The 57,671-nt window shown below is 39.8% G+C and carries 51 protein-coding genes and 2 pseudogenes (1 of these 53 running past the window's edge); 15 read left to right on the plus strand and 38 right to left on the minus strand.

Features of this window, described 5'->3' with window-relative positions; genetic code table 11:
* Nucleotides 1–520 precede the first annotated feature (520 nt).
* Nucleotides 521–880, plus strand: coding sequence for a YgzB family protein (locus tag ACFQRG_RS19710; RefSeq protein WP_380969361.1), 360 nt, complete (start codon nucleotides 521–523; stop codon nucleotides 878–880).
* A 108-nt stretch (nucleotides 881–988) separates the two neighbouring features.
* On the opposite strand, the gene perR is transcribed toward ACFQRG_RS19710, so the two are convergent.
* The 4 genes and pseudogenes from perR to ACFQRG_RS19730 form a co-directional block, all read right to left on the minus strand.
* The gene (gene perR / locus ACFQRG_RS19715; RefSeq protein WP_380969363.1) at nucleotides 989–1,432 is read right to left on the minus strand and encodes a peroxide-responsive transcriptional repressor PerR; all 444 of its coding nucleotides are present in this window, start codon (nucleotides 1,430–1,432) and stop codon (nucleotides 989–991) included.
* A gap of 139 nt (nucleotides 1,433–1,571) precedes the next feature.
* Entirely contained in the window at nucleotides 1,572–2,528 is a 957-nt protein-coding gene (locus tag ACFQRG_RS19720) for a D-2-hydroxyacid dehydrogenase (protein ID WP_380969607.1), read from the minus strand.
* A gap of 80 nt (nucleotides 2,529–2,608) precedes the next feature.
* Nucleotides 2,609–3,082 carry a thioredoxin-dependent thiol peroxidase gene (gene bcp, locus ACFQRG_RS19725; protein ID WP_380969365.1) on the minus strand — a complete coding sequence of 158 codons (474 nt, stop codon included), beginning with the start codon at nucleotides 3,080–3,082 and terminating at the stop codon, nucleotides 2,609–2,611.
* 155 nt (nucleotides 3,083–3,237) lie between these two features.
* Nucleotides 3,238–4,234, minus strand: a pseudogene (locus tag ACFQRG_RS19730) (zinc-binding dehydrogenase).
* A gap of 340 nt (nucleotides 4,235–4,574) precedes the next feature.
* Here ACFQRG_RS19730 and ACFQRG_RS19735 point away from each other — a divergent pair.
* The 5 genes from ACFQRG_RS19735 to ACFQRG_RS19755 all read left to right on the plus strand — a co-directional run bounded on the left by ACFQRG_RS19735 (nucleotide 4,575) and on the right by ACFQRG_RS19755 (nucleotide 10,265).
* Nucleotides 4,575–5,186 carry an NUDIX hydrolase gene (locus ACFQRG_RS19735; RefSeq protein ID WP_380969367.1) on the plus strand — a complete coding sequence of 204 codons (612 nt, stop codon included), beginning with the start codon at nucleotides 4,575–4,577 and terminating at the stop codon, nucleotides 5,184–5,186.
* Between the two features lie 138 nt (nucleotides 5,187–5,324).
* Nucleotides 5,325–7,220: an OPT family oligopeptide transporter gene (locus tag ACFQRG_RS19740; protein WP_380969369.1), complete on the plus strand. Its 1,896-nt coding sequence runs from the start codon at nucleotides 5,325–5,327 to the stop codon at nucleotides 7,218–7,220.
* Entirely contained in the window at nucleotides 7,220–7,570 is a 351-nt protein-coding gene (locus tag ACFQRG_RS19745; RefSeq protein ID WP_380969371.1) for a PqqD family protein, read from the plus strand. Before ACFQRG_RS19740 ends, ACFQRG_RS19745 begins: the two co-directional genes overlap by 1 nt.
* A gap of 68 nt (nucleotides 7,571–7,638) precedes the next feature.
* Entirely contained in the window at nucleotides 7,639–8,934 is a 1,296-nt protein-coding gene (locus ACFQRG_RS19750; protein ID WP_380969373.1) for a glutamate-1-semialdehyde 2,1-aminomutase, read from the plus strand.
* Nucleotides 8,935–9,146: 212 nt separating this feature from the next.
* Entirely contained in the window at nucleotides 9,147–10,265 is a 1,119-nt protein-coding gene (locus tag ACFQRG_RS19755; protein WP_380969374.1) for an FUSC family protein, read from the plus strand.
* Nucleotides 10,266–10,312: 47 nt separating this feature from the next.
* On the opposite strand, the gene ACFQRG_RS19760 is transcribed toward ACFQRG_RS19755, so the two are convergent.
* From ACFQRG_RS19760 to ACFQRG_RS19785, 6 genes are all read right to left on the minus strand, one after another.
* Complete coding sequence (locus ACFQRG_RS19760) at nucleotides 10,313–11,218, minus strand: ABC transporter permease (RefSeq protein ID WP_380969375.1); 906 nt, start codon at nucleotides 11,216–11,218, stop codon at nucleotides 10,313–10,315.
* A 74-nt stretch (nucleotides 11,219–11,292) separates the two neighbouring features.
* Nucleotides 11,293–12,297, minus strand: coding sequence for an ABC transporter permease (locus ACFQRG_RS19765; RefSeq protein ID WP_380969377.1), 1,005 nt, complete (start codon nucleotides 12,295–12,297; stop codon nucleotides 11,293–11,295).
* Between the two features lie 83 nt (nucleotides 12,298–12,380).
* Nucleotides 12,381–13,979, minus strand: a complete 1,599-nt coding sequence (locus tag ACFQRG_RS19770; protein ID WP_380969380.1) for an ABC transporter substrate-binding protein — start codon at nucleotides 13,977–13,979, stop codon at nucleotides 12,381–12,383.
* Nucleotides 13,980–13,996: 17 nt separating this feature from the next.
* Nucleotides 13,997–14,965, minus strand: coding sequence for an ABC transporter ATP-binding protein (locus tag ACFQRG_RS19775; RefSeq protein WP_380969383.1), 969 nt, complete (start codon nucleotides 14,963–14,965; stop codon nucleotides 13,997–13,999).
* 13 nt (nucleotides 14,966–14,978) lie between these two features.
* Complete coding sequence (locus ACFQRG_RS19780) at nucleotides 14,979–15,959, minus strand: ABC transporter ATP-binding protein (RefSeq protein WP_380969386.1); 981 nt, start codon at nucleotides 15,957–15,959, stop codon at nucleotides 14,979–14,981.
* Nucleotides 15,960–16,294: 335 nt separating this feature from the next.
* Nucleotides 16,295–17,551 (minus strand): DHH family phosphoesterase, encoded by a 1,257-nt coding sequence (locus tag ACFQRG_RS19785; protein ID WP_380969388.1) that lies wholly within the window; start codon nucleotides 17,549–17,551, stop codon nucleotides 16,295–16,297.
* 194 nt (nucleotides 17,552–17,745) lie between these two features.
* Between ACFQRG_RS19785 and ACFQRG_RS19790 the strand changes: the two genes are divergently transcribed.
* From ACFQRG_RS19790 to ACFQRG_RS19800, 3 genes and pseudogenes are all read left to right on the plus strand, one after another.
* Nucleotides 17,746–18,507 carry an SDR family oxidoreductase gene (locus ACFQRG_RS19790; RefSeq protein WP_380969390.1) on the plus strand — a complete coding sequence of 254 codons (762 nt, stop codon included), beginning with the start codon at nucleotides 17,746–17,748 and terminating at the stop codon, nucleotides 18,505–18,507.
* A 48-nt stretch (nucleotides 18,508–18,555) separates the two neighbouring features.
* Nucleotides 18,556–19,485, plus strand: a complete 930-nt coding sequence (locus ACFQRG_RS19795) for an extracellular catalytic domain type 1 short-chain-length polyhydroxyalkanoate depolymerase (protein WP_380969392.1) — start codon at nucleotides 18,556–18,558, stop codon at nucleotides 19,483–19,485.
* A gap of 193 nt (nucleotides 19,486–19,678) precedes the next feature.
* Nucleotides 19,679–20,265, plus strand: a pseudogene (locus tag ACFQRG_RS19800) (hypothetical protein).
* Nucleotides 20,266–20,413: 148 nt separating this feature from the next.
* Here the strand turns inward: ACFQRG_RS19800 and ACFQRG_RS19805 are convergent.
* From ACFQRG_RS19805 to ACFQRG_RS19890, 18 genes are all read right to left on the minus strand, one after another.
* Nucleotides 20,414–20,647: an indolepyruvate ferredoxin oxidoreductase subunit alpha gene (locus ACFQRG_RS19805; protein ID WP_380969394.1), complete on the minus strand. Its 234-nt coding sequence runs from the start codon at nucleotides 20,645–20,647 to the stop codon at nucleotides 20,414–20,416.
* Nucleotides 20,648–20,695: 48 nt separating this feature from the next.
* Nucleotides 20,696–21,565, minus strand: a complete 870-nt coding sequence (locus ACFQRG_RS19810) for a 2-oxoacid:ferredoxin oxidoreductase subunit beta (protein ID WP_380969396.1) — start codon at nucleotides 21,563–21,565, stop codon at nucleotides 20,696–20,698.
* Nucleotides 21,549–23,306, minus strand: coding sequence for a 2-oxoacid:acceptor oxidoreductase subunit alpha (locus ACFQRG_RS19815; RefSeq protein WP_380969398.1), 1,758 nt, complete (start codon nucleotides 23,304–23,306; stop codon nucleotides 21,549–21,551). Before ACFQRG_RS19815 ends, ACFQRG_RS19810 begins: the two co-directional genes overlap by 17 nt.
* Nucleotides 23,307–23,343: 37 nt before the next feature.
* A complete protein-coding gene (locus ACFQRG_RS19820; protein ID WP_380969400.1) occupies nucleotides 23,344–24,129 on the minus strand; it encodes an IclR family transcriptional regulator in 786 nt (261 codons plus the stop codon).
* 4 nt (nucleotides 24,130–24,133) lie between these two features.
* Nucleotides 24,134–24,955, minus strand: a complete 822-nt coding sequence (locus tag ACFQRG_RS19825; protein WP_380969403.1) for an alpha/beta fold hydrolase — start codon at nucleotides 24,953–24,955, stop codon at nucleotides 24,134–24,136.
* Between the two features lie 102 nt (nucleotides 24,956–25,057).
* Nucleotides 25,058–25,843: an SDR family NAD(P)-dependent oxidoreductase gene (locus tag ACFQRG_RS19830; RefSeq protein ID WP_380969405.1), complete on the minus strand. Its 786-nt coding sequence runs from the start codon at nucleotides 25,841–25,843 to the stop codon at nucleotides 25,058–25,060.
* Between the two features lie 127 nt (nucleotides 25,844–25,970).
* Nucleotides 25,971–27,239: an MFS transporter gene (locus ACFQRG_RS19835; protein WP_380969407.1), complete on the minus strand. Its 1,269-nt coding sequence runs from the start codon at nucleotides 27,237–27,239 to the stop codon at nucleotides 25,971–25,973.
* A 53-nt stretch (nucleotides 27,240–27,292) separates the two neighbouring features.
* The gene (locus ACFQRG_RS19840; protein WP_380969409.1) at nucleotides 27,293–28,291 is read right to left on the minus strand and encodes an MBL fold metallo-hydrolase; all 999 of its coding nucleotides are present in this window, start codon (nucleotides 28,289–28,291) and stop codon (nucleotides 27,293–27,295) included.
* Nucleotides 28,292–28,350: 59 nt separating this feature from the next.
* Nucleotides 28,351–28,860 (minus strand): aromatic-ring-hydroxylating dioxygenase subunit beta, encoded by a 510-nt coding sequence (locus ACFQRG_RS19845; protein WP_380969411.1) that lies wholly within the window; start codon nucleotides 28,858–28,860, stop codon nucleotides 28,351–28,353.
* Nucleotides 28,861–28,873: 13 nt separating this feature from the next.
* Nucleotides 28,874–30,178, minus strand: coding sequence for an aromatic ring-hydroxylating oxygenase subunit alpha (locus ACFQRG_RS19850; protein ID WP_380969413.1), 1,305 nt, complete (start codon nucleotides 30,176–30,178; stop codon nucleotides 28,874–28,876).
* 53 nt (nucleotides 30,179–30,231) lie between these two features.
* Nucleotides 30,232–31,515, minus strand: a complete 1,284-nt coding sequence (locus ACFQRG_RS19855; protein ID WP_380969415.1) for an MFS transporter — start codon at nucleotides 31,513–31,515, stop codon at nucleotides 30,232–30,234.
* Nucleotides 31,516–31,588: 73 nt separating this feature from the next.
* Nucleotides 31,589–32,371, minus strand: coding sequence for an aspartate dehydrogenase (locus ACFQRG_RS19860; RefSeq protein ID WP_380969418.1), 783 nt, complete (start codon nucleotides 32,369–32,371; stop codon nucleotides 31,589–31,591).
* A gap of 14 nt (nucleotides 32,372–32,385) precedes the next feature.
* The gene (locus ACFQRG_RS19865) at nucleotides 32,386–33,834 is read right to left on the minus strand and encodes an aldehyde dehydrogenase family protein (protein WP_380969420.1); all 1,449 of its coding nucleotides are present in this window, start codon (nucleotides 33,832–33,834) and stop codon (nucleotides 32,386–32,388) included.
* Nucleotides 33,835–33,849: 15 nt separating this feature from the next.
* Nucleotides 33,850–35,544: a thiamine pyrophosphate-binding protein gene (locus ACFQRG_RS19870; RefSeq protein ID WP_380969422.1), complete on the minus strand. Its 1,695-nt coding sequence runs from the start codon at nucleotides 35,542–35,544 to the stop codon at nucleotides 33,850–33,852.
* Nucleotides 35,545–35,722: 178 nt separating this feature from the next.
* Nucleotides 35,723–36,514 carry an SDR family oxidoreductase gene (locus ACFQRG_RS19875; RefSeq protein ID WP_380969424.1) on the minus strand — a complete coding sequence of 264 codons (792 nt, stop codon included), beginning with the start codon at nucleotides 36,512–36,514 and terminating at the stop codon, nucleotides 35,723–35,725.
* A gap of 48 nt (nucleotides 36,515–36,562) precedes the next feature.
* Nucleotides 36,563–37,486, minus strand: a complete 924-nt coding sequence (locus tag ACFQRG_RS19880; RefSeq protein ID WP_380969427.1) for a VOC family protein — start codon at nucleotides 37,484–37,486, stop codon at nucleotides 36,563–36,565.
* Nucleotides 37,487–37,580: 94 nt separating this feature from the next.
* Nucleotides 37,581–38,108, minus strand: coding sequence for a cupin domain-containing protein (locus ACFQRG_RS19885; RefSeq protein WP_380969429.1), 528 nt, complete (start codon nucleotides 38,106–38,108; stop codon nucleotides 37,581–37,583).
* Between the two features lie 249 nt (nucleotides 38,109–38,357).
* The gene (locus tag ACFQRG_RS19890) at nucleotides 38,358–38,690 is read right to left on the minus strand and encodes a YrdB family protein (RefSeq protein WP_380969431.1); all 333 of its coding nucleotides are present in this window, start codon (nucleotides 38,688–38,690) and stop codon (nucleotides 38,358–38,360) included.
* A gap of 396 nt (nucleotides 38,691–39,086) precedes the next feature.
* Here ACFQRG_RS19890 and ACFQRG_RS19895 point away from each other — a divergent pair, with 396 nt between their 5' ends.
* The 4 genes from ACFQRG_RS19895 (at nucleotide 39,087) to ACFQRG_RS19910 (ending at nucleotide 43,051) form a co-directional block, all read left to right on the plus strand.
* Complete coding sequence (locus ACFQRG_RS19895; protein ID WP_380969433.1) at nucleotides 39,087–39,710, plus strand: TetR/AcrR family transcriptional regulator; 624 nt, start codon at nucleotides 39,087–39,089, stop codon at nucleotides 39,708–39,710.
* Nucleotides 39,711–39,911: 201 nt separating this feature from the next.
* The gene (locus tag ACFQRG_RS19900; RefSeq protein ID WP_380969435.1) at nucleotides 39,912–40,568 is read left to right on the plus strand and encodes an HlyD family efflux transporter periplasmic adaptor subunit; all 657 of its coding nucleotides are present in this window, start codon (nucleotides 39,912–39,914) and stop codon (nucleotides 40,566–40,568) included.
* 30 nt (nucleotides 40,569–40,598) lie between these two features.
* Nucleotides 40,599–42,446, plus strand: a complete 1,848-nt coding sequence (locus tag ACFQRG_RS19905; protein WP_380969437.1) for a DHA2 family efflux MFS transporter permease subunit — start codon at nucleotides 40,599–40,601, stop codon at nucleotides 42,444–42,446.
* Nucleotides 42,447–42,631: 185 nt separating this feature from the next.
* Entirely contained in the window at nucleotides 42,632–43,051 is a 420-nt protein-coding gene (locus ACFQRG_RS19910; RefSeq protein WP_380969439.1) for a MarR family winged helix-turn-helix transcriptional regulator, read from the plus strand.
* A 623-nt stretch (nucleotides 43,052–43,674) separates the two neighbouring features.
* Here the strand turns inward: ACFQRG_RS19910 and ACFQRG_RS19915 are convergent.
* The 7 genes from ACFQRG_RS19915 to ACFQRG_RS19945 all read right to left on the minus strand — a co-directional run bounded on the left by ACFQRG_RS19915 (nucleotide 43,675) and on the right by ACFQRG_RS19945 (nucleotide 52,434).
* On the minus strand, nucleotides 43,675–43,848 hold the full coding sequence (locus ACFQRG_RS19915; protein ID WP_380969441.1) for a hypothetical protein: 174 nt from the start codon (nucleotides 43,846–43,848) through the stop codon (nucleotides 43,675–43,677).
* Entirely contained in the window at nucleotides 43,848–45,011 is a 1,164-nt protein-coding gene (locus ACFQRG_RS19920; protein WP_380969443.1) for a DUF4062 domain-containing protein, read from the minus strand. The genes ACFQRG_RS19915 and ACFQRG_RS19920 overlap by 1 nt, the downstream gene beginning before the upstream one ends.
* Nucleotides 45,012–45,166: 155 nt before the next feature.
* Nucleotides 45,167–45,958, minus strand: a complete 792-nt coding sequence (locus tag ACFQRG_RS19925) for a nucleotidyltransferase (protein ID WP_380969445.1) — start codon at nucleotides 45,956–45,958, stop codon at nucleotides 45,167–45,169.
* 75 nt (nucleotides 45,959–46,033) lie between these two features.
* Nucleotides 46,034–47,851 carry an ABC transporter ATP-binding protein gene (locus ACFQRG_RS19930; protein ID WP_380969447.1) on the minus strand — a complete coding sequence of 606 codons (1,818 nt, stop codon included), beginning with the start codon at nucleotides 47,849–47,851 and terminating at the stop codon, nucleotides 46,034–46,036.
* A complete protein-coding gene (locus ACFQRG_RS19935; protein WP_380969449.1) occupies nucleotides 47,844–49,604 on the minus strand; it encodes an ABC transporter transmembrane domain-containing protein in 1,761 nt (586 codons plus the stop codon). The genes ACFQRG_RS19930 and ACFQRG_RS19935 overlap by 8 nt, the downstream gene beginning before the upstream one ends.
* Nucleotides 49,605–50,008: 404 nt before the next feature.
* Entirely contained in the window at nucleotides 50,009–51,463 is a 1,455-nt protein-coding gene (locus ACFQRG_RS19940; RefSeq protein WP_380969452.1) for an NADP-dependent glyceraldehyde-3-phosphate dehydrogenase, read from the minus strand.
* Nucleotides 51,464–51,879: 416 nt separating this feature from the next.
* Entirely contained in the window at nucleotides 51,880–52,434 is a 555-nt protein-coding gene (locus ACFQRG_RS19945; RefSeq protein ID WP_380969454.1) for a DJ-1/PfpI family protein, read from the minus strand.
* 256 nt (nucleotides 52,435–52,690) lie between these two features.
* Here ACFQRG_RS19945 and ACFQRG_RS19950 point away from each other — a divergent pair, with 256 nt between their 5' ends.
* On the plus strand, nucleotides 52,691–54,787 hold the full coding sequence (locus ACFQRG_RS19950; protein WP_380969456.1) for a DNA topoisomerase III: 2,097 nt from the start codon (nucleotides 52,691–52,693) through the stop codon (nucleotides 54,785–54,787).
* A gap of 109 nt (nucleotides 54,788–54,896) precedes the next feature.
* Here ACFQRG_RS19950 and ACFQRG_RS19955 read toward each other — a convergent pair whose 3' ends face one another.
* Nucleotides 54,897–55,781, minus strand: coding sequence for an alpha/beta hydrolase fold domain-containing protein (locus tag ACFQRG_RS19955; protein WP_380969458.1), 885 nt, complete (start codon nucleotides 55,779–55,781; stop codon nucleotides 54,897–54,899).
* A gap of 205 nt (nucleotides 55,782–55,986) precedes the next feature.
* Between ACFQRG_RS19955 and ACFQRG_RS19960 the strand changes: the two genes are divergently transcribed.
* Nucleotides 55,987–56,535 (plus strand): TetR/AcrR family transcriptional regulator, encoded by a 549-nt coding sequence (locus ACFQRG_RS19960; protein WP_380969460.1) that lies wholly within the window; start codon nucleotides 55,987–55,989, stop codon nucleotides 56,533–56,535.
* A 264-nt stretch (nucleotides 56,536–56,799) separates the two neighbouring features.
* Here ACFQRG_RS19960 and ACFQRG_RS19965 read toward each other — a convergent pair whose 3' ends face one another.
* Both ACFQRG_RS19965 and pfkA read right to left on the minus strand, forming a co-directional pair.
* Nucleotides 56,800–57,060 carry a GapA-binding peptide SR1P gene (locus ACFQRG_RS19965; protein WP_380969462.1) on the minus strand — a complete coding sequence of 87 codons (261 nt, stop codon included), beginning with the start codon at nucleotides 57,058–57,060 and terminating at the stop codon, nucleotides 56,800–56,802.
* A gap of 155 nt (nucleotides 57,061–57,215) precedes the next feature.
* Nucleotides 57,216–57,671: the final stretch of a 6-phosphofructokinase gene (gene pfkA / locus ACFQRG_RS19970; RefSeq protein ID WP_380969464.1), read on the minus strand. It continues 501 nt past the right edge of the window; only the last 456 of its 957 coding nucleotides appear in the window; the start codon falls outside the window, past its right edge; its stop codon occupies nucleotides 57,216–57,218.

Raw genomic sequence — 57,671 nt, forward strand, 5'->3', positions numbered from 1 at the left:
ATAAAGTTTGGATGCGAACATCCTTATTAAAGCTGTTAAACAGCGATACTTTCAATCGTTATGATCCTTAGCTTTTACTGAAAAGTTGCCCTTTCAATCACGCTTGGCTTTTGTTTAGTTTTCAAGGTACAATAAGTATATCTATGTCCACTTCACATTGAACAACCGAAATATAATCGTTTCGATTTAGATCAATCTATCACTTTTGTTTATGATAGTTTTTTTCACAGCGGCTTATTCATTATATCACTTTAAGTTGTTTGTGTCAACAACTTTTTTTGATTTATTTTTTGTCGTTTGAAGCGACGCTATTAATATTAACATTGTCATTCATCAATGTCAATATGTTTTTTTAAATTTTGTTTGTCGCTTTTTATTGGCGACAACGTTTAATAATTTACCACGACTTCTTATGTAACGTCAATACTTTTTCAAAAGTTTTTTACCCCTGTATAAATTTCGGAAAATAATTATTATTCGGCCGTTTGTGTGCTATACTTCATTAAGGAGGTTGTTTCCTATGTTCTTCAAAAAATCAAGTAAGATTAATAAGTTTCGTTCATTTGCTCTTCTTCTTGTTTTCATAGGGATAGGCATTATGTATGCGGGTATTTTTTTAAAAAGCCATGTCATCATCATGACAATCTTCATGCTTTTAGGCTTTATATCGGTAATACTTAGTTCCGGGATATACCTTTGGGTAGGGATGTTATCAACTAAAACCATTAAGGTCATTTGTCCTAATTGCGGGAAGCCAACCAAAATTCTGGGGAGAGTCGATATGTGTATGAGCTGCAATGAACCGCTGACACTGGATCCAAATTTGGAAGGGAAACCATTTGACATAAAATACAATAGAAAAAGTTATAAAGAAAACTAATCGATCAATGAACCTAAAGGGAAGTCAGAGGTTTTAGTTGTAACTGTACTTTCATTCATTTATTTAAAAGCATACAAAAGCTGAGAACCTTCAGAAGGCCTCAGCTTTTTAGTGTTGTTCTTTTTTTTGGCACTCAGGGCATATGCCGTATACTTCCATCCGATGCTTTCCTACATGAAATCCGGTAACATGTTCAGCCAATGCCTCTACCTCATCCAATCCCGGATAATGAAAATCAACAATTTTGCCGCACGAACTGCATATGCAATGATAATGATCAGAAGTCCCAAAATCAAAGCGGCTGGATGAATCACCGTACGTTAATTCTTTAACTAACCCAGCTTTTTTAAAGACCCTTAAGTTGTTATATACAGTCGCGACACTCATATTTGGAAATTTACCTTCAAGTGCTTTATAAATTTCATCCGCAGTTGGATGCGACATTGATACAATTAAATATTCTAATATGGCATGACGTTGCGGTGTTATGCGTACGCCGGATTCCTTTAACGTATCAATGGCTTCTTTTATACGTTCTTCAGTCACCGTCATGCACCTCACTTTCAAAACATTAATTATTAAATTAAAATATTTATAATCTGTTAATTTTATTTTACATGGTAAAAAGGGACTGTGTCAATTATTGTTACCTTCAATATCACCGTAAAAATTAGACCAATAATATTCCTTTTTAATATCCCCTATCCAAATCAATTTGATTTATAAATTTATTTTCCTTATGAATGTATTTATAAAGATTCTTTTTGAAAATTTCGACAGCACGCGGCTGATATTGATCTGTGCGAGCCGATATATGCGGTGTTACCGTCACTTCTTCCATAGCCCAAAAAGGATGGTCCTCAGGTAATGGTTCCTCTTCAAAAACATCCAATATAGCATGTGATATTTCTTTTTTAACTAACGCTTGATATAAATCCTTCTGGTTAACGGTCGTACCTCGGCCAATATTAATAAATACAGCTTCTTGTTTCATGGCTTTAAAAAGATCTTTATTAATTAATTGATATGTCTCAGAAGTGGTTGGTAACACTGAAATAACGTAATCTGCAGATTTTAAAGCCTCATTGATTTGAGTCATGGAATAAATATTATCTATAAATTCAACCGGACGGCCGCTTCGATTAACCCCCGTTGTCTCCATATGAAATGCTTTTGCAAGTCTGGCAATTTCACTTCCGATTGCACCCGGACCTATAATCGTCATTTTTTTACCGGAGAGTTCCCCGAGCTTTAAGGTTTCCTCCCAATAATGCCTTTCTTGGTTATTGGACAATTGACGGAATTTCTTTACATAATTGAGCATAAGCCCAATTGTAAATTCAGCCATTGGTATTTTATGAATGCCTCTAGCATTTGTCACTAATATATTCTTTTCTTTAATAGCTTGAAACGGCAGCTGTTCAACACCGGCTGTCATGACCATAATCCACTTTAAATGTTCAGCCTGTTTAATCATTTTCTCATCTAAATCGTCTCCGTATGTAATAAGTATATCCGCATAACTCAGTTTACCCTTAGCTTCATACATACTTTTACAAAATAAAAAGTTAACGTCTTGAAAATCTTTTTTTAAATTTTCACGTAAATCACGGCGAACTTTTGCTGAAGTCAAAACATTTATCGTCATCACACTCACCCTCTTACTTTTAATATGACAAAAGCGCGGGAAATCATCCCGCACTTTACAAAACTATGTGATTGATTTGTTTAATTAGCTAAATTTTCTTTGATAAATTGCAATACCTCTTCAACGTGACCCTTAACCTTTACATTTGGCCAGACTTTTGCAATATTGCCTTCTTTATCAATAACAAATGTAGAACGTTGAATGCCCATATATTCTTTTCCGAAATTTTTCTTTAACTGCCAAGCACCGTATTTTTCTGCAACTTCATGGTCAACATCTGCTAAAAGCGTAAACGGCAGACTATGCTTTTCAGTAAATTTTTGGTGCTTTTCAACTGGATCGGGGCTGACGCCTAATACGACGGTATTAACATCGGCAAATAAAGCATGTTGGTCTCTAAAATCACAAGCCTCAGTTGTACAACCAGGTGTCATATCTTTTGGATAAAAATACAAAACAACATTCTTTCCTTTAAAATCAGATAAAGTGACTTCTTCACCATTCGTCGATTTCAATGTAAAATCCGGTGCTGTTTGTCCAGCTTCTAAAATCATTTAAAACGCTCCTTTTATTTGATTAGTATCATTACTTCTCTTCATAACTTGCAGCAATTCGAGATGTGTCCCTCGGTGCTCCTTCGCCGGTGATTATTCATTGAAGTATCGCTACTTCTCGTCGCTATTCGCAGCAGTTCGAGAAGTGCCGCTCGTTACTCCGCGATTTTAATCGCTATTTTTCCGAATTGCTTGCCTTCTTTAATTTTTTTCAAGGCCACAACTGTTTCTGAAAGCGGGTAGACGCTGTCAACAACCGGCCTAATTTGGTGTTTGTCAAAAAAGGCTATCATTTCATGAAACTCCTCAATGCTCCCAAGGGTCGAACCCAGCAAACTATATTGCCCGTAAAAGAAGTCGCGCAAATTAAGTTTAACTTCGTCCCCGGCTGAGGCCCCAAAGACAACCATTGTACCGCCTTTTTTAAGTTGATTGAGCGACTTTTGCCAAGTTGCAGCTCCAACACTTTCGATGACAAGATCAATCGTTTCATTTTCAAGAGCCTTATCCCAATCGCCATTTGAATCAATGGCCATATCAGCTCCTAATTGCAAGGCTTTTTCATTTTTTTCAGGACTTCGGGAACTGACAATAACCCCGGGCGCCCGCAGCCTTCGCCATTTGTACCAAATAAGTTACGACACCGCTGCCAACGCCTGGAATAAATACAGTTTGTCCAGCTTGAAGATTTCCGCGCGTAAACATGGCACGACAGGCGGTCAAAGCACCTAAAGGCAATACACCTGCTTCCTCCCAAGTCAAATATTTCGGTTTCGCTGTCACTTGCTCGGCAGCGATAACAATCGATTCTGCAAAAGTACCGTTATCAGGCAATCCTAAAATTTCATGGTCTTCAGGAGGGGCCGGACTTTTCTCTCTCCAACGAAGGCTCGGGATAATGACAACTTCTTGTCCGACGGCGAGCCCTTGGACACCTTCGCCAATTTCTTCAATAACACCCGCGCCGTCAGAACCGATAACTAACGGCGAACTGACCCCGGCATGTCGGGTTAAAACAAATAAATCGCGATGATTTAATCCAGCAGTTTTTAGCCTGACTTTCACTTCACCGCTTTTAACTTGCTGTTCTTCTATATCTGTATAAGAAACTCCTGAAAGTCCTTCTTCTCCCTTATGTATGATTGCTTTCACAGTTATCACCTCTTATATATTTTCTCAAAAGTTTGTCAATATCTCAAATATAACAAACTGAATCTTTGCTTTGCCCAATTAGTATTTACCCTTTTTATTAATATGTTAAGCTTAAAGATAATCGCTTCTTTATATTCGATAAAGAAAACTTGCCGAATGGCAAGCCTTAAAAGGCGAAGACAGAGGCCTAGTACTCCGGAGCACAAGTCTCGCTAACTCACTTTGTTCGCAGTCTCGCTTCGTTGCGCTTATACTTTTGCACCTAAAATTTGCCTCTGCGTCACATTCTCATCTTTGCTACAAATTTATACTTAAAAGTATAAAAAGAGGTGAAATAACTGTGGATATTAACGAAATAAAAGAAAAAATTGATAAAGACAAGGGTATTATCGGTGAAAACAAGGCTAAAAAGTCTGCTGTCCTCATTCCGCTTTTAGAAGTAAATGGTGAGTGGCACATTTTATTTGAAGTCAGATCAAAAACATTAAAATCACAACCAGGAGATATATGTTTTCCGGGTGGAAGATACGACAAAAAAGATGCTTCCCTAAAAGAAACGGCGATTAGAGAAACATCTGAAGAGCTCGGAATCAGCACGTCTGATATTACAATTTTGGGGGACCTTGCTTTATATGTCCCATCGCCTTATATGATTGTTTACCCTTTTGTTGGATATATTCATTCAGTAGAGGGAATAATGCCTAACGAGCAAGAAGTTGATTCTGTATTTACGGTACCTCTGAATTGGCTCTTGAAGCAAAAACCTGAACGCCATATTGTTGACTTAGCAGCAAAACCGAAAGCTGACTTCCCATTTGAAAAAATATACGGAGGGAAGAATTATACGTTTCGGCGACAGTTTATGGAAGAACTTTTTTATGATTACAACGAACGAAGTATTTGGGGGTTGACCGCAAAAATATTAAGCCACTTTTTAGATACTCTTGCGTGACCTTCTTTTGAAGGTTCGTTAGGGTTTGTGAATTTATTAAATCATTTTTATAATATTACAATTCTCAATATATGCCCAAGACGAAAATTGTATGATAGAATGAATTTTGCCGAAAAATATAGCAGGTGGTGAAATCGTTTGAGTAAGAGTTCAGAAAACTCAACCAAATTTGTCCCTTATATTCCTGCATCGAAATCACTTCCCGAATTAACAGTTACAGCTATCATACTTGGTATAATTCTTGCGGTGGTTTTTGGTGCGGCCAATGCCTATTTAGGATTGGTTATTGGTATGACCGTTTCAGCGTCAATTCCGGCCGCGGTTATTTCAATGGGTATTTTACGAGGGATATTTAAAAAAGAGTCGATTTTAGAGAATAACATTGTTCAGACAATTACAACAGCTGGTGAGGCGATCGGTTCGGGGGCCGTTTTTACTATCCCGGCTTTGTTCATGCTTCACATTCATGTTCATCAAATTATGATCATTTTTATCGTACTGGTCGGCGGTATTTTGGGCGTCTTTATGATGGTGCCGCTTAGAAGATTACTTATTGTCCAAGAACACGGTAATTTGCCATATCCGGAAGGAACAGCTTGTGCAGAGGTGTTAAAATCCGGCGAAAAAGGCGGCAGCGGAGCGCTTAATGTTCTGTACGGCGTTGTCATCGGCGGTATTTTCAAAGCGATCGGTGATGGCCTTAAACTTTTTAAAACTGAAGTAGAAACAGGTATTTACCATTTCAAAAACGCGATTGTAGGTTTAGACACAATGCCGTCGCTGCTTGGTGTCGGCTTTATTATCGGACCGCGAATTGCCGGGCAAATGCTTGCCGGCGGAATACTTGCATGGGTCGTTTTCATTCCGATTATCGGCTTCTTCGGTCACGGAAACCTTCATCATTTCTTCCCAACCACAACGCCTCTGACACATCTCGGAGCTTGGGATATTTATGATAACTATATTAGATATATTGGTGCCGGAGCTGTTGCAGCGGGAGGTATTATCACTTTACTTAAAACGCTTCCAACACTTTTTTCCAGCTTAAAAGACACCATTAGCAGCATGAGTCAAAATAAATTGGGTGCAGCAACACTTGAGCGTACAGACAGAGATATTTCTATGAAATGGGTTATCGGCGTCGTTATTTTATTCGTTATTATTATTGCTGTTGATCCGATTGTTCACGTTGGTATTATTGGTGCAATTGCTATTGCTATTTTAGGGTTTTTGTTTGTCACTGTCTCCTCCCGAATTGTTGGTATAGTCGGCAGTTCATCTTCTCCTGTTTCCGGAATGACAATTGCAACATTATTAATCGTCGCCCTTGCCTATAAACTTACCGGGGCAACTGGAAATACAGGTATCATTATGACTATTAGTGTTGCAGCAATCGTATGTACAGCTGTTGCCGTTGCAGGCGATATTTCACAAGACCTGAAAACAGGTTACCTTGTCGGCGCGACACCATGGAAGCAGCAAATCGCTATGCTAATCGGTGTTATTGCATCATCCCTTGTCATTGGATTTGTTTTATATATCATGAATGCCGCTTATGGTATGGGTTCAAAAGCACTGCCTGCGCCTAAGGGTGTTTTGATGAAAATTTTGTCTCAAGGTATTATGAACGGCCAGCTGCCATGGGATTTAATCTTCATTGGCGCTGCGACTGCCATTGTTATTGAATTCTTAGGCCTTAACTCATTAACGGTTGCCGTAGGTCTTTACTTACCTATTCATACAAGCATGCCGATTATGATTGGCGGTGCTGTTCGATGGTTAATTGATCGATTCAGTATGCGTAAAGAAGAAAGACAAGCCAGACAAGACAGCGGTACACTATTTGCCTCAGGCCTTATAGCCGGTGAATCGCTTGTCGGTGTGGTCGTCGCTTTCTTAATCTTTGCCAAAGTTCCGATGCCGGCAAATGTCATGTTCACAAACGGATTAGTTTCAGTTGTTCTATTTGCCATCGTTATCTTTTCACTTTGGTTCTTTGCTTTCAGAGGTTCAAAAAAAGGATCGGCTAAATAATGAAAAAGGCTTTTCGTAAAAAAGAACCCGAAAACCTTATCGAGATGGTTCCAGTTTTAAATGATAAGTTTCGTATTGATGAAATAAATGAAAAATATTATTTAATCATCCCCAGAACAACGATGGTTGAAAAGGCAGCTATTAAGTTTTTAAAACAGCCAAAAGAACATCGCTACAAACTTGATGATCTCGGTCTATTCGTATTAAACCATTGTAACGGCGATTATACAGTTGGGGACATCGAAAATTTATTACATGAGCATTTCGGGGACAAGGCTGAGCCTACATTGGCCCGCCTTGTCAAATTCCTTCAAATATTAGATACTAATCATATCGTTACGCTTAAGTAAAAGTGCCGGCATTAGCCGGCACTTTCATTATTTGAATAATCTCTTATGGGGAAAGGAAGTATATAGAGATGAGAAATTATGAAACCTCTGAAAAACTTTATGAAGAGGCCCAGGATCTTATCGTCGGCGGTGTTAACAGTCCGTCCCGCGCTTACAAAGCGGTTGGCGGCGGTGCACCTGTCTTTATGAAAAAGGGAAAAGGCGCTTATTTTTGGGATGAGGACGGCAACCGCTACATAGATTACTTAGCAGCGTACGGCCCTATTATTACCGGCCACGCCCACCCGCATATTACTGAATCTATTAAGAAAGCTGCTGATGAAGGTGTTCTTTATGGTACACCGACAGCTTATGAAAATCAGTTTGCAAAATTATTAAGAGAAGCTATCCCTTCATTAGAAAAAGTTCGTTTTAATAACTCCGGCACTGAAGCGGTTATGACAACAATCCGTGTTGCAAGAGCCTATACCGGGCGGAATAAAATTTTAAAATTCGCCGGCTGCTACCACGGTCATTCTGATCTTGTCTTAGTTGCCGCCGGAAGCGGTCCATCAACATTAGGTTCACCTGATTCCGCTGGTGTGACTGAAAATATTGCAAAAGAAGTCATCACCGTTCCTTTCAATGATATTGATGCTCTAAAGCATGCGATCGACCGTTGGGGCGATGACATTGCTGCCGTTCTTGTTGAACCGATTGTCGGAAACTTTGGTATTGTCATGCCTGAAAAAGGCTTTCTTGAAGCAGTTAATGACATCGTCCACGGTGCCGGCGGCCTGGTTATCTATGATGAAGTCATTACCGGTTTCCGTTTTACTTACGGCGGCGCGCAAAACTTGCTTGGCGTTGAACCTGACATGACAGCACTGGGCAAAATTATTGGCGGCGGCCTGCCGATCGGAGCATACGGCGGTAAAAAAGCGATTATGGAGCAAGTGGCACCGCTCGGCCCGGCTTATCAAGCCGGAACAATGTCCGGCAACCCGGCATCCATGCAAGCCGGTATTGCTTGTCTTGAAATCCTTAAACAGCCGCATGTCTATGAAAAACTTGACGCGCTTGGCGAACGTCTTGAGGACGGTATTTTAAAAATTAATGAAAAATATCAACTGCCAATAACGATTAACCGGCTTAAGGGCGCAATGACACTTTACTTCGGCAGCCGCCCTGTCAAAAACTACGATGATGCAAAAAATACAGATGGAGAAATGTTCGGTAAATTTTTCAAATTAATGCTGCACCAGGGAATCAACCTTGCGCCGTCTAAATATGAAGCCTGGTTCCTTACAACTGAGCATACAGAAGCTGATATTGATGAAACTTTAAAAGCAGTTGATCATGCTTTTTCACAACTAAAAAAATAGGGTTTTAGGGAATTGGTTTGTGCCAATTCCCCCCTTCTATTCATTTCACGAATAATTAAAAAATACTATATTGGTAGACTTTTATAAATGGAGTTTTAACTATTGAATTTCCCTAATAAACATTGTATAGTCAGTGGCATGTTAAGAAAAACGTTACTGTGTTTTTCTTAAACTTTCAATTTAACCTTCATATAATTTAAGGGTTAGAACGAGTGACAAAGGAGATAACTTTTAAAATGAGACTCGGTGCCCGAAGTTTAAAAACGGGGTTAGCAGTAGCTATTGCACTTATTATTTCTTCGTTACTTTCGACGATGCTGCATTTTTCAAATGTCACAATGAGCGGGATTGCCGCTGCAGTAGCAACACAACCATCTGTACGCCGTTCCCTTCGGACCATGGTTGATAATGTCCAGGGTAATATCATCGGCGCCATTATTGCGATTCTTTTTGTGAAATTTATTGGATCAAATCCAATTATCGTCGGTCTTGCGGTTATTATCGTTATCGTTATTATGTTGAAAATGCGTCTCCATTCAACGATCAATTTGACAATGGTTACGGTGATCGTTATTATGGCAGGTCTTCCGCCTAAAGGCAATTTTACTGATTATGCCTTAGACCGAATCATTCTCGTTCTTATTGGCGTTGTATGTGCAACTGTCGTAAATATCGTATTTTTACCGCCAAATTACGAAAATCGTTTGTATTATAAAATATTAAATCAAACAAACGAGCTTTTTAAATGGATTCGCTTAATCAGCCAGCATGCCTCTGAACATACGAAAATCAAACAGGAGCTTGCGGCTTTCGATGAGAACAAACTAAAAATTGATAATTACTATCATTGGTATAAGGAAGAACGCAATTATTTAAAAAAACACCGGTTTGCTAAGCATCGCCGGTCGGTTATCTTCCGGCAAATGATGGCAACAACCAATAAGCTTCATGATATTTTGAAAATACTTGAACGAAATGAACAAGATTTTCATCATCTTCCTGAATCATTTAAGGAAATCCTGCAAAAACGCTTGGAAGGCCTTATGAATTATCATGAGCGGATCCTGCTTAAATTTAATGGTAAAATCCGTGATGAGCATCATGAAGAGCATGCCAAAGACACTTGTAAGCATAAAATGAAAATTACCGAGTCTTTTATAGACTTTTATGACGAGACCGCACAACAACACTGGCTGAATCTCTTTCCTCTTATCGCAGCGATTGTTGCGTATAGTCAACTGCTTGAACACCTTGATATGCTTGTTGAAAGCTTCCAAACCTATCATAAAAAAGCCAACAGAATCAATCTTGTTGAAGAAAATGAAGAATGAGCAAGCTGCCTGATCCGGCAGTTTGCTCATTTTTCTTCTTCTAGTAGTCAGTTTTTCATTTTAGGATCCAACGCATCCCTTAATCCATCACCTAATAAATTAAATCCTAACACTGTCAGCATAATGGCAAGTCCCGGAAATATGACTGTCCAAGGGGCGTCTTGAATATATTCTCTTGAATCAGAAAGCATTCTTCCCCATTCCGGATGAGGCGCTTGAGCCCCCATCCCTAAAAAGCCTAAAGCGGCCGCATCTAAAATAGCAGTTGCAATGCTCAGCGTCCCTTGAACAATAATCGGCGCAAGGCTATTCGGTAATATATGATGAAAAAGGATCCGGGAATCTTTCATGCCAATTGATCTCGCAGCCATTATATATTCTTCCTGCTTAAGCGTCAGCACTTTAGAGCGGACAATCCTCCCGAAGTTAGGGACATTGACTGTTGCAATGGCAATAAGGGCATTGTTTAAAGACGGCCCAAGAATCACCACAATCGCAATCGCTAATAAAATGCTTGGAAAAGCTAAAAGTATATCGAAAATCCTTGAAATAACCGTGTCTAAAATTTTGCCATAAAAACCGGCAATAATACCTAAAAAAGTCCCAGCAATAATCGAACCCAGCACAGATAAAAAGCCGACACGCAAGGAAATCCTTGCGCCGTATAAAATTCTGCTGAATATGTCGCGCCCGAAATCATCTGTTCCAAACCAATATTTGCCGGATGGCGGCCTCAATCGTATACCCAAATTTTGATCATTAATCCCCTGCGGTGCCAGGACGCCTGCAAATATGGCAAGCAGAATAAAAAACAGAACAATAGCAGCACCGATTAAAGCGAGTTTATTTTTACGAAATACCTTCCATGTTTCCCTCCACATCGAGTCTGGTCTTTCTTCTTTAACATTTACATTTGGGTTAACAGGCGGCTGATTCGTTGCTCTTTCAAGCATAAAATCCCCCTCTCTTTAACAATTTTGTCATCCAAATCTGCTTCTATACCAGAAACACAGAACAGCGTATTTTATCACCTGTACTTAATACGCGGGTCAAAGACTGCATACAATATATCAACAAGCAAGTTAATGATGACAAAAAAGAAGGCAATAACGAGGATACCTGATTGAATAACCGGGTAATCCCTGTATTGAATCGCATCGTATATATAGCTGCCGATCCCCGGCCAGCCGAAAATCGTTTCCGTTAAAATGGCACCGCCCAGCAATAATCCGGTTTGCAAGCCAATAACAGTTAAAATAGGAATAAAGGCATTTTTCAAACCATGCTTATAAACAATCCAGAACATTTTCTGCCCTTTTGCTCTTGCTGTACGAATATAATCGGATTTCATGACTTCAAGCATGCTCGACCTGGTCATTCTGGCAATAATCGCAAGCGGAATTGTTGCCAGCGCAATGCTCGGCAGAATAAGATGCTGAACAACAACCCAAAACTGATCGAATCTGCCCTGAAGCAAGGTATCTATTAAATAAAAATGAGTGATAGGGGCAACAGAATTTCTGACATCATCACGCCCGATTGACGGCAGCCAATGCAGTTTTAAAGAAAAACCCCACTGTTCTAAAAGGCCAAGCCAGAAAACCGGCATTGAAACGCCAATAAGAGCAATTACCATTGCCGCAAAATCAAACACAGAATTTTGCTTCCAGGCGCTGATAATCCCGGCATTAACGCCAACGATAACAGCTATTATCATAGCAACAACCGACAGCTCGATCGTTGCAGCAAGATGCGGCCATATTTCTTGACTGATAGGTTCATTGGTTCTGATTGATGTCCCAAAATTCCCTGTTAATAACCCTTTGACATAATTGATATATTGTGTGAACCACGGCTTGTCCAAACCTAAGCTGTGATGAAGGCTGGCAATCGCTTGCGGTGTCGCCTTCGGTCCCAAGATCGTCTGTGCAGGGTCTCCCGGGATAGCCCGGATAATTGAAAAAACAATAATAGACATGCCAAATAGAACAGGGATTAACATTAAGATGCGACGGGTTAAGTAGGATAACATTGTCTCACCTCTTTTTGACTTAATTAATAGTTATCCACAGTTTGGGGTCAGACCCCCAAACTGTGGATATTTCTCAGTTATGCCTACTTAAAGTAGACGTCGTCGAATTTATCGGTGCCGGTTGGGTGAGGTTTGAAGTTTACAAGATTTGATTTGCCTAAAAGGACCGGCTCAGCGTATACAAGCGGTACCCACGGTGCATCATCGTGAACAATCTTTTGAACCTTTTTATAGAGTTCATCACGTTTGGCTTTATCTGTTTCCGATTGCGCTTCAATATTTAATTTATGGACTTCTTCATTCGCATAGCGTGAATAGTTGTTGCTGCCGATGGCATCCTTATCAAGGAGCGTATACAAGAAGTTATCCGGGTCCCCGTTATCTCCTGTCCATCCCAGGATATACATAGGCGCTTCACCTTTTTGTACTTTTTCCAAGTAAGTAGACCATTCCATATTAACGATTTTGGCATCTACACCGATTTTCTTAAAGTTGGCTTGGATTGCTTCGGCTGTTTTCTCCGGTGCCGGCATGTAATCTCTTGGATTCGACATTGTCCATAATTCAGTTTTAAATCCATGCGGATAGCCTGCCTCAGCTAATAGCTTCTTAGCCTTTTTCAAGTCGAAGTTATATGGCTTAATATCTTTGTTATATCCTTCAATACTTGGCGGCATTGGATTTGTAGCCGGTTTAGCATTTCCTGCAAAGAAACCTTCAATAATAGACTTTTTATCTACCGCATAATTTAACGCCTGACGAACCTTTTTATTATTAAACGGTTTCTTTTCTACATTAAATCCCAGATAAGCGACGTTCATCGGCGGGCGTACAAATTCTTTAATATTTTTATTATTTTTCAAGTCTGCTGCATCACTTGGGTTCACCCCGTCCATTAAATCGATTTCGCCATTCTTTAAAGCGTTTAGACGAGCTGAATTATCTGGAATAACTTTAAAAATAAGACGGTTAAGCTTTGGTTCACCTTTTTTCCAATAATTATTATTTTTTACTAATGTAATAGAATCTTTGGCTTGCCAGCTTTTAAATTTAAATGGGCCGGTACCGACAGCCGCTTTCTTACCATAGTCATCGCCGTATTTCTTAAGTGCGGCTGGACTTGCCATCGCAAATGGCGTCATCGCCAAGTTTTTCAAGAATGGTGCGGAAGGGTGATTTAATTTAAAGACAACAGTATTCTTATCCTTAGCTGTTACACTGTTAATAACATGGCCTTTATCCCCTTTAAAGCCGCCGAACATTGAAGCATAATAGGCGAACTTCCCGGCATCATGGCTATTCATCCAACGATTAAAGTTATAAACAACAGCATCGGCATTAAAATCAGTGCCGTCCTGGAATTTAACGCCTTTTCTTAAATGGAACGTATAAGTTAATCCATCAGGCGACACGTCCCAGCTTTCAGCGAGTCCCGGACCAACCTTTGTCGTTTGCCCTTTATAATTGACAAGGGTATCATAAATATTTTTCGTGACTTTAAAAGATTCACCATCTGTGACAACCGCCGGATCAAGCGATGTTGTATCAGCGCCGCGCCCGTAGACCAGTGTATCTTGCTTTTTACTGCTTGACGTTTTTTCGCTTGAGCCTGATGAACACCCCGATAAAGCTATTGATAAAATAAAAACAATTGCAACAGCCATTGCCAATAACTTCTTCATAAAAATCCCCCTTCGTTTTATACATATAAATGACAAGCTGCTAACCGCCCGTCACTAAGTGCTGATAACTCTGGTTTTTCAGTTTTGCATTTATCCATAACCATTGGACAGCGATTATGAAAGACACAGCCTTTAGGCGGATCGGCCGGGCTTGGTACATCCCCGGATAAAATGATTTTTTCTTTCTTGGCATCCGGGTCCGGGACAGGTACCGCCGATAACAAAGCTTGCGTATATGGATGCTTAGGGTCATCATAAAGTTGGTCACTCGTCCCCAATTCCACAATTTGCCCTAAGTACATCACACCCACACGGTCGCTGAAATGATGGACAACACTGAGATCATGTGCAATAAATAAAAAAGTTAATGAAAATTGCTCCTGTAAATCGGAAAGAAGGTTCAACACCTGTGATTGCACGGATACATCGAGCGCTGACACAGGTTCATCAGCAACGATCAGCTTCGGCTTAACCGCAAGCGCCCGGGCAATACCAATTCTTTGTCTTTGCCCGCCGCTGAATTGATGCGGATAGCGTTTGGCATGGTAACTGCTTAATCCGACAACTTCCAAGAGTTCTTTGACCCGCCGTTTTCTTTCTTTCTTATCACCAAGCTTATGAACAATCATTGGCTCTTCAATGATTCTTTCAACGGTATGGCGGGGATTTAATGATGCAAAGGGATCTTGAAAAATCATTTGAATGTCTTTTCTAATAGCCCTTAGCTCCCTTTTCGCAAGCTTTGTCACTTCTTTTCCAGTGAAAACAATGCGGCCGTCAGTCGGTTCTATTAATCTTAAAAGCATTCGGCCAGTCGTTGATTTCCCGCAACCGCTTTCGCCAACAAGTCCAAGCGTTTCCCCTTCGTAAATAGTAAAACTGACACCATCAACCGCCTTGACATGTCCCATCGCCCTTCTTAAAATGCCGCCTTCAATTGGAAAATGTTTTTTTAAATTTTCTACTGTTAACAGAGGCTCTCCCATATGCTCCTTCCTCCTACCCTTCTTGATACAACCAGCAACGCACGCCATGATTATTGTTATCTTGATCTTTGATCAAGTGAGGCTCTTCTTTAATGCATCTCTCTGTTACATATTCACAACGAGGGGCAAATAAGCATCCGGATTTTATTGTGCCTGGTTTGGGTACGCTGCCATTAATAGAATAAAGACGTTCTTTCCTATTTCCCATATCCGGGACTGAACGAAGGAGTCCTTGCGTATATGGATGTTTGGGATGGTTAAAAATGTCCCGAACCAATCCTTCTTCGACAATCTTTCCAGCATACATTACAACAATTCTATGGCACATTTGAGCGACAACCCCTAGATCGTGGGTGATCATAATAATGGCAGTCTCAGTTTCTCTATTAAGTTTTAACATCAATTCAAGAATCTGCGCTTGGATCGTTACATCGAGCGCTGTCGTCGGTTCATCCGCAATTAAAACTTTCGGATCACACGACATAGCCATCGCAATCATGACACGCTGCCGCATACCGCCGGATAATTGATGCGGATAATCCTCTAACAATTCCTTCGCCCGGGGAAGTCCGACAAGCTGGAGCAGTTCGACAGCCCTTTTCGATGCTGCTTTTTTCGAACATTTTTTGTGAATGCGAATCGCTTCGATTAATTGACTGCCTATAGTAAATACAGGATTTAAAGAAGTCATAGGTTCTTGGAATATCATTGCAATTTCGTTGCCGCGAATGCGTCTCATCTTTGCTTCGGATGCATATGTAATATCATCATCTTTATAGTAAATATGGCCGCCGATGATCTTCCCCGGCGGAGACGGCAACAGCCCCATGACCGAAAGCGAGGTGACGCTCTTACCGCATCCTGACTCCCCTACAATCCCTAATATTTCCCCTTCCTTGACGTAAAAATCGACACCATCTACTGCCGGAATCTTGCCTTCATCTGTAAAAAAGTAAGTTTTTAATCCTTGTACATCCAGTACAGGCTTTGTCACATTACCAACCCCCCTTTCTTTATTTAATAGAATTGATACATAGTCATAGATACGACCCATGTATCATCTATTAATTTTAACTAAAAGCCATTCGAATAGCTACTAAATTTTGGACAATTCAGATAGTTTGACAAAATTAGAAGTTCTTCTCCATTTTTCTTGGGGTCTGACCCTGTGAACTGTGGATAGTGTGGATATTGTGAATAACCTCGTCATTAAAATAATAAAGTTTAAGATACAGGCAGTCTCGCTCTCTGTCTTTAAAATTAAAACTGTCGCTAACACCGCTGCCTGTTAATTTATTCTTATCGTAAAACTGAAAAATCAGCTGTTGGTTAGTCACCCAACAGCTGATTTTTATCGGTCCAAATTCCTTGCATGATGCCGTCAAAACTTGTTCTGACCTCTTCCTCTGTATACGGCAAGGCTCTTGTTAATTGGTGAATGATATCATCATCATACCTTAACCATGAGGCATACTGCCGCTTAAGATAACGTTCCGCTTCATCAAATGATGGAAAGACCCGATCGATTCGCAAGCCTGCGTGAATAATTTCCCACTCATTTTCATAAAGGGGTCTTATGAAAGAAATATCCCCTTTACGATTAATAAAGCATGTACTATACGACGAACCCTTAACATTAAATTCATTCTGTTCCGGATCAGGCTTGATCGACGGCAGCGAATAAGCGTCAATAACGAATTTTTTGAACGCCTCTTCATTCAATTCGCATCCGGAGGCTTTCGGATGCCCGCCGCCGTTATAGTGCTTGGCGAATTCGGAAACATCAACATGATCATATATTGTTCGCAGACTCATTTTTTTCGTGCCAACGTTAACTATCGCAATCATATCCAGGTGCGGATATATTTTATTCAATGTATTGCCGAGCTCGGAATGATACTGCTCAGCATGAACAATTCCGACACAATAATCATCAATAAACGCTTGAATGATTTGCCAGCGTTTTGAATTAATATAGCGTTCAATTTTTTTCTCTTCTATATCCAACAGCGTTTGTTCAGTATCAGATAATGAAAAATGATCGGGATCTGACATCAACCGCTGCAACATCTCCGATTCAAATTGATCCCTGCCGATTATGCCAAACAAATCATTCAAACGCTTTGCTTCTGTATTATCATTCGCCTCCCAATCCCATGTATCATATTGCCTGACAAGCTCAATAAAAGTATCCAAAGCTTCTGTTGGATGAATAAGGTTCTTTTTTATTAAATAGTGATATAAAAGTGACGCCGCACAAGTCTTGGTTCCAGATGCGTCTTCAGGTTTTACCCATCCCCATTTATAATCGTTGAAATGCATGGCTGTGACATGATGATCAATCACTTGAACAAACTTGCCTTCATCGAACCGCTTAGCCAATTCTTTTTCAACTATTTCATTAACAGCAAGATCAGTAATATATATAGGCGTATCCTCATTCTTTGGATCATCTAAAAATCCCGCAACACGCTGATTGAGATTACGATACGTACAATAAAAGACATTTGCCTCATCACCAAAAGCAATTTTTGCTACAATTCCGCAGCTTATCCCATCAAGGTCGCTGTCTGTAAATAATTGCATAATATGTATTCCCGCCTTTCAATTTATGAACCCAGCTTTGGCTATAATTTCTTGCTCCACAAATATTATGTGAAAAAAAGAGCTGATTGATAAGTTTTTGCTAAAAATAATGCAATTTCTTCTGAAGGCAGGCTATCTCTAAATATTGAACAGACGAAATTAAAAGTATATATTGATAGGAGTAAAAAGTACATATGGTAAAGGACGTGACACAATTGACTAACATAAACGGAAAAGTAATCATCATTACAGGGGCAAGCAGCGGCATCGGGCAAGCTGCAGCAAAACTTTTAGCGGATAAAGGGGCTAAACTGGTCCTCGCCGCCCGCAGAGAAGATCGGTTAAAAGAATTACAGCTTGAAATCGAAAAGGCAGGCGGAACCGCTGTTTTCAAAGCAACTGATGTTACATCCCGTGAACAAATGAAAGCGCTCGCCGAAGAGGCTGTCTCACAATTTGGCCAAATTGACGGGCTTGTCAACAACGCTGGACTTATGCCGTTATCTTACATGAACAAGTTAAAAATTGATGAGTGGGACCAAATGATTGATGTCAATATTAAAGGCGTGCTTTACGGTATCGCGGCAGTGCTTCCCCATATGGAAGAGCGCAGGCAAGGACATATTATCAATATCTCATCATTAGCCGGGCATGAGGTTGGTATCGGCCATGCTGTCTACTCAGGAACTAAGTTTGCCGTTAGAGCGATCAGCGAAGGACTTCGTAAAGAAACTTATGATAAAAACATCCGGACGACAATTATTTCTCCGGGGGCCGTTTCTACAGAATTAAGCAACACAATCACTGATCCGGATATTATCGACATGTTCAATAGCGGCGAACCATTTACATTCCTGGAAGGTAAAGATATTGCCAATGCTATTTGTTACGCTCTTGAACAGCCGGAATATGTCGCTGTGGATGAAGTTATTGTCAGGCCTGCCGGTCAGCCTTAAGTTATTTTTTTCAAAAGTATATTTAAACGTTTTAAAGGGGGAATCAAGATGGGCAGCTTCACAGAGCACACTCTTGATGGATACAATTATAAGCTTTATGTACCGACCCATTATAAAAAAGGAAAACCTGTACCACTGATGGTCATGCTGCATGGCTGCAAACAAGATCCAGATGACTTTGCCAGGGGCACAAAAATGAATGATCTGGCTGAGCAAGAAAACTTTCTTGTCATTTACCCGGAAATGAATTCACTGTTTAACCCTTTTAATCCAACTGACTTTAATGTTGATAGATGTTGGAATTGGTTTTTAGATTTTAATCAGCATCGCCAAGAAGGAATGCCTGAGATTATCAAGGAAATGATCGATAATGTCATAGAAAATTACAGCATAAATTCAAATAAAGTGTACGCTGCAGGTTTATCTGCAGGCGCAGCCATGGCAACTATTTTAGGAGTGACCTACCCGGATGTATTCAGCGGTATTGGGGTTTGTTCCGGATTGCCTTACGATGCTGTTGATGTCTTTATACCGGTAGATCCGACAGCTCAGACCGCCTTAAATGTAATGATCCAAGGGACAGCAGATCCTTACAAATGCGGGAATGTCGCTTTTGATGAAATGGGCACTTACAAAAGAAAAATGCCTGTCATTGTTTTTCACGGTATTTGTGATACAACCGTTCATCCAATTAACGGTCAGCAAGTGATTATACAATGGGCACAAACTAATTTTCTTATTGAAGGCGGTCAAGGCAAAGCAGATGTCTTACCAGCATCACAAAAATCCGGTATTATAAACGAAAGAAGTTATACCCAACATGTCTACAATGACAAAGATGGAAAGCCGCTAATGGAGCTTTGGATGATTGATTTAATGGGACATAGTTGGTCTGGAGGGAGCCCTGATGGTTCCTACACAGATCCGCTCGGGCCTAATGCATCATCATTAATATGGAAATTCTTTTCGGGGGTCTGACCCTGTGAACTGTGGATAATGTGAATAGTGTGGATATTATTTTCAGAATTAATATAAGACACTTTTACGTAAATTAATATAAAACGTTGCCTTTAAGAAGGATTTTCACCCCCTTATCGTTAAGTATTATTTAATAAGCTTATAGGGGAATGTCATGCTGGTAGTGAAAACGACATAAAAAAAATCTGTAAAAATAAATGAGATTATCGACACGATGGCAACAGCTTTGAGTGAGTACTCCAATTCAAGAACTGTGACACCCGTACGAACAACACTGCCGATATCAGAAACTAACGGCAGTGTTTTGTTCATGCCCTCCTTGGCAGAATCTATTGGAGGCTTAGGTATAAAAGTCGTCACTGTCTTTCCGGAAAACAAAAAAGTCGGAAAAGATACGATACAAGGTGTCATATTTTTACTAGACGATAAAAGTTAAAACCTGGAATGCATATTAATGCAGTCGGTTCATTCCGTCCCGAAATTCAAGAGATTCCAAGTTTTATCTTGGAAATGGCTGAAAAAGTTGTTGTTGAATCCAGGGAAGCTGCTATAGAGGAATCAGGCGATTTATTAACCCCTATTAATGAAGGCATATTTAAAGAAGATGATATTTACGGGGAATTAGGTGAAATTGTTAATGGGATAAAATCAGAAAATAATCATGAGCTTACCTTTTTTAAATCCGTTGGTCTGGCAGTTGCCGATATTGCCGCAGCTAAGCTTGTATATGAAAGGGCTAAAGAAGCCGGATTAGGACAAAAAGTTTCATTGAAAAATTGATTTTTTGCATATCTTAAAACTCAAAACACATAATAAAAAAGACCATAGTAAGTGTGCCACAACTTATGGTTAAGATCACTTGCAAGGATAAAATTTAACGGCCAAAAATAGACCGCCTATAAACAGGCGGCCTATTTTTTAGATGCGTTTACTTAAAAAACACGGCATTTTTTTGAATAAATTCTTTTTCTTCTTCTGGCACATCTTCGTCTGAATAAATCGCCTCAACCGGGCAGACAGCTTCACATGCACCGCAATCTATACATGAATCAGGATCAATATAATACATATCATCGCCTTCCTGAATACAGTCTACAGGACAAGTTTCTACACATTCAGCGGCTTTTTCGCCAATACAAGGTGATGCAATGACAAATGGCATAGTTATCTCTCCCTTTTAAATATTTGCCTTTATTTAAAGTGATTCTTATTACATAAATTCTCCAACTAAATCTTTGAATTGATCTTCTTTTAACTGAATATCACTGCCAGCAAGTGATTCTTGACTGTAGCCTTTTGCAATGTCTTGATAAGATTTTTTCTCTTTGTTCTGATAGATAAGCCCTTTAACAAGACCGTTATGCGCCATCAACGTTTGCATGGCTGTTACTCTATCAGCAGGATCATAGTCTTCTATATCATTAAGATTGATTAAATTCTCTTTGAACCAGTCGTAAGTATTCACTTTGTTATAGGTAACACAAGGACTGAATACATTAATCAGTGAAAAGCCTTTATGCTGAATCCCTTGTTCAATAAGGGAAGTTAAGTCTTTTAAATCACTTGAGAAGCCTTGAGCGACGAAGGTTGCACCGGCTGTTAAAGCCATTTCCATAATCGAAAGCGCCGATTCAATGGATCCTGCCGGCGTACTCTTCGTCTTAAAGCCCACTTCACTCCTCGGTGAGGTTTGTCCTTTCGTTAACCCGTAAATTTGGTTATCCATGACAATATAAGTAATATCAATATTTCTGCGAATCGCGTGAATCGTATGGCCCATGCCAATCGCAAAACCATCGCCGTCACCGCCGGCGGCAATGACTGTTAAATCGCGGTTGCCCATTTTAACTCCTTGAGCAATCGGCAGCGCCCGGCCGTGAATGCCGTGAAAGCCATAGGAGTTGATATAACCGGATATTCTTCCGGAACAACCGATGCCGCTGATGACAGCGAGCGAATCAGGGGTTAATCCTAAGTTCGCTGCGGCCCGTTGGATGGACGCTTGGACAGAGAAGTCGCCGCATCCCGGACACCAGTTAGGACGAATATTGTTGCGAAACTCTTTAAACGTGACTGGCATGACTAACAACTCCTTTACATTCGTTATACACTTCCACTGGTTTAAATGGGTTGCCGTCGTATTTAAGAACGTTTGTTATTTTATCTCTGGCGCCAACGTTAAGTTTGACAAGACCAGCGAGTTGCCCTGTTGCGTTTTGTTCGACAACAACAACATGCCGGGCTTTTTCGATGAGCGGTTTTATCTCATCAACCGGGAATGGATGAATAAGACGGATATGCGCATGGTTGACACTGACACCCTCATTTTCAAGTCTTGCCTTTGTTTCTTCAATCGCCCCGCGCGTCGATCCCATGCCTATTAATAAAAGGTCAGGATTTTCATGTTTGGCATCGATATAAACCGGTGTTTTAAATTTAAGGCTGTTAAGCTTTCGAAGCCGTTTATCCATTTGGATTTTCCGGTTTTCTGCCGTCTCAGACGGTTTGCCTGTTTCGGCATGCTCGACGCCTGTCACATGGTGAAGACCGTTTTTCATACCTGGAATCGTCCGCGGCGATATGCCGTCAAGTGTATTTTCATAGCGCTTAAATCCTTCGTTTTTATCAATTTCAGGCAGCGGTTGACCGTTCATAAGTTTACCGCGGCGAATCTCAATTTTATCGTAATCAAATGGGTCAACACTCTGCTTGCCTAAAGAAAGCTGCAAGTCAGACAAGAAAATCACCGGACATTGGTACTCTTCAGCAATGTTAAACGCTTCAACCATATCGTAAAAAGCTTCCTCAACAGTGCTTGGCGCCATAACAACTTTCGGGATTTCCCCATGGGTCCCGTAGACCATCGCCATAATGTCAGATTGTTCCTGCTTAGTCGGAAGCCCTGTACTTGGGCCGCCGCGCTGCGTATCAACGACAACGAGCGGTGTTTCTGTCATACCAGATAACCCGATTGATTCAGTCATCAATGACAGACCGGGTCCCGCAGAAGCTGTAAACGCCCGGACACCGCTGTAATTGGCACCGATCGCCATTGTTGCAGCAGCTATCTCATCTTCCGTTTGAATGACCGTTCCGCCGAACTTCGGCAGTTTATCAATTAAATATTCCATAATTTCACTTGCCGGTGTAATCGGATAAGCACTCATTAAGCGGACACCGGCTGCAATGGCACCCATAGCTATCGCATCGTTGCCAATCATATACATTCTTTGTTTGCCGTCCCCAGGTGCCAGGGTCAGTTCATCAATAGGTCCGCCGGCTTCACGATTAAAGTACTCTGCACCCTTTTCAATCGCTTGAATATTACTTTCAACTATTTTGTCGCCTTTACGGCCGAAAATTTCCTTAACAATAGAATGATAGTTTTCAAGCGGAATGCCCAAAGCAGCACCGGAAGCCCCGACCGCTGCCATGTTCTTCATGAGCGATGTTCCAAGTTCTGTCGCAATCTTTGTAAACGGCACTGCAAATAATCTCGCTTTGCTTTCATCCGGATTAACCGGCTTGAATTTTTCATCAGCGATAATGATGCCTCCTTGACGCAATTCTGCAAAGTTAACATCGATGGTTTCTTGGTCAAACGCAACTAAAATATCCAAGTCATCTGATACAGAACGCACTTTTTCAGTGCTGACTCTTATTTTATTATTGGTATGCCCGCCTTTAATACGAGAAGAAAAGTGGCGGTACCCATACAGATGGTAACCTAAGCGGTATAAAGCTTTGGCGAAAATTTCACCGGTGCTTTCGATACCTTCCCCCTGTTGGCCGCCGACTTTCCATGAAAGCTGATTAATCATGATTCCCCACTCCTTAAAAGATTCCTAGAAGTTATTTTTAGACAGAAAGACGGTTATTGGCAATGGCCGAAATTTCATTTGCAATCTCGCGTACTTTTGGTATGCATACTTGATTTAAAAATTCATCTTTTAAAGCTGAATCCGGGGCTGCTATATTAACAGATGCAATAGGCGTTTCCTTACTGTTAAAAATTGGCGCAGCGACCGAGTTTATTCCAGCTTCGTAGCCTCCAGTACTTAATGAATAACCATTTTCCCGTATCGTTTTTAACTCTTCTTTTAGTTTAAAAATCGTCGCTGGGTCTTCATTCACTTTTTCCATATATTCCGGAGATAAGACTTTATTTTTTTCTTCTTCTGATTGATAGGCCAAAATAACTTTACCTAATGTCGTAGCAAACGCCGGCAGCCTGGTCCCTACCGAAATATTAACAGTTGTTGTCATTTTCCCTGGCAATCTTTCAATGTAAACAACTTCACAACCGTCCATCACGCCAAGGTGTACTGATGCACCCGTTTCATCCCGGAGTTTTTCCAAATAAGGTTGAGCAATTTCCGGAAGCTGTAATGAATTCAAATAGGCAAATCCTAATTCCATCACTTTTGGCGTCAATTCATACCTTTTTGTCTGTTCATTCTGGCGAAGGTACCCCATAGATTGTAATGTATATAAAATCCTGTACGGCGTTGTTCGGCCGACGCCTAAGTGATTTGAAATTTCCGCTAAAGACAGAGTTTGGCACCTGGTGTTAAATAATTTAAGAATTTCCAGTCCCCGTACTAATGAATTAGAAAGATACCGATCTTTTTGATCGTTTTCCATATCATCAATTCCTTTCTAGAATTCGCTTCGTTTGTTCAATTTTACACAAAAAATTGATAATATGGTAATTAAATTGGTCTGGATCTTCCAAGTAACAAAGATGTCCGGTATGAGGAATCGTCACAAATTCTGATTTAGGAATTAATGAATGAATCATTTCTGATTCACTGACAGGCGTTACTTCGTCCAACTCGCCGCACAAAATTAAAGTGGGAACATTGACTAATGGATATATTTTCATTTGATTCACATGATATAAAGAATAGGCTGCAGAACTATATCCTGCCGGCCGCGCTTCTGACATGATACTTTTTGCAAGCTCTCTCACTTCATCGCCGGCGTAAGAAGATAGTAACTTTTCAGTTCGTTCCTCCGCTAACTTGCGCGGATCCAGATGATTAATAGAATACAAGCGATTTTTCAGCTTCTGCTCATTTTCTTCAGGATCCAAAGCTGCTGAGCCCCTTGTCGCATCCGCAAGAATCATAGCTCTGATAAAGTTCGGATAAAGATTATATAATGATATTGCTGTTGCTGCTCCCATTGAATGCCCTAAAAGGTAAATTTCTTGCACATTTATTTTATCCAGGAATGTTTTAAGGACTTTAGCAAATTGTCTAAACTCGGTAATTGGTTCTTCAGGATCTGAGCTTTTGCCATAACCGGGGGCATCCCATGCGATAACTTTAAAGTAATTTTTTAATACATTTATTTGTTTCGCCCAAGAACGGGAATTATTCCCCATGCCATGGAGTAAAACAAGCGTCGGCCCATCCCCTTCTATTTCATAATGAATAACAAGATCATTTACATTTTGGTAAGGCATAATTCCCACTCCTCGTTTATAGTTTGTCCCGGTTCAACTAACCATCAGCAGGGGATGTATAAAACACCTCTGATGAAAGTTTCACTTAATTAGGCGGCATCATTATGATAAACCCCTTACACTTAGACCTCCATCGCTCGAAATGACCTCACCTGTCATCGCCAGAGATTGATCAGAAGCAAGCAATACATAAGATGCAACGTGATGTTCAGGTTCCATAAACATTTTCAGCGGGTTCCTATTTCTTATACTTTCTTTTTTATCATCAACTGATGGTGCAGAATAATAAGGCCTTAGACTTGGGGCAACGCTTAGTTCTGTAATCGTTCCGCCAAGCGCCACACCGTTAACTCTTATATCCGGCGCCAATTCAAAAGCCATTTGTCTCATAAGTCCGAGTTCGGCATGCTTACTGGCCGTATAAAGCACACCTCCTCCGTCAGGGTAAAAACTTGCGCCGGAAACTGAAAAAATAACCGTTCCTTTACTCTTCAAAAGCTCAGGTATTGCCGCTTTTACCCCAAGTAAATATCCCTTAACATTAATATCAAGGATTTCATCATAGGCTCCCTCTAAAACTTGAGGAGATATATCCGTAAATTTTTTAAAACCGTCAAAAATACCAGCATTCAGGACTAAGGTATCTAATTTTCCAAATGTTCGGGCAGCAAGGGAAACGGCTTTTTGATTATCTTCAAAATATCTGACGTCACCGCAAACGGAAATGACATCACTGCCGAATTCATCATTTAATGATTGGAGTTTTGACTCGGAAATATCGAGAACACAAACCTTTGCCCCTTCTTGGATAAACCGTTTAACGACAGCGCGCCCTATTCCGGAGGCCCCTCCGGTTATAAGAACTGCCTTATCTTGTAACCAACCCATAGGTATCACCATTTCTAAAATGTTTTCAATATAGTTATAGATAATGAAATTTTTGCATGTCCAGCTTATTGAGTAATCTTTGAATAAAGCGAAGTCACCTCCGCCCGACTAATTGATCCCGAGTTCATTAAAGTTGAACCGGCTTTGCATCACTTTCCTGAACTTTAACTCGATTTAACCTTTTAATAAGAAAAATCATCCGTATACCGCAAATAACAGCAATAAATTGCGCGCCAATCAGAAGAGCAAATCCCCAACTAAAACTAATCGAAATAAGCGCCCCCATGATAATAGGTACAAAAGCAGAAACTAGATTTCCAGTGCCGTTAATAATCCCGTAGGTGCTTCCGACGCTTTCTTTTCTTGATAATAATTGGACTGTTGTCGGGAGTACCGGCCCTTGGATGCCCCAGAAACCATTGGCAACAATAATTGATACAGCGGAGACGATTGGACTTTTTGTCGTAATAGCGATAAGAATTGAGATTAAGCAGCCTAAGCCGCCAATGATCCACATGACAGACTTTCTTTTTATATGGTCAATAAGATAACCGCTAAATAGTTTCGAGAACAGGCTGACGACAAATGGCAATGAAGCCAATATCCCCATTTTTTCGATTGAAAAGCCTCTGGCATCTAAGAGATAAGAAGGCAGCCAAGAACTTGTTCCCCATAAATAGCTTGTATTGACAATTTCCCATATAATAAGCCATAACAATCCAGGCGTTTTTAAAGCAAGCTTGACGATGTCGCCTAACTTTTTTTGAGTTTTAGGATCTGGATGATTTTCTTTAGTGAGACAATGTTTATTAGGGTTAATGAAAATTAAAATTAATGGCATGCCAATCAAAAGATTAAGAATGCCTAAAGCGACATATGATGACTGCCAGCTAAAATGGTAGACAAGGTAAGAAATAAATGGAAAGCCGACCGCTAAACCGACAGATACACCGAGCGCCCATACGGCATTGGCCTTTCCCCGATGACTGTCCGGAAACACTTGACTGACAAACATCGTATTCAAAGAAAACAACGGGCCTTCGCTTAATCCGAGTATGACGCGAATGATAAGCAATAAAAGGAAAACGCTGGTTATCGGCGCAATGATCGTCATGACACCCCAAATGACAACACTAATCAATAAACCGATTTTGACACCTAGAAACCTTTCATATAAAGGTGTTAATATAAACGCCGCAATCCCGTAAGCAACAAGAAAGGCAGTCATTAACCAACCTTGTGCCACGCGGTCGTGCGCGATGTTGAAAAAGTTCAGAAAGTCATGATTTGTAATAAGAACTGAAACATTGACTCTATCAATATAGGCGATCGTTAATATAATAAGAAGGGAAAATACAGCGATCCAATTGACGATCATAGATTTTGATCTAGTCATAAAAATTCCCCCATTTTTACCCGAAGCAAAATCATTACTTCCTAGAAGTTAACTTATTCGTGAACTTTTGGTTGAACGACGCTTACCTTATCCCCTATTTCAATTGTCATAAGGTCTTTGCCGACAACCACTTTTCCGTTATAATTTTTCTTTGTCCGACTAACTAAATGTGCATCTTTATCAGTCAGCCCGCCAAGTAAGACAATGTGTGTAAAGACCGCAAGCTTCGGTTTTATTTGGCTGAATTCTTTTCCAGCTTGTCCAGGTGTCGTATGAATTCTAAGAATGTTTTCAAGCGCCTTATTTTTCTTCAAGTCTTCCGGTCTTGCTGCGGCTACTTCGCTAATAACAACATCAGATCCTTTGGCATGTTTTATGAAGTTTTTATTGTAAGTGGTGTCACCTGAAATAGTCACCGAATGGCCTTTGTAATCAATCCGGTATCCATATGCCGGTTTGATAGACACATGGTCAACTAAAAATGCCGTAACCTTTATGCCGTTGTGATCATAAACAACCCCTGGCTTAATCTCATGAGCGTCAATTTCAACGCCTTTATTATTTCCGTTTCCTGAGTCGCCGCGCGATTTAATATCAGCCGAAAAAGCCTTCTCCAAGTAAGACGTCATTTGAGCTGTTCCTACGGGTCCCCATACTTGCATAGGGTCTTTTCTAAATCCGCCGGTTGGAAGCGAACCTGTCAGCCATAAATTCGGGAAACCGACAAGGTGGTCAGAATGCAGATGGGTTAAAAACACCTTATCTATTTCACCCGGCTGAATGCCCATTTTATGCAATTGGACTGAAACACCCCGTCCAGAATCAAAAAGTAATTTTTCACCGCCGGCCTGTACTAACGCAGCCGGTCCAGACCTCTTATTAATAATCGGCGAACCGGTGCCAAGAAGGGTAACCTTTATTACGGGCGGTTTTTTATCTTGTTTTTTTGTTTTAGCGCTTGTTTGCGCCGAGGCAGAACATGAAGCACAAATCATCAATACTAATAGGAGAAACAATACCAACACACTTAATTTCTTCTTTGCATACTTCATACTGACACCTCTTATTAAAATAGGAGAGAGGCAGAATCTCCCCTTTTAACTCTATAAAACTAAACAAAAATCGCTAAGTTTCTAGTATTTAAGGTTGTCTGATCAACTAGGAAAAAGCGCTTAGATAACTTCCATTCGCCATTAACATATTTAAACTCATCGCGGCGCTCTCCGGAAATCAAATCGTGATGAATATCTGTCGAGCGGCTGCGATAAATGAGCAAATAGCTGTCAACAACCGCCCTTTGATCTTCTTCAAATTCGGCAACACGTACATTACTGACAAACCGGCGAGTTCTTGACGGCGGCATTTCCGCCCATGCAAACTCAGTTTTCAAGCGGTCAACCCGCATTTTTAAAGTGTTAATGTCATCCTGAAAAGCAAACATATCAGTTGAATAATCAGGGCGTTCCATGCCTTCTTTATTCACGCGGACCGGCATCTCATATTGCAGATCTTGATGCATCAGATTAAACCAGTCATCGAATTCGATTTCATCAAGTAACTTTGCTTCATGATATAACCATTGTTCAAACGTATATTTTGCCAAGACTTTTTCCATATTCATATTCTTGCCTCCTCTATGCCTTCATTAAATCGAGCCAATAGCGATAGAAGTTTCTTGAATTAGCTTCCGAAAATTTATCATCATAAACTGTACCGGGACCCGCAAAGTCTTGAACAGGCACGCGGTGCTGACCCATCGTATAGTTGTAATTAAAGTTTTTAGATAATGGTACTTGACCAGTTGCTGCTGCGGTAATATCAGTGAATACCTCAGTGTCATCTTGTTCGAAAATACCCGAAGGACTGAATGTAAGGATAAAAGCTTCACGTGAGCGGCGTTTCCAATCTTCTGAAGCATTTTTCTCAACAAGGAACCATGTAATCACTTCCATCTTATCAACCGCAATCGGACGCCATAAACGGACAGTTGTATTAGAAACAGCTTGACCTTTTACTTCAGTATGGGAAACTAAAAACGATAAATTTGGAAAAATGGTTCCAATAAGGTTTTTCAAGTTTGACAATACTTCAAATTGATCCGCTGACAAGTTTGCTTTATATTCAGGAATTAATTCTTCCGGAAAAGCAAAAAGCGGATTAGGCATGCCGACATTGCAGCCATGTCCATTTTCTGTATTTACTTGATAGCCCTTTTTTGAATATTGCGCACTCGGTACCATACCCAACTTAGCAATCGAACCATGTGTAACCATCGTATGATAGGAATCACTGACGAAATTATCGGCGCCTATTTTCCATTGGGAATTGATCACAAATCTTTGCGGCGGCCCAATGACTTCCATTTCAGTTCTGCCGACAGCCAGATCGATATACCATTTAAAATCCCCCAAAAACTCCGATAATGGCTCTGGATTTTCATTCCATGTTCCGAAAATAAGACCTTTATAAATTTCGATTGTAACTTTATGAAGTCCCATCGATTTATAATCAAGATTTCCGCCGTAAATGTCTTTTTGCATTGGAACACCAATCAAATCGCCGTTGTTTTTAAAAGTAAAACCGTGGTATGGACAAGTAAAGCGGCCTTTATTGCCTTTATCGGCACGGCATAATTTCATGCCGCGGTGTGTACACATATTGTAAAATCCCCTGATAACGCCATCCTCACCGCGTGAAATAATCACTGAATATCCTGCCAAATCTCTTGTTATAAAATCGCCATTGTTTTGAATTTCTGATTCATGGCCCAGAAACAGCCATGTTTTTAAGAAAACTTTCTTGTGTTCTAAATCATAAATGGCAGGGTCACCCATAATATAGGCTGGGATAACTCCCTCTTCCGGTTTAACAGTTTCGTCCATATATTGAATGATTTCCCGCTGTGTCATTTCTTCGAAACAAACATCAGTTTTGATCATCATAATCCTCCTTGCTGCTAAAAAGTTTATAGTTTTATCAGGCTGAAACGACTTTAAGCTTCAGAATTAGCTTCGAAATTTTCCGACTGGTTTAACGCATCTTTTCTTTCTCCAGGGACCAAAGTGAATAAAGCAATGGCGCCAATAACCGCATTAAATACCAGGAAGATAATCGCAGTAGTAAAATTGCCTCCGGAAACTTCCACTAAATAGCCCATAAATGCTGTTGTAAATCCGCCGACAATATTGGTAAATCCCATCAAGCCTGCAGCTTTACCCGCGGTTTCTTTTGATGAATAATCAACAAGCAGCAATTGTGATATTTCCAGCACGCCGCCAACTGCTGCTAAACCTATATCCATCATGACTGCGGCAAGAGATGAATTACCCGTTGATGTGGCAATAATAAGGGCAATCGCACCTATGACAAAGATCACTGTCCCAATAAGAGATGGTTTTCTTGTTTTATCAGCAATATAACCGACTAATAAGACGGTAATTAAGGCCAAAAGCCACGCGCTCGACGTCCAAGAACTCATAAGAGCCGCAGAAAAATGCCGGGCTTTTTCTAAATAGGTCGGGAGCCAGAAACTGATGCCATAAAACAATACACTGTCAACAAGCATGACAAGCCAAATCATCCAGTACCTGTAGTTTCTTAGCAATTCCCCAAAAGTGATATTGCTAGATTGCTTTGTTTTTTGCCCCTCTTGAATATATTGAAGTTCAGCAGCATTGACTGCATAATGCTGTTTTGGATCATCCCGTGTTAAAAATAAAAACAGCGGTAAATTAATAATGAGTGAAAACGCTGCCAGCAAATAGAAAGATGCTTCCCAACCGCCCAAACTGATAGCAAATATAATAATCGGAATGCCAATAGCCGGCCCTAAATAGTCGCCAATAATCCAGGACGACTGCGCTCTTCCAAATTCTTTAGGCGGAAACCAATTAGATATCAATTTATTACAAACCGGAAACAGAACGGCTTCTCCGATGCCCAGAATCATACGTGATACCATAAATAGTCCGTAAGATGAACTTAAGCCTCCAAGTATCATCGTAAAACCCCAGATAATTGTCCCAATAATGGCTGTCTTCCTGGGACCAATCCGATCTACAATAAATCCCCATGCAATATTTGCAAATCCGTAAAAGACGAGAAACCCTGTCATTAGAAAGCCAATCTTTGCGGTTTCACCCAGAAGCCCTAAATCTTGCAAAAATTTATGGTTGGTGATAATCACTGATATCCCTAATTTATCCATCTGTCCAAAAACCCAAAAGAAGAAGATAGGCGGTGCAATATAAAGCCACCTGGCCCGTGAACGCTTCATAGTTATCCTCCTTTAAAAGAGATCCGAAAATGGCGTCCGCTCACTCTTTCACTTTTCAGCAGACAATTTCCCCTTATCCTATTTCTAACATTTCATGACTGTCCTTTAATGAAGATAGAACACTTAGCGCTGCCAAATAGCTGGTTTTTGGGTTATTTGGCATAGGATTGTTCTCAATATTCAATGTCAGTTTTCCAAAAGACCCTTTCGCTTCAATAAAATGAATGTTTTTATTAACATTAGCATCGGCTACTATTTTTACCCTTGTCCTTTCAACACCAATGCCTGCCAAAGATAGAATGATAGACACGTTAATATTTTTAGGGAATTTGCGAATCGCTTCAAAGGCGGAACCATCAAATAACACAAGTTCACTTTCTACAGGTTCATCAGTGAGCGAGGCTGCAGGTTTTCTGGTCGTTAACGTTACTGAATCTAATTGTCCGGTCAATTGCGTCGCCTTCAGTACATCTAATCCCCCGATAGCGCCTGATGGTAAATAGACCTTTTTTCCGTTAAGTTCAGAAAGCGCTTTTAATTCGTCAAAAAAGGAGCTATCAGCCAATGCACCTACGCTGATAATTAATAAATCTTTCCCGTGTTTAATGATTTCCCGCGCATACTGCTGAACGGATTGAACGGTTGCTGCTTCAATCACCAGATCAACATCCGATTGAAGAAACGTCTGAAAGTCATCGTAAAAACTGGTGCTGTAACGATGGGACAAATCCTCGTATCCTTCTTTATTCCGGACAAAAACAGCATCTATCTGTGATCCGTCAAGGAAGCCGTCAACATTTAGAGATTTCAATAGAAATTGTCCGATATTTCCGCATCCAATTAACCCTATTTTCATAAATGTTCCTCCATTTAATCAGCAAAACCATAAGAATCAGTGAATAATTCCAAGCTGCCCCATTGTGTCTCCCTGCTGAAGCCGCTTTCTTTAATACCCGGAAAATCTAATCTCAGGTCTTGGAAAATCGTATGGTTATTATGGAATACTGCTCCCGCTTCCAGGCGGTCAGCTATTTCAACAGCCTTCGCTTTATCCTGTGTCCATACGGAAGCTCTTAAGCCGTATTGCGTATCATTAGCCATTTCAATGGCTTCTTCTATATCGGAATATGCAACAACCGGAATAACAGGCCCAAATTGTTCAATGCTTACCAACTCATGGTCATGATCAATGTTCGAAGCAATAGAAGGAAGCATAAAATAGCCTTTATCCCAAGAATCCAGATCCATTTTTTGTCCAAGCTCAGCTACATTTGCGCCGGATTTTTTTGTTCGTTCAATGAGGTCTTTGACAAAATCAAACTGTGCCTTATTATTCATTGGCCCCATCGTTGCGTCCGGGTGAATGCCGTTACCAACGACAACGCGTCCAAATTCGCGAGTCAGCTTTTCGACAAACTCGTTATAACGTGTTTCGTGGACATAGATACGTTTAATAGCCGAACATACTTGTCCTGATGCCCTTAAGACGCCCGCTCGAATACGCTGAATATCTGTTTTCCCTAACTCAGCATCAGGCAAAATGAGCGCCGGATCGTTTCCGCCAAGTTCCATAAACAGCTTTTTCACAGTACCGGCAGATTGACTCATAATGGTTTTCCCGGTCTCCGTGCTTCCTGTAAAAGCAATCGCCCTGATGCGAGGATCAGTACACAACACTTCGCCAATCTTAGATCCCGATCCGGTGACGATATTAACGACGCCTTCAGGAAGTGAATCAGCGACGATTTTCAAACAAGTTAAAACGGTTAAAGGACAATTCGTCGCCGGCTTGATGACAACTGTATTTCCGGCTAAAATCGCTGGAATGGCTCTTTTAAAAGTTAAGATCATCGGCGAATTCCATGGTGAAATGACTGCAGTCACACCTCGCGGACGCCTTCTGACCTGAACTGTTTGCGATGCTTCTCCGACATTCACCGGTTTCCACCATTCAATTAAGGTATCCGCCATCTTGCTCATAACCTCTACACAGCGCAACAAGTCCTTTTTAGCTTCAACGAGTGTTTTGCCGTTTTCCCGAACAAATAGAGAGACATTTTCTTCAACGACCGGCTTTAATTTTTCTGAAGCTTTTTTCATTCGCTCTGCCCGCTCACTGACAGAGGTTCTTGACCATGTTTTAAAAGCGTTGGCAGCAGCATCGATCGCTTGTGTGACGTCTGTTTCTGAACATACAGCCACTTCACCGACAACTTCATCAAGTTTTGCCGGATTGATGACTTGTTTGACTTCTTTTGCCTTGTGCCATTCCCCATTTATTAAGAAACGGCCCGAAATTTCAGGGAATACTTCAATCATTTTCATCTCACTCCTTTATAATTTCTTTGGCCGAAAAGCTTCAGCTGCCCCTGGAGGTCCTCCAAACGGCTTTGCCATTGGCCCCACTTTCTCCATATCTACAACAATCATTGATGGTTTTCGTCTCGAAACGGCAGCTTTTAACTCTGAAACAAATTCTTCAGATGATCCTGCCTTTTCAGCGGTAAAGCCCATCGACTCGGCCAGCTTTACAAAGTCAGGACTTAATAAATCAACAGCGACTCGCCTGCCGTAAGCCGCATCCTGAATATTTCTAAGAACACCGTACCCGGCATCATCAAATAAAATAATGATGAGAGGCAGTTCTTCCTGCGATGCTGTCGCCATTTCTCCGACATTGACCATGAACCCGCCGTCACCGGCCATTAAGACAACGACTTTATCTTTTTGTCCGATCTGCGCGCCAATCGCTGTCGGCAGCCCTTGACCGATGCCCCCTCCAGATGCATGAATGGAGGTACGCGGTTCATAAATTTCAAAAAGGCGGCTTCCCCATACATTTGCCTGCACCGTCACATCGCGAACAAGAATCGCATCTTTAGGCAATAAACGGCGCATACCATCCAAGAATCCTTCATAAGGACCGAGTGTTTCCCGCAGGTGGGTGCGAATTTGATTTCTGACCGATTCTACCTCTTCCATATAATGAGGATCAGGTGACACATTTCCTTCTGAAAGGGCTTCCAAAAGTTGTCCTAATATATATTTTGCATCGCCGACAAGACCATAAGTGACGTCAAAGTTCCGGTTAACAGCTTCCAAGTCCGCATCAATTGCAATATGTTCTTTAGGAACTTCAACCTGCCAATTTGTTGTTTCATTGCTGCGAAAACGAACGCCGATGCTGATCAGTAAATCCGAGCTTTTTACCAGTTCTTTAACCTCCTTGTAAGAGGCGAAGTGTCCGATACAAAGCGGATGATCTTCAGGGATAGAGCCTTTTCCTGATTGGCTTGTAATGACTGCCGCACCGATAGTTTCAGCTAATGTTTTCAATTCATTTGATGCTTCAGCCGAAATGACGCCTCCACCTGTCCAAATGACAGGACGTTTTGCAGCTGTTATACGATCAATAACCTCTTTATTAAAATGAATCTTTGTTTCTGAAGGAGCCGTATTTACGCTTGATTCTATTTCTTGTAAATTGCTTTTTGGAATGATTGCAGATTGATAGTCAATAGGAATTTGAACGGTAACCGGCCCAGCAGGCGCTTTCAATGCTTCATGTATAGCATTCCGAATCACAGGAACCATTTGTTCAGGTTTGCGAAGCTGGTATGCTCTTTTACAAACCCCTTCCATCATGGAAAGCTGATCCTTACATTCATGAATATAGCCTCTGCCTGTGCCAAGGTAAGGAGAAGCTACTTCACCCGTAATATGCAATACAGGGACACCGGCGCTCCATGATTCTACTAATGAACCTGCGGCATTTCCCGCACCTGTTCCTGTACTCGTTAATACGACACCCAGCTTTCCTGTTGCTCTTGCATAACCGTCGGCCATATTTACCGCTCCGCTTTCCCCGCGCGCGGTGACAAGATGAATACTTCCTTCACGCAAAATCGCATCATAAATTGGCATATTATGAATGCTTACAATACCAAAGACCTGTTCAACACCGGCGCGAACCAGCTCGTTAACAAGTGCATCCGCTGTTGTATACTCAGTTTGAACGAGTGTTTTCATTTCACATCCAACCTTTTAATTTAAAAAGTTAATCGCTGATAAAGAAAACTTGGCTGGTGCCGAGCCTTAAGGGCGCGGGCAACTGCCTAGTTGAACTTATACTATCTACCTTATCTAGGCAGCTTCACTGAACCTCTATCTATGTTGCCAAGATATACTTTGTGATAGTACAAAAAGTTTATAAAGCCTTGCCTAATCCCCCGGCTGTCTCAATAGTAGACCCTGATACATAGCTTGATTTGTCGGAAGCTAAAAATACAATCACGCTGGCAACCTCTTCCGGTTCCCCTACTCTGCCAAGAGGAATATTCCTTTTTTTCGCCAATTCATGATAATAGCTTTCAGGATCTTCTTCCGGAGCATTTTTCTTTCTTCTCCGCTCCCATTGATCTGTTCGGATTAAACCCAAACTTACGGAATTAACTAAAATATTATCCGGCGCGAGTTCATGGGCCAATGTTTTGCTTAAATTTAATAGTCCCGCTCTTGTTGCTGCGGTGGCGATCATATGGCGCTCCGGTTCTTTTGCCAAAGTCGCATTGATGTTTATAATTCTGCCTGAACCGCTCTTAACTAAATGAGGATGAGCCGCTCTTACTGCGTAAATAATTGAAAAGTATTTTAAGCGGATTTGTTCATCCCACTGCTCATTTGTAATATCAAAAAAGTAACCCATCGTACTATGTCCGGCGGCATTAACAAGAATGTCTATGCCTCCGAAATTTTCGGCAACGCTTTCAATAAAATGATTGACTTGATTTTCATTCGTGACGTCACAAGTATTTGCAAATATCTTTTTAGGTGTTCCATAATTGAGAAGATGGTTATGGGCAGCTTCCTTTCTTTCTTGATTTCTCCCGCAAACGGCTACTTTAGCGCCTTCTTCTAAAAACATTTCCGCTGTTTTCAAACCGACTCCGGAAGTGCCTCCCATGATAACTGCGACTTTTCCCTCTAATCCTAAATGCATTTAAACAACCTCGCTTTCGGCGGGATTCTTGCTTTTTATAGTCATTGTTTATTTATTTTGATATTGTAATTGTTTGAGCGCCCATCCTTCGTCTGGTTCACCAGCCATATGTGCACGCGCCTCTTTGGTCGGCGGTCCGGCTACGCCCCATCTGTCCATTAAGTGAGGCACCCTTTTCCAAACTAAAGTTTCCCATTCAGATTCCTCTTCAATCGTAATGAGATAACATGTGTATTCAATAACAAAACCGGCAGGATCGGTAAAATAGCAGAAAATATTATTTCCTGGACCGTGACGGCCTGGACCCCACATAATTTCATAACCGGCTTCTTTGACATTTCGAATCCCGCGCATGACCTCATCGACACCGTCAACTTCATAAGCAATGTGATTAACCGAGTTATGTTCCGCTTGGTTAAAGGATATTGAATGGTGATTTTTGTTGCACCTTATAAAGGCCATTTGGTGCTCGCTCCAATCGGAGACTTTAAATCCCAATACTTTTGTATAAAAGTCTACTGCTCTATCGATGTCAACAGTATTTAAAACGACATGGTTCAGTTTCATCGGATCAACGCTTTTCTTTTTCCAATCGGTCGTATGAATGTCCACCCATGCTGAAATTTCAATGCAACGGCCGTCCGGATCTAAAAATCTCAGCCCGTATCCTCCTCCGGCTTCATCTAAATAACCCGGCGGGGAAACAATCGGAACATTTTGTGATGCCAGTTTCTCAGCTGCCTCATCTACTGCATTTTTATCTACCATTCCGAATGCAATATGGTGAAGTCCCTTTTTCTCACCCGAATGTAAACTTAAAATATGATTTTCAGGGCCGGCTCCGCGAAAGTAAACTGAATCGTCGCTTTCAAAGACCTTATCCAATCCCCAAACTGTTTCATAATACTGGGATTGTTCAGATAATGATGGGGTGATTAAACTTATATGTCTTAAATGAGTAATACCTATCATTGTTCCCACCTCTTATTTACAATTTCTTGTGACAGCACGAACGATGAATCATTTGGTTACACCGAAGGCTTATTAACCTTCGGTGTAAGCGGTTTTATTTTTGTGCAGCAGCTTCTTTTGCTTTTGCACGTTCGATGCGCAATTCTTCTAAAGCGCTTCCTTCAGGGTAAGTCGGAAGCTGAGGTTTTTGTGCGCCGAGCATAACAAGCATGAGCGCGTCCTCATCACCGTCATTTCTTACACCTCTGTAATATCCTGGCGGTGACCAAATGCAATCTCTTGTTTCTAATGGAATTTCAAATGTTTCGCCTTCATTTTCAACGATTGCTGTTATTTTACCTTTAATAACAAAGAATACTTCTTCCACATCATGATGAAGGTGCAAAGGCCCTTCTGAACCGGCCGGCAATTGCATTGTGCTTAATGTAAAATGGTCAGCTTTTATAACATTTTGATCGTTGTGCTGTCCGGTTCCGCCTCCCCCGACATAACGAATTTGTGCACGGCGGTATTTTGGATCAACTTTTTCCTGGAATGACAATACGTCCCAGTCAATCTTTCTGTCTTTTAATCTTGCAACATACTTCTTTTCAAATTCTTCACGAGTAAGCTTTTCAGCCATTGCAGTTTTCCTCCCTTTAATACGTTAACTAAATATATTTTGTTTTATATACAAAACAATGTTTTGTATTTGATAACAACATATTATCATCGCTTTCATGATCTTGTCAATTATAAATTTTCTAAATAGTCCATATTTCCTAAACCCCAAGGATTCTAAAGAAATTGTTTTATGCAATGAATTATTAAACAAAAAAAATAAGCTATCATGTTTTTTCATGACAGCTTAAGATAATCATCCTTTTTTCGTTTACTTTAAAAAATAAATAAAAATCGTATTAATAATGGATATAATTCCATATATACAGGCAAAAACCGGATTCCCCGAAATATAAAGAGCAAACGCAGGCAGCAAAAAGAGAATGATCATATCAAAAAGGAAATGCTGCCGTTTAGGCAATTGCACAGGTGCCTTCGGGGAACCAAAAAGCCCCCAAATGACTGCAATAATGACAGGCATTCCTATCATCAGTAAACCTTTTGTAAGCGGACCATCCCCTATTTTAAAACCCCAATACCCTAACACTATTAAAGTGAATAGTTCAAGAAAAAAACGTAAAGCAAGATTGAGTGCTTTTACCATACAAAACCTTCTTCCGTTTTTAATGGCATCCTGATAACAACTCTTTTAAAAACCTTTCTGTCTTTTAATCTCCTCCCCCTTTTCATATAATTCCACAACATTATCATCGACTTATTATAAAGCCAAAGCCGGTGCCTTTAGAACATCTTTTTCTTTTAATTAATTATACGAAACAACTATAAATCTATTTCATTGTATAGAAACCTTTTCTTAACACTCAAAAGAAGTCCCTTTTATTTAGCCTTGCAATCACTAGTTTAGAAAGAAGTATAGCTATATTTAATCATAAGTATGACACACCGTCACATTTTTATTGACTTATGACACTTTGTCATGTATCATTAATTTCGTGCTCAATCATGACACTGTGTCATACGATTGATTGGAGGGTTACAAATGCCTAAAAAAACCTTTTTTAATTTACCAAAGGAAAAAAAGGAATCATTAATTCAGGCTGCAATGAAGGAATTTTCAAGAGTTCCGCTATCAGAAGCGTCGATTTCTAATATTATTAATGACGCGGGAATTCCCAGGGGAAGTTTTTATCAATACTTTGAGGATAAAGAAGATATTTTCTTCTTTTTACTAGATGATGAATTTAAAAGGAGCAGCGAGAAATTTATGTCAATCATAGCTGAAAATAACGGTGATTTGTTTGACTCGTTTATTGTATTTTTCCGCTACTTGATCACTGACCCTTATAGTCATGAAAAGCGTAAATTTTTTAGAAATATTTTTTTGAATATGAATTATAAAGTAGAAAATGCAATGTCCCGAAATATGATTAAGGAAAATAATTTAAATCGATATTCAGAAATCGTGAGCTTAATTAATAAAGAAAAATTGAATGTTGCAAATGAACGGGAAATGAACCATGTCATGAAGATTATGGTAGGTGTGATGAGGCGAAATATCATAGAAAAATTCGCAAATGACCTTTCCTGCGATGAGGCGGTAGAAAACTATACTTTTGAAATTGCTTTGCTTAAGAAAGGCCTTTATAAAGAGATAGATAAATAGCAAATCTTAGGATGAAGTAAATGTTATGAATAAAAAGGGGGTTTTATTTTTGTCCTTTACTTCACAATGTTAACTTTTTCTACAGAAAATAGTTTGATAGTTTAATACTTACCTATTTGGGAGGTGAGAGCCCGGGAGTCAAGCCTTACTTTATATAAAAAACTATTTATCTTTTTATAATTCAGAGGAGGAAAACTTTAAATGAGCAGTTTAGCACGCGGGATGATAATTAATATCATCGTTATTATTGTACTTATTGGCGGCGGAGCCATCGGTTACTATTACTATGATCAATCAACAAACTATGTCAAAACTGATAACGCCATGATCGATGGCCAGTCTATCCCAATCGCAGCACCAGCGGCCGGTAAACTCATCAAGTGGGACGGTCAAGTCGGCAACACGTTTGATGCAAATCAAAAAGTCGGTGAGGTAGAAGCGCAAGGCAGCAACGGCGGAACGCAAAAAATGCCTATCACAATGCCGGAACATGCAACGGTTGTTCAAAATAAAGTTGTTAAAAATTCATTCGTCGGTGCCGGTACGCCTATTGCGACCGCTTATGATTTAAGCGACCTTTATGTCACCGCGAACCTTGATGAAACTGATATCGATGATATCAAAAAAGATCAAAAAGTAGATATCTATGTTGACGCTTATCCCGATACCAAATTCACAGGCAGAGTACAGCAAATCGGTAAAGCAACTGCCAGCTCATTCTCTATGATGCCAAGCTCAAATGCTAACGGCAATTATCAAAAAGTCACTCAAGTTGTACCTGTTAAAGTTTCTATTGATAACTATAAAGGTGTTTCTTTAAAACCAGGCATGAACGTCACAGTGAAAGTTCATATTTAATACCAATTTAACTGAAAGGAGGGATCAGTGATGACAGCGTTTATTGTGGGATATGTGATCTTCGTCATTTTAGTTATCATTGGGTTGAACCTCCTGATACGAAGACGAAAAGACCAACCCCAGCCGGCGAATGATGCCGACGATTCCAGGGCAGAAAGACAAATGCAGCACCAACGCGCGGTATCCCGTAATGCTGCGGAATTTGTAACGAATAATAGTTCCAGCGAAGTAACAAGCGATATCTTGCATAAAGGCAGCTCGAACAATCTGCCAATGGTTACCGAACAGAAAGATTCTGATCATCATTTGGATATTAAACCGGCACCGATTATTTTTGTTCTGATCATGGGCGCATTTGTTGCCATTCTTAATCAAACGTTAATGAATGTCGCCTTACCTAAGATCATGAACGACTTTAACATAACCACCAGTACAGCACAGTGGTTAACGACCATTTATATGCTCGTTAACGGTGTGTTAATTCCAATTACAGCTTTTCTTATGGAGAAATTTTCGACAAGGGTATTGTTTGTCGGTGCAATGCTATTTTTTGCTGTCGGTACATTTATTTGTGCGATCACCCCGAATTTTTCTATAATGCTGGTCGGAAGGGTCGTTCAAGCGATAGGTGCAGGTATCATTATGCCGCTTATGACAAATGTCTTCTTAACAATCTTCCCGCCTGAAAAACGCGGTGCAGCAATGGGAATGATGGGTGTTGCCATGATTTTTGCGCCGGCTGTCGGGCCAACATTATCAGGTTGGATTGTTGAAAATTGGACATGGCGGTTATTATACTGGATCGTTTTACCGTTTGCGGTTCTGGATATTATCCTTGCGCTTGTCTTCTTGAAAAATGTCTTTAAGTTAAAGAATCCTAAGCTTGATATTTGGGGTGTTATTTTTTCAACGATTGGCTTTGCAGGCGTTTTATATGCCTTCAGTGAAGCAGGAAATGACGGTTGGTCGGATGCAAAAGTAGTAGTTACTCTAATCGTTGGTATCATTGGTTTAATTGCTTTTGTTTGGCGCGAATTAGCAATGAAATCGCCAATGCTTGACTTTAGAGTATTTAAGTACGGGATATTTTCGTTAACGCAAGTGATTAATGCTGTTGTAACAATGGCCATGTATGCGGCTATGATCCTCATGCCTGTTTATCTGCAAAACATTCGCGGTTTTACACCTTTGGAATCCGGATTGTTAATGCTTCCGGGTGCCATAGTTATGGGGATTATGTCACCGGTAACAGGCATATTGTTCGATAAATTAGGCGCACGTCCTCTTGCAATCATTGGACTTGTCATTACAGTCATCACAACATACGAATTTACCCAATTAACAGATCAGACAACCTATCATTGGATCTTAATATTATACATGGTGCGTATGTTTGGGATGTCTATGTTAATGATGCCAATTATGACCGAAGGATTAAATGCTTTACCTCGCAGGTTAAATGCGCATGGAACGGCAATGTCTAATACATTAAGACAGGTTGCAGGATCCGTAGGTACGGCTCTATTAGTTACTGTGATGTCGACAAGAACAACATTCCATACTGCAAACTTTGCAAATAACATGACGTCAAGCAATATTAACTTTGCCAATCAAGTCAATGCGTTAGGTCAAGGTTTTGAAGCTAGCGGGAGTGCAGCTCCGGGAGCCGGACAAGGCATGGTTCAAAGCTTGCTGTTAGGAAATGTCAGTAAACTTGCCACAATCCAAGGTATTAATGATGCCTTTATGGTTGCTACTGGTCTTGCCGTTTTAGGATTGATTCTATCATTCTTTATTAAACGTGCGGTACCGCCGGATGTGAAAGAGCAGCAAAAAGCAGCTGATGAAAAAGTTCATCGTCCAGTTACTGAATCATAGGGGAGAAGAAATTCACAGCTTCTTCCCTTCCTTTTACTCTCGATTTATCATTTTTTGGTAAAAAATTGTTTTCGCTTTCCTAATAAGGTATTTTTATAAAATTAGAGTAAACTTACCGTGTCTTTATAGGAAAGGAGAGGACAAGGGTACAGTTACATGATTGTGTTTAAAGGTGGTTGAAGAAATTGGAGGAAAGAAAAGAAATTATCCACCAGTTTGAAGAAAATTTTCATTTACTTATAAAAAAGTTTAAGAAAGATATTGGCGAAATATTTGGAAAGGAAATGACGATCCATGAATTTTTGTTTTTAAAACAATTAAGTGACGGAAAACCGCAAACGGGATCAGCCTTATCAAAAAAAATGAAAGTGTCTGCAAGCTATATTACTTCGTTAGTAGATATACTTATTAAAAAGGGATATATTAATAGAAATCGTTCCTTTAAAGATCGCCGTATCGTAGAACTAACGATTACTGAAAGCGGCGCAGAAGTTTTAAATAAAATAGATAATAAAAAGATTGAGTATATGTCGCGGAAGTTGGCTGTTATATCAGATTTGGAATTAGAGATTTTGAACTTATTACTTAATAAAATTAAGCGTTAAAAGCTCGTCATTTCGGCGGGTTTTTTACTTTATATGCCATAAGATTTTAATAGAGCTCATAGAGACCTAAAACCATAGGACTATTCCTGTGTACCCTTTCAACCTTTATAATTAAGATAAAATCCCATGAGGTGTTTTAACATGTCTAACTTCCAAGAATTACTCAATCTTAAATTAGGCATCTTTAGAGAAATACTAGAAGTTATTGAATGTCAAGTTTGCGGTCACTATGAAATATACTATATGGACCCTATAACTAAGAAATCAATAGGCAGGGCGTGTGAAAACTGCAATTTTATTCAAAAATTTGATTTTTAGACTGCTTATATATTAAGAATTAATGCCCTTTGTTTCACTATATAAAAAAAGCGATCCCCCTTCAAGAATCGCTGTCAGTTAGTCCTGCTTAATTGATTTCCAAAGCCGTACTTTGCACCTAAGATGCTGTTTAATTATAATAGCGAGAATTGCTTCTATAACAAAAGCATACAATGGAGAACTTTTTAAAATAAACATTGGTAAATCAAAAATGTATAAAGTGGTAACTCCTAAATTCACATTATATATAAACTTGTTATTACTTTCCATATCAAATCTAATTATAAGCTTTAAGTTTTAATATCTTAATAACCAAAGCCTTTACGTTTTTTATTTTTGCCAAAAGCTTGTTGTAATCGACGATTGGTTTCATCGAAGCGTTTTGCTTTTTCTTCAATGTACTTTTTATCAGCATTTACAGAACCGGAGGCAACATGGATAATATTGTCATTCCCAAAACGAAGTATCTTTGTGCTCATTACTTAATCCCTCCTAGTAATTGTATGGCAAAATCACGATAAAGTGCTGGTTCTGTTTCCATTATATCACGCATTATATCTACTTTAAAGCGTTGTACATTCTCTTCATTCCACAAAGAATCGACCGGATAATGAAAACAAATAACATAATTCCCTGATTTTAGGGATAAATAAAATTGCCTTTTTTCTTCGCTGTAAAATAATTCTGGCTTTGAAGTTTTAAAAGCTTTTACAACAAATGAGGACGAATCATCTATACTATAAAATTCATTATCTTCACTTGCCATTCCGGAAGCAGCAACTAATTGAAGCTGTGTACCATTTTTCTTATAAAGTGTGCTCCCTGAACATGATTCATATTCACCAAGTATCTTTTCAAATACAGTGCCAGGTTTATAATAAACAGTTCCTTTTTTCAAAAAACGTTGTAAATATTCTAGAAACATTTTTGGTTTTTGTATTTCGCCATCTTGTAAATAACTGATCATTTTTGAAGTAAATTCAGCGTGTTTACGGTAAATGGGACCTTCCGCGATTTGTTCATCAATATCTTTTTGAAATGCAAGATACTTACTTCCCTGACGAAATAAATCGCTAAAGTATTTCTTAATTATTTTTACTGTATCAACACCTAAGGATATTTGTTCTAAGTAATAGCCTTTTTTGTATATATCATATAAAAATCCCCAAACATATGAATCAATGCTCTTAGAAGTTTCTGGATGTTTATTCCACGCTGCTTCAGCAATATCCCGATAAGTATCAGGCTCCATATTGTGTTCCTTTTTATAACTTTCAACCATTTCAGCAATGGTAAACCGTAGATCATTCCAGAACAGGTTATAGATATAATCTTCTACAAAAACAATAATATATTTATTATTTTGATGTGCCTTTTGAAATTCGCAATGTGTGATTGTTGCATTATACCTGCTGTCGTAGTTCCCGGCCTTTTGCGAAACAAACAATAAAAAGATATCACATCTCAAAACATGTTCTAAACAATTTTCTACTAACTCTTGAGGTGGCCATGGTCCAAAATCTTTTTCATACATTTGTGGGTTATGTTCCATAGTCTTTAGTTCGGTATGTATCCCTTCCCTTAATTGAGTTAAGTGATCTTCAGCAGCAGAACTTATGAAAATTTTTGCTGATTCAGGCAAAATTAACACCTCTCTAAATACAGTTTTTTATCTATTTCGGCATTTCCTTTGGCACTCCTGTTTTTAAACAGCAATTTCTATTAACCTTGCTTAAACCGCATTTAAATAAGTCCGTTAAAGACCTAATCTCTTTTCCTTGTTTGGATTATAAATCATTAGCCAGCTTCTTTAACTAGCCAAATTCCAAAATTATTGATGAATTCGAGCAAGCTATCAGCATTTGTAGTTGGAGCAATAGCATAATGTAGTGCTTTTCTCATTAGAGGCTCCTGTTCTGGAAAGTTGACCGAAAACAATTTATAAGCTGGGTAAAGATCCCGTGTGTAGACCCTGTTAATCATTACGAGTGCGAGACCCGCTCGGATCACTATTTTCATAATCCAAATGCAGCAATCCTTGATATCTTCTGGATCTTCATTACCTGTTAGATCAATTTGAGCCTGTTGAATTTGACTCCTTAGGTTAACAAGGTGTTCATTAGCTAACCGCTTATCTGCTTTAAAATTAGGCAAATCTATTGTTACGTCTTTACCAAAGACACAGATACTATGTGTTTTTAGCATAAAAGGAATAATGGAAAAGAATGATGTATCCAGAATATCGTTTATATAGTAAAAACTTAATTCAACACCATTGACACAATCAAACTCATCATTAATCTCCTGCTCGGTTTGCTCTACCCAATGCAAATCTAAGTCATTAGATTTCTTGTTGGTAACAGCAATGGTATCTAAATCGGATACACCCATTAACCCCAATCCGCGTGGTATTGAACCTCTAATATAAATGCTATGAATATCTTCACCTAAATAATGCAGATAAGCATCTTTTACTTTCCGAATGACCTTATGAAACTCTGGTCCGACCTTACCTATATCCGAGTCATTAACGATATATCCTTCATTATCAGTTGAACAGTAGCGCCCAATTTTTTTAATCGCTGTCATTACCATTCCCCTTCTACCTTTTTCCACTCTTTTTTAGTTTCTTTGTAGAAAACTCCCTTCTTACCCGACGCTTATTTAAGAAGACTCTCCACTTCTTGTCGCAAGGCAGCGAAGATTTTTATTCAAGTCGTCGCCTTTCTGAAGCATATACATCTTATGATACAATCCTTTTAACCCTAACAGTTCTTGATGCGTCCCTCTCTCAACTATTTCCCCTTTATGCAAAACTAAAATTTGATCGGCATCTTGAATGGTTGACAGGCGGTGAGCGATAGCAATGGTTGTTCTGCCTTTCCGCATTTTCTTAAGCGCTTCTTGGATCGCTTCTTCTGTCTCTGTATCGACGCTTGCTGTCGCTTCATCGAGAACAAGAATTTTCGGATTAAGCGCCATAGTTCTGGCAAATGATAATAATTGCCTCTGTCCGCTGGATAATGTGGCTCCCCGTTCTCCTATTGGTTCATCATATTTTCCTGGCAGCTTTTCAATAAAGGTGTCAGCCTGAACAAATTCAGCCGCTTCAACAACCTCTTCATCAGAAATATGATCGCAGCTCAGACGAATATTCGATTTTATATCACCGACAAAAAGGAAAGAGTCTTGGAGAACAAGCCCGACTTTCCGGCGCAGCTCATCATCATAAAAGGATTGAAGCGGCGCTCCGTCAATCGTAATCTTCCCCCTGTTTATCGGATAAAATCTCATCAATAGATTAATAATCGAGCTTTTGCCGCTGCCGGTATGACCAACTAGCGCAACCGTTTCTCCCGGTTTTGCTGTAAAAGAAATATTTTTTAAAATATCGGTTTTCCCATCATATGAAAAGCTGACATTTTCAAATTCAACCATCCCTTCGTTAATAGATGGCGTTTCTTCTCCCGCTTTTACCGGGGCCATTCGATGATCATCAAGAAGACCGAAAACCCGTTCCGCTGAAACGAGCGCCTGCTGAAATCGTGACAATTGCATCATCATTGAGTTAATTGGTTCAAAAAACTGATCAAGGTAGTTAACAAAGGCATACAGGACACCGACTTCGATAATTGTTCCGAATGATTGGATACCAAAGAAACTCAGCGTGATAATCAGTACCAATAAATAAAGTGTATAGACCGCTGGACGAAGCATCAGGCTATTTAATCGGATGCTTTTCATCATAGCGCCAAAGTGCTGCCCGTTAATCGCACCGAATTCTTTCTTAAGCCGCATTTCCTGTCTCATTGCCTGAATCATATTCATACCTTGCAAAGATTCATTGAGTTTGGCATTCAACTGGCTTAACTTTTGCCGTGTCATCATGTAAACTTTTGAACTGAAGTGACGATAAACTTGCATTAAAATAAAAATAATTGGAAAAATGACAAGACAAATCAAAGTCAGCTTAACATCCAAACTAAACATGCCAATAAAAATACCAATTAAAAGGGTGATACTCTGAACAAATGTTGACAGCACACTGACATAGAGATCTTTAATTGCTTCAGTATCGTTGGTAATTCTTGAAACCAGACTCCCCCCAGGTGTTTGGTCAAAAAAAGTAAGACCAAGGTGCTGAACCTTACCAAAAACATCGACACGAAGCTGTTGAATAATTTTAAGGGCAATTTTCTGAAAAGAGATCAGCTGAAAATAATGCATAAATGCCGAGACTACATATATCAAGATAAATGAAACAATCAATATTGTTAATGGCAGCGGATCGAATCTGCGCGGCATCAGAAAACTGTCTATAAAAACTTTTGCTAAGATCGGACCTAGTACATCTGCCGCCGTCGCAATGATCAGCATCGTAAATGCTCCTGCCAGCGCCTTTTTATGGGGCTTCATATAACCCAACAGCCTGCGAAAAGCATTTTTGTGTGAAACAGTTTCCATCGTATAGCGTTCACTCATAAATAACTCCCCCTTGCTCGACAAGAGACTCAAGCTGCTGCCTTCTGAACATTGACGCATACCAGTTATCGTTTGCCATTAAAGTTTCATGGGTCCCGCGCTCAACGATCTGCCCGTCTTCGAGTACTAAAATAAGGTCTGCATGTTGAATGGCACTGAGCCTGTGGGCAGAAATCAATGTTGTTTTATTATCGCGGTTATCTTTTAATGCTTGTAAAATTGCTTCCTCAGTATGAGCATCCACAGCCGACAGCGAATCATCGAGGATTAAAATCTCCGGATTAATTAATAAGGCACGGGCGATAGAGATTCTTTGCTTTTGCCCTCCTGATAAAGTTACACCGCGTTCGCCGACAACTGTATCATAACCTTCCTCAAACTCAAGAATGTCATCATGGATATTCGCGAGTTTCGCAACACGTTCAATATCCTTCATTGATGCTCCCGGCTCTGCAAAGGCAATATTCTCAGCGATTGTTGCTGAAAAAAGAAAATGATCTTGCGGTACGTAACCGATCGCCTCACGTAATTTGGCCAACTTAACATCGTAAATAGACAACCCGCCTATTTGAATATCGCCATCTTCGCAGTCAAATTCCCTAAGCATTAATTTTAATAAAGTTGTCTTACCGCTGCCTGTTTTACCGACAACGCCGAGCGTTTGTCCTTGAGATAAAGAAAAATGAATGTCCTTAAGAGCGGGAATTGTTTTTTTCGGATATATCAAGTTGTTAATATTAAAAGATACGTTGCCGCTCGGTACAAAATCCAGTGCTCCCTTATGATCAACAATTTCAGGCCTAATCTCAAGAAGCTTACATATCCTGCCGTAAGAGGCCCGCCCGCGTTCAACAATATTGAACAACAATCCGAAAGCAAGCATCGGCCAAATCAGCTGACCCAAATAGAGTGTAAAGCTTGTTAATTGTCCGATCGTCATTGAACCGTGTACAACAAACACTGCGCCAAAGCTAAGGGACAATAAGTAACACATTCCAACGATGAATGTAATGGTCGGATCAAATAAAGCATCTGCTTTTGCAACAGCGATGTTTTTCGATACAACATCTGCCGATTGCTTACGAAACATGTCCTTCTGCGCTTCTTCCTGGCCAAACGCTTTAATGACCCGGACTCCCGCAATATTTTCTTGTACCTTATCATTTAATTCAGAAAAGGCTGCCTGTGCCTTATGGAAGCGTTTATGTAAAAGTGAAGCATAGTAGCTTGTTGCCCAAGCTAAAAACGGCATCGGAATTAAGGCGATGAGTGTCAGTTTCCAGCTGACAAGCGTAATCATTGAAATGATTACCATGCCGCCCATCGATATTGAATCAATTAGTGTTAAAATGCCTTCACCTGCCGCATCTTGCACAGCTAAAATGTCATTCGTCGAGTGGGCCATTAAATCGCCAATCCGCCTTTTATTGAAAAAGCCCGGCGACATTTTCGTAAAATGATGAAATAAGCGGTCACGCAGCAATCTCGCTAACCGGACGGATGAACCGAAAATCATCTGGCGCCAAATAAAACCTGCCGTATAGCTGATAACCCCGGCAACGGCTAAAATAACGACCCATTTTCCTAATACAGCTGGTGTTAAAGTCCTCTTTCGAATGGCATCAACAATCACACCAACAACATATGGCGGCAGCATAGATATCAAGCTTGAACACATTAAGAAAATAATACCAATGAGATATTTCCATTTCTCCTGCTTAAAATACCACCACAGATCCATAAATATCCGCATACGCCATCCCCCTTTCATCCAAAAAAAGGCATAAAAAATACCATGAGGTGATATTACACCCCCATGGCATACTTCAGCCATTCACTAGTTAACTCAAAAAAGATTGTTACCTTAAATGAGTCCCAACAGGGTTATACCACCGTAAAGCTTTAAATGATTATCGGCAATGCTTAGTAATCCTTTAAACATGATATAACCCCCCTCTCATTTTAGATGGTAATCTTTTCTACATAGTTTATTATATTAATTTTTAAATTATTAGTAAAATTTTTTATTTATAAATAAAAAGACCTTTGCTTAACTTAAACTGCAAAGGCCTTTCTGTTCTTTCCATTATATAATAATACTTTTACAACTTTGGCAACATCGTTATATTAATCAATCATGTACGGCTATTTTACAAGTTAATCAGCAATATTTAAAACCGTTACCTTTTCGCGCGTCATTGATTCGATGCTTTTGCGAATGCCTTGCACGCCCAAACCTGATCCTTTTACACCGATAAACGGGAAGTGGTCGGGGCCGCGTTCAGTACGTCCGTTAATTTGGACAGAGCCTGTTTCTATTTTATCGGCAATCGCAAATGCTTTGTTTATGTCTTTTGTGAAGACACTTGCTTGTAATCCGAATTCAGACTCATTTGCGAATTTAACAGCTTCTTCATCAGATGATACACGAATGACAGGCAATACGGGGCCGAAGGGTTCTTCCCAAGCGACTCTCATGTCTTCTGTCACATGATCAAGAAGAGTTGGGTAAATCAAATTCCTGTCACGCCTGTTTCCTGTTAAAGGTATTGCCCCCTTTTCGATGGCATCATCAATCAAACCTTGAACAAAATCAGCTGACCCGCCATCAATTAAAGGAACAACAGTACAACCGTCTTCTGGGGAACCTACAGATAACTTTTCAATTTCTTCTTTCAGAATGTCGACCAGCTCATCCGCCGCTTTTTCATGGACTAACACACGCTTGATTGCGGTACAGCGCTGGCCGGAATAGGAAAAGGCACCGCTAATGATATGTTTGGCAGCTTCCTTTAAATCGGCGTCTTCACGTACAATACCCGGGTCTTTTCCGCCAAGTTCTAGAACAAGCGGAATCATAGCAGCTTTTTTCGCCAAGCGGACACCTGTATTGGTTCCCCCTGTAAAGGAAATCATGTTGATGCCCTTATGTTCCACAAGGTAATCGCCAATCACTGAACCGCGCCCTGTAATAATATTAACAAGACCTTTTGGAAGTCCAGCTTTATGAAGAGCCTCAATCATTTTAATACCGCTGATCGCACCTTGCGTCGCCGGCTTAAAGATAACAGCATTTCCTGAAATGAGCGCCGGGGCTATTTTTGCTGCCGATAAATTGACCGGATAGTTAAACGGAGAGATCGCCAATACAACGCCGAGCGGAACACGTTCGATGATTGCAATTTTAGATTTAGATCCGCCAGGGAAGCTGTCTCCTTTCATACTTTCCCCGTGCATATGCAGTGCTTCTTCCACTGTGTAACGAATGAAATCTGATGTGCGTAAGACTTCATTTCTAGCATCTTTCAGGCTTTTGCCAACTTCCTTCATAATGATTTCTGCTATTTCATCCTGCATGTTAACTAATTCATCGGCCCAACGATATAAATAATTCGCACGATCCTGAAGCGAATTTTCAGCCCATCCTTTTTGTGCCGCCTGCGCGAAATGAATGGCTTCATCAACTTCTTCTTGCGATATCGATTGTACCTTACCAATAGGTTCATTAAGGTAAGGTGAACGGATTTCAATTGTTTCACCTGACTTGCTTTCCTTCCATTCCCCGTTTGCATAAAACTCATAAGTTAATAAATTTAATACTTCAGTTGTCATATAACGCCTCCTCAATTAAATATCAAATTTTTTATATATAATTTTCAATCTCTCGCTTTATATAAAGATTGCATAGAGATTGTTATTACCTGCCAATTTATTTAATGGGATAAAATAAGTCCTTTAGGGACATTTTAGGTCCCGACTGGGTATAAAAAAACTATTCAGATAATTAATCGGCTTTATTTCCCTTGATAACTGTAATTTTTCTCTGTACGGAAATATATTACTTTTTTCAAAAGGGCCTTTAGTTATCCAATTAACTATTTTTTGATTTTTGTTATTATTTATATAATCACAATTATTCCAATGTGTCAACTTGGTTTTATTCTGTTTTTTTAAAAATACAGCCGCCATTTGAAAGGTTTTTAAATTGAGAAAGTTGAGCCTTGGCACTCGTCCAAGGCTTCATCATTTTATTTCATTAACTTCAAAAATTCTCTCATAAATCCTGGCAAGTCCGGCCAAGCATGTCCAGATACTAAGTTGCCGTCAACATACAGCGTTTCTGTCGTATATTTGGCACCAAGATTTTCCACATCAAACTGACAGGCACTGAAAGCCGTCATTGTTTTTCCTTTAAAATATTCTTTATTTTTTAAGGCTTCCAGTACAAGCGCCGCGTGACAAATAGCGCCGACCGGTTTATTATTTTCAAAGAAGTGATTGAGAATCCGCGGAATATTTTCATCCAGACGAATGTACTCTGGTGCTCGTCCGCCTGGTATAATCAAACCATCATAGTCAGCGGGATCGACATCCGCAAAAGCTGTATGGGATTCAAGTAAATAAGCTTGCTTCTCGATGTATGTGTCCCAGTCTACAAAATCATGGGCAACAGTATGCAATACTTTCTTTTTCGGTGAAGCAATAACCGCCTCATAACCTTCTTCTAACAGGCGATAATAAGGATAAAAAATTTCTAGTGCTTCAACGGCATCTCCGGTAATTAGAAGAACTTTTTTAGCCAAACACATGCACTCCTTTAATTTTTCAAATTCCTTTATATCATTATCTACCTTAGCTGAAATTATTGTAAACCGGGTCTTTTTGTCGAATTTTTACTTTTTTTGATTTTTTCTTGATCACTGCCTCAACAGCTAACAGTTTTTTAAAGCTGCTATTTCAGCTATACTTGTAGAGTGAAACTTCCATCAAAGAGGGGAATTCGTTTCATCCCTCTTTAATGGTTAGTATAGATTTGCGATTTTTGAAAGGAAGTTTTTAATGAAATCACTTGTACTTGCTGAAAAGCCAAGTGTGGCACGTGACCTTGCCCGTGTTCTTGGCTGTAAGCAAAATAATAAAAACTATATTGAAGGCCCAAAACATATCGTTACATGGGCGCTCGGACATCTTGTCGAATTAAAAATGCCCGAAGACTATAACAAGGAATATAAAACATGGCGGCTTGAAGATTTGCCGATTATCCCTAATCACATGGGACTTAAAACAATCCGGAAGACGAGTCATCAATATAAAGCTATTGAAAGACTGTCAAAAAGAAAAGATCTTAAAGATTTGGTAATTGCGACCGATGCCGGACGTGAAGGTGAACTGGTTGCCAGATGGATCATTGAAAGAATTCATTGGAAAAAGCCAATTAAGCGCCTTTGGATCTCTTCCCAAACAGATCGGGCAATCCGTGATGGTTTTAAACAATTGAAGCCCGCCAAGCAGTACGACGACCTTTATCAATCCGCCGTTTGCCGCGCCGAAGCCGACTGGCTGATCGGTTTAAATGTGACAAGAGCACTGACAACTAAATATGATGACCCATTGTCAGCAGGAAGAGTGCAAACACCGACTTTATCTATGATTTTAGATCGTGAGAAAGAAATTCAATCGTTTAGACCTCAAGAATACTGGACAATTGCCGCCAAGTTCGGCCCTCTTAAAGCCGCTTGGGAACGAAATGGAGAAAAACGGCTTTTCGATGAAAAGATGGCCCAAGCGATTCATGGTAAAGTCAACGGCAAAATGGGCGCTGTCCGTGACATTAATAGAAAGGAAAAAGTCGAGCAGCACCCGCTGCCATACGATTTAACAGAGTTGCAGCGGGATGCCAACAGACGTTTTGGTTTCTCAGCTAAAAAAACATTAAATACACTGCAGCGTCTTTATGAGCATTATAAACTGGTGACTTATCCGCGTACGGATTCCCGTTACCTGACTAAAGATATGGAAGCAACCATGTTTGACAGACTCAAAGCCCTTTCATCAAGCTACAAAGCTGAGATCCAGCCGATTTTAAAACAAAAAGGACGAGTCGTTGCTAAAAAGGTGTTTAATGATGCAAAAGTTACGGATCACCATGCGATCATTCCAACGGATGAAACACCATTTTTAGGAGATCTCACAAGCGATGAACGCAAGCTTTATGACATCATCGTCCGCCGCTTCCTGACTCTGTTTTATCCATCTTACAAATATGCGAGCATCCAAGTAACTATTGACGCTGAAGGTGAGACGTTTGTTGCACGTGAAACGGCCGTTATTGATAAAGGCTTCAAAGCAATAACAAGCGGAGATGAGGAAAAAGAAGCAAACCATCAGCTTGAAAATCTCAAAAGAGGGCAGACACTTTCAACCAAAGAATTAACGATTGATAAAAGATTAACCGAACCGCCGAACCGTTACTCCGAAGCCGATTTACTATCCCGAATGGAAAAATACGGTCTTGGCACGCCGGCGACACGGGCGGATATTATTGAAAAATTATTATCATCGCAATCGGTTGACAGGAAAAACGGACGGCTTTATCCAACACCAAAGGGAAAACAGCTGATCGACCTTGTCAATGATGAACTAAAATCACCTGAACTTACCGCCAGCTGGGAAAGGCAGCTTGAAGATATTGCCCGCGGCAAAGGAAATCCAAATGCCTTCTTAAGCAACATCCGCAAGAAAACCAAATGGCTCGTCTCAGAAATTAAAACGAGTGATAAATCATACCGGGCTCACAACATAACCGGCTCAAAATGTCCGGAATGCGGCTCGCTTATGAAGGAAATCAAAGGCAAGGACGGCAGAATTCTCGTTTGCTCAAATCGGGAATGCGGTCACCGTAAACGGAAGGATCCGAAATTATCAAACCGCCGCTGCCCGCAATGCCATAAACGCATGGAAATCCATAAAGGCAACGCCGGCGTTTACTTCCAATGCCGGAACTGTAACGTTGTAGAAAAAGCCGATAATCAGAAGAAAGCTGTGACTAAGCGAGAAGAACGCCAGCTTCTCAAAAAATATAGCAAACAGGATGATTCGTTTGCAAATAACAGCCTTGCCGATGCTTTGAAATCAGCACTTAAAGATAAAGAATAAATATAAAGAAAACACTGCATGCCATTCCAGCTTGCAGTGTTTTCTTTTGCATTTTAAAAAAGGCCTTTAACAAAAAAACTAATATAAAAAAGTGTCATTTATCACCTTTTTAGTTGTATTTCTTCAAAAACTTGACCACATCATTGGTCATTTTGGCTGCTTCCTCGGTTCTGGATGTTCCGAGGAGCTGAGTTGATTGGCTATGGGAAAGAGTTTTAGCTTTAAAATCTTCGACGGTGTTGCCAGCCTTTTTTGTTTTGTCCATAAATATTTCACTAGTATTTATGACATTGTCAATCAAAAACATTGGCGGAAGATTTTTGTTTGCTGCATAAGTAAACGGTGAAGCTTCTTCCCATACTTTTTGATCGTTTCCAAACACTTTTTTGTAGCTTCCAAATTTTTTTATAAAATCTGTTAAATCAAGTGGGCCTTCTATGTTCACAACAGAATTGATCGTTTTGGATGAGAGCCCTACATTATTCAAATAGTTTGGATTTGCAGCGACTAGCATCATTAAATGACCGCCGGCAGAATGGCCCATCAGGTTTATTTTCGTTCGATCAAAATGATACTTGTTGACATTGTCATACACCCATTTAATTGAATTGGAAACATTATTTTCCATTTCCTTGCAGGTTGCTTCCGGGGATAAGCGATAGTTAATTGAAATGAATGCATAACCTTTTTTAGTAAAAAATTCTGGTTTTGCTGAAACGTTTGTTTTATCCCCGCCTCTCCATCCGCCACCATGTGCATAAATGATAACAGGCAGTTTCTTCCCGCTTTGAACTTTTCGTGTATAGAGATCTAATGTTTGCTTTGGGTTACTGCCATATTTAAGATTCGATTCTTTGACATCTTGTCCACTAGCACTCACCTCTTGTCTACTAGAATGCTGAAAATAATAAAATGCCGACCCTAAAACGAGAATAAGGAAAACGATAAACGATATTAAGAGTCTTTGTTTCAAATGTATATTCCCTTTTTCCATATTGATCCCTCTCCCTGTTTAATTATTTACTCCATTTCTCTATCATTCCTCTTTAAAAAAACAATATTGATTGATTAATCAACATTTGTTTATAATTATAGATATAAACACGTTTCCTTCAATGATTAAATAAAAACAATTCGTTGATTATTCAACATATTAATAAAAATTGTTGATTACCTTTAGGAAAGACTGGTGATTTAAAATGTCTAAAGTGGATAGAAGAATAACTAAAAGCCAAGAAGCTATAAAAAAAGCTGTTACTGAACTAATGACAGAAAAAAGTTTTGACGACATTACCATTCAAGATATTGCTGACAAGGCAAATGTTAATCGAGGAACCATCTATCTTCATTTCACAGATAAATACGATTTATTGGATAAGATGATTGAAGAACATATGAACAATCTCAGAGAACTATGCCAATCGGCTTCTGAGATGACGTTTCAAGAAGGAAATTATATCTGGTTCGAATACTTTGAGAATAACAAATTATTCTTTTCGACGATGTTAAAGAGTAAAGGTGCCCATTATTTTCGCAGTCGTTTTCTTGAGCTAGTCGTCCAAGAGTATAAACCTGAAGTTGATACAACCGAAGGAAAAAATCAAGGATTAAGTGAAGATGTAATTCTTCAATTTTTTGCCTCAGCCATCGTAGGGACAGTGGAATGGTGGTTTAAGAATGGAATGCATATTCCAACTCATGTAATAGCAGAACAAACTGGGGTATTGTTAGATAGAAATCTAGAATAATTGCCATTTCCACAAAAGAAATGACCTGAGTCCCAATCTATACGGGACTCAGGTTGCATATTTGTTTTTTTGATTAAGGACTGCTTGACAGGAGTCCACTTCATCTATTATTTCATTTGTAAGCATTATGCTACTAAGTAGAGCACTCATTTTTATGCTAATGCATTGGCTTTTATCACGCGCCTCTAACCTCTACGCCGGTTTCTTTTGCCGCTTCTACAAGTTCAAGGATTTCCTGTGCTGTTAAATTGACCTCGGCGGCTTTTATAGGATCCTCAATATGGGACGTTTTCGTAACGCCTTATTTTTGAAACAATCCGAACACATTCCATACAATGTTTTAACTCCTTCTGGGCCATTAACTATATCAATTACTTCCCCGCACACTTGACATATAATCGTTTCTTGTTTTACTTTTAATTCTTCCCCCATCATTTTCCCCCATATTTTTTTTATAGTTACTATGATAAAGACACAACTAAACGAATAATAAAGTGAAACTTCCATCAGTGGGATTTTGTTCATCCCTCACTGATGGTTAGTTGAACAAATCGGGGTGTTAGCGTCCGTTAACTACCGCCTAAACTTCGGCGCTTAAACTCAAGTTTTGAGGCGGGAGTTTTACGGACGGTTGCACCGGGATAAAACTTTTTTAGTCAAAAGCTAGCTTCTATTTATTTCTAGTGTAAAAGTCTTTCAAGCAACCTATATTTATCCTGCTTATCGATTATTTCGGCATTAACATTTTTAAGTTCTTTGTGGATAATTTTGTTTTCCTTAATTCCAATAGTTTGAACTGAATGTCCTTTTATTAAGAGTTCTACGGCCGCAATTCCCATTTTACTTGCTAATACCCGATCAAATGCTGAAGGTTTTCCCCCTCTTTGTATAAAACCTAACACCGTAGTTCTTACACTTATGTTTAATTTCTCTTCAATGTATCGTTGTAATTCCTGTAAATCAAACATTCTTTCTGTTATGATTACGAGGTTATCATGTTTTCCGCTACTTATTCTTAAGTGTAATTTTGAACATATGGTCTCAAAATCTAATTTTCTTTCCGGGGTTGATATTATTTCTCCTCCACCTGCTAAAGCCGAATATAAGGCTAAATCACCGCAATATCTTCCCATTAC

The organism is Scopulibacillus cellulosilyticus, assembly GCF_042665295.1.
Taxonomy (GTDB): Bacteria; Bacillota; Bacilli; order Bacillales; family Sporolactobacillaceae; genus Scopulibacillus_A; species Scopulibacillus_A cellulosilyticus.

Coding starts and splice junctions, on each gene's coding strand:
- ACFQRG_RS19750 (WP_380969373.1), top strand. CDS start 7,639: ATGAGAAATTATGAAACCTCTGAAAAACTTTATGAAGAGGCCCAGGAT.
- ACFQRG_RS19765 (WP_380969377.1), bottom strand. CDS start 12,297: ATGTTATCCTACTTAACCCGTCGCATCTTAATGTTAATCCCTGTTCTA.
- ACFQRG_RS19860 (WP_380969418.1), bottom strand. CDS start 32,371: ATGAAAATAGGGTTAATTGGATGCGGAAATATCGGACAATTTCTATTG.
- ACFQRG_RS19835 (WP_380969407.1), bottom strand. CDS start 27,239: ATGACTAGATCAAAATCTATGATCGTCAATTGGATCGCTGTATTTTCC.
- ACFQRG_RS19825 (WP_380969403.1), bottom strand. CDS start 24,955: ATGCCTTACCAAAATGTAAATGATCTTGTTATTCATTATGAAATAGAA.
- ACFQRG_RS19955 (WP_380969458.1), bottom strand. CDS start 55,781: ATGGAAAAAGGGAATATACATTTGAAACAAAGACTCTTAATATCGTTT.
- ACFQRG_RS19875 (WP_380969424.1), bottom strand. CDS start 36,514: ATGCATTTAGGATTAGAGGGAAAAGTCGCAGTTATCATGGGAGGCACT.
- ACFQRG_RS19855 (WP_380969415.1), bottom strand. CDS start 31,515: ATGAAGCGTTCACGGGCCAGGTGGCTTTATATTGCACCGCCTATCTTC.
- ACFQRG_RS19720 (WP_380969607.1), bottom strand. CDS start 2,528: ATGACGATAAATGTTTTGACTTCAGCAAAAGTTCGCCGTGATTTACGT.
- ACFQRG_RS19810 (WP_380969396.1), bottom strand. CDS start 21,565: ATGCCAGTCACGTTTAAAGAGTTTCGCAACAATATTCGTCCTAACTGG.
- ACFQRG_RS19815 (WP_380969398.1), bottom strand. CDS start 23,306: ATGATTAATCAGCTTTCATGGAAAGTCGGCGGCCAACAGGGGGAAGGT.
- ACFQRG_RS19775 (WP_380969383.1), bottom strand. CDS start 14,965: ATGGGAGAGCCTCTGTTAACAGTAGAAAATTTAAAAAAACATTTTCCA.
- ACFQRG_RS19925 (WP_380969445.1), bottom strand. CDS start 45,958: ATGACAGCGATTAAAAAAATTGGGCGCTACTGTTCAACTGATAATGAA.
- ACFQRG_RS19940 (WP_380969452.1), bottom strand. CDS start 51,463: ATGACAACTGAAGTATTAAATTTATTAACTTATGAGTTTTATGCAAAC.
- ACFQRG_RS19870 (WP_380969422.1), bottom strand. CDS start 35,544: ATGAAAACACTCGTTCAAACTGAGTATACAACAGCGGATGCACTTGTT.
- bcp (WP_380969365.1), bottom strand. CDS start 3,082: ATGATTTTAGAAGCTGGACAAACAGCACCGGATTTTACATTGAAATCG.
- ACFQRG_RS19840 (WP_380969409.1), bottom strand. CDS start 28,291: ATGAAGTATGCAAAGAAGAAATTAAGTGTGTTGGTATTGTTTCTCCTA.
- ACFQRG_RS19785 (WP_380969388.1), bottom strand. CDS start 17,551: ATGCAATTATTTACAGACAGCGACCTTGATGGGATAAGCTGCGGAATT.
- ACFQRG_RS19710 (WP_380969361.1), top strand. CDS start 521: ATGTTCTTCAAAAAATCAAGTAAGATTAATAAGTTTCGTTCATTTGCT.
- ACFQRG_RS19795 (WP_380969392.1), top strand. CDS start 18,556: ATGGGCAGCTTCACAGAGCACACTCTTGATGGATACAATTATAAGCTT.
- ACFQRG_RS19745 (WP_380969371.1), top strand. CDS start 7,220: ATGAAAAAGGCTTTTCGTAAAAAAGAACCCGAAAACCTTATCGAGATG.
- ACFQRG_RS19845 (WP_380969411.1), bottom strand. CDS start 28,860: ATGAATATGGAAAAAGTCTTGGCAAAATATACGTTTGAACAATGGTTA.
- ACFQRG_RS19930 (WP_380969447.1), bottom strand. CDS start 47,851: ATGAGTGAACGCTATACGATGGAAACTGTTTCACACAAAAATGCTTTT.
- ACFQRG_RS19915 (WP_380969441.1), bottom strand. CDS start 43,848: ATGAGCACAAAGATACTTCGTTTTGGGAATGACAATATTATCCATGTT.
- ACFQRG_RS19965 (WP_380969462.1), bottom strand. CDS start 57,060: ATGAACAAAATCCCACTGATGGAAGTTTCACTTTATTATTCGTTTAGT.
- ACFQRG_RS19960 (WP_380969460.1), top strand. CDS start 55,987: ATGTCTAAAGTGGATAGAAGAATAACTAAAAGCCAAGAAGCTATAAAA.
- ACFQRG_RS19760 (WP_380969375.1), bottom strand. CDS start 11,218: ATGCTTGAAAGAGCAACGAATCAGCCGCCTGTTAACCCAAATGTAAAT.
- ACFQRG_RS19880 (WP_380969427.1), bottom strand. CDS start 37,486: ATGATAGGTATTACTCATTTAAGACATATAAGTTTAATCACCCCATCA.
- ACFQRG_RS19830 (WP_380969405.1), bottom strand. CDS start 25,843: ATGGGTTGGTTACAAGATAAGGCAGTTCTTATAACCGGAGGGGCCTCC.
- ACFQRG_RS19770 (WP_380969380.1), bottom strand. CDS start 13,979: ATGAAGAAGTTATTGGCAATGGCTGTTGCAATTGTTTTTATTTTATCA.
- ACFQRG_RS19820 (WP_380969400.1), bottom strand. CDS start 24,129: ATGGAAAACGATCAAAAAGATCGGTATCTTTCTAATTCATTAGTACGG.
- ACFQRG_RS19790 (WP_380969390.1), top strand. CDS start 17,746: ATGGTAAAGGACGTGACACAATTGACTAACATAAACGGAAAAGTAATC.
- ACFQRG_RS19895 (WP_380969433.1), top strand. CDS start 39,087: ATGCCTAAAAAAACCTTTTTTAATTTACCAAAGGAAAAAAAGGAATCA.
- ACFQRG_RS19805 (WP_380969394.1), bottom strand. CDS start 20,647: ATGCCATTTGTCATTGCATCACCTTGTATTGGCGAAAAAGCCGCTGAA.
- ACFQRG_RS19890 (WP_380969431.1), bottom strand. CDS start 38,690: ATGGTAAAAGCACTCAATCTTGCTTTACGTTTTTTTCTTGAACTATTC.
- perR (WP_380969363.1), bottom strand. CDS start 1,432: ATGACGGTGACTGAAGAACGTATAAAAGAAGCCATTGATACGTTAAAG.
- ACFQRG_RS19950 (WP_380969456.1), top strand. CDS start 52,691: ATGAAATCACTTGTACTTGCTGAAAAGCCAAGTGTGGCACGTGACCTT.
- ACFQRG_RS19865 (WP_380969420.1), bottom strand. CDS start 33,834: ATGATTGAAGTATTCCCTGAAATTTCGGGCCGTTTCTTAATAAATGGG.
- ACFQRG_RS19935 (WP_380969449.1), bottom strand. CDS start 49,604: ATGCGGATATTTATGGATCTGTGGTGGTATTTTAAGCAGGAGAAATGG.
- ACFQRG_RS19905 (WP_380969437.1), top strand. CDS start 40,599: ATGACAGCGTTTATTGTGGGATATGTGATCTTCGTCATTTTAGTTATC.
- ACFQRG_RS19900 (WP_380969435.1), top strand. CDS start 39,912: ATGAGCAGTTTAGCACGCGGGATGATAATTAATATCATCGTTATTATT.
- ACFQRG_RS19885 (WP_380969429.1), bottom strand. CDS start 38,108: ATGGCTGAAAAGCTTACTCGTGAAGAATTTGAAAAGAAGTATGTTGCA.
- ACFQRG_RS19850 (WP_380969413.1), bottom strand. CDS start 30,178: ATGATCAAAACTGATGTTTGTTTCGAAGAAATGACACAGCGGGAAATC.